Source organism: Polaromonas sp. YR568, from assembly GCF_900116715.1.
Taxonomy (GTDB): domain Bacteria; phylum Pseudomonadota; class Gammaproteobacteria; order Burkholderiales; family Burkholderiaceae_C; genus Polaromonas.
In genome coordinates this window covers 457275-513846 of sequence record NZ_FPBM01000002.1, presented here as the reverse complement: position 1 = coordinate 513846, position 56572 = coordinate 457275, and the positions used below count along the sequence as shown (strand labels likewise).

Genomic DNA, 56572 nt, shown 5'->3' with positions numbered 1-56572 from the left:
ACATCATCGTGTCGGTGGACGAGCCGATCGATGCCACCCAGTGCGGCGGCAAAGAAAACTGCCTGGGCGAGGGCGGCCGCTGTATGACGCACGAGCTGTGGGCTTCGCTTAACAGCCGCATGGTGGAGTTCCTGGATTCCGTGACCCTGCAAAAACTGGTAGAAGACCAGTTGGCCAAGGGCGTGGTGATCGAGAACACCCCGCAAGTGAAAAAAGCCATCTTCACAGCACCGGCGGTCAAACCGATTCGCGTGAACGCGCCGAACTCGGTCTTCGCACTGGGCAATGCATTTTCCAAATCCTGATGGAGCGATGCCGGGCATCTGCCCGGCACCATCCTTTTGTGACCCGACTGCATTGACTTCATTGATCGCGCTGCCAGCCAGCCTGTGAATTTAAAGAGCTAGCCACATGGACACCCCACATTTCCCCATCTACATGGACTACAGCGCCACGAATCCCTGCGACCCGCGGGTGGTGGACGCCATGATTCCCTGGTTGCGCGAGCACTTCGGCAACCCCGCTTCGCGCAGCCACGCCTGGGGCTGGGAAGCCGAAGCCGCCGTCGAGAAGGCGCGCGAGCAGATCGCCGACCTCATCGGCGCCGACCCGCGCGAGATCGTCTGGACCAGCGGCGCGACCGAGTCCAACAACCTGGCTCTGAAGGGCGCGGCTCACTTCTACAAGACCAAGGGCAAGCACATCATCACGGTCAAGACCGAGCACAAGGCTGTGCTCGATACCTGCCGCGAACTGGAGCGCCAGGGTTTTGAAGTGACCTACATGGACGTGCAAGCCGACGGCTTGCTGGACCTGGAAGCCCTGAAGGCCGCCATCCGCCCCGACACCATTTTGGTCAGCGTCATGTTCGTGAACAACGAAATCGGCGTGATCCAGGACATCCCGGCTATTGGTGCGCTGTGCCGTGAAAAAGGCATCATCTTCCATGTGGATGCCGCACAGGCCACGGGCCGTGTCGACATCGACCTGGCGACCTTGCCGGTCGACCTGATGAGCTTGACCTCGCACAAGACCTACGGCCCCAAAGGTATCGGCGCGCTGTACGTTCGCCGCAAGCCGCGCGTGCGCCTGGAAGCACAGATGCACGGTGGTGGCCATGAGCGCGGCATGCGCTCGGGCACGCTGCCCACGCACCAATGCGTAGGGATGGGCGAGGCCTACCGCATCGCCAAGGCCGAGATGCATGAAGAGAACAAGCGCATTCGCGCCCTGCATGAGCGCATGCTCAATGGGCTCAAGGACGTGGAAGAGGTGTTCCTCAATGGCCACGCCGACAAGCGTGTTCCGCACAACCTGAACATGAGCTTCAACTTCGTCGAAGGTGAGTCGCTGATCATGGGCATCAAGGGTCTGGCCGTGTCCAGCGGTTCGGCTTGCACTTCTGCCAGCCTGGAGCCCAGCTATGTGTTACGCGCCTTGGGCCGCAGCGACGAGCTGGCGCACAGCAGCCTTCGCATGACGATTGGCCGCTGGAGCACCGAGGAAGAAATTGACTACGCGGTCGCCACCATCAAGGAAAACGTGGCCAAGCTGCGCGAGCTCTCCCCCTTGTGGGAAATGTTCAAGGATGGCGTGGACCTGTCCACCATCCAGTGGGCTGCTCACTGAGCAGCGTCAAACAGCTTAAAGAGGTAAACAAAATGGCATACAGCGAAAAAGTGGTGGACCACTACGAAAACCCCCGCAACGTCGGCTCCTTCGAAAAGGGCGACGAAACGGTAGGCACCGGCATGGTCGGTGCGCCGGCTTGCGGCGACGTGATGAAGCTGCAGATCAAGGTCAACCCGGTCACCGGCGTGATCGAAGATGCACGTTTCAAGACCTACGGTTGCGGCTCCGCGATTGCTTCCAGCTCACTCGTGACCGAATGGGTCAAGGGCAAGACGCTCGACGAAGCGGCGAGCATCAAGAACAGCGCGATCGCTGAAGAGCTGGCCCTGCCGCCCGTCAAGATTCACTGCTCCATCCTGGCGGAAGACGCCATCAAGGCCGCCGTGAACGACTACAAGCAAAAGCACACGCACTGATCAACGCCTAAGCGCATTGCCCGTCACCTGCCTTTCTTTCGAGTGATTTAAATGTCCGTTACCCTCACCGACGCCGCTGCCCGACACGTGACCCGCTACATGACCAAGCGCGGCAAAGGTGTGGGCGTTCGCCTTGGCGTGAAGACCACCGGCTGCTCCGGCCTGGCTTACAAGCTGGAATACGCCGACGAGATCGCACCGGAAGATGTCGTGTTTGAAGACAACGGCGTCAAGGTGCTGGTCGACCCGAAAAGCATGGCTTACATCGATGGCACCAAGCTGGATTTTGTGCGTGAAGGCCTGAACGAAGGCTTCAAGTTCATCAATCCCAACGAGCGTGATCGTTGCGGCTGCGGCGAAAGTTTCCGGGTTTGACGACGGGCGAGCGGCCCATTCTGTGCTGCGCCCTTACCCAAGCCGCCTCCACTGATTGTGCTGGCGGCTTTTTCTCGGCATGAATCTTCAATCCAACGACTTCGAACTGTTCGGCGTACCCCAGCGTTTCGCGCAAGACCGCGCTGCGCTTGACGCGCGCTGGAAGGATTTGCAGCGCGAGGCACACCCCGACAAATTCGCAGCCCAGGGCGCAGCCGCCCAGCGCGTGGCCATGCAGTGGTCGGTGCGCATCAATGAAGCCTACCAGCGGCTGAAAGATCCGCTCAAGCGGGCGAGCTATCTGTGTGAGCTCAACGGCGCGCCCATCAATGCCGAGAACAACACGGCCATGCCGCACGATTTCCTGGTGCAGCAGATGCAGTGGCGTGAAGCGCTCGATGAGGCTGAAACGGCCGAAGATCTTGAAGAAATAGCCTCCCAGGCCACGACTGACGGGCGCAAGCAGCTATCAAAAATAGAGCAACTGCTGGATGTGGATAAAGACTTTGCGGCTGCCGCCCGGCAAGTCAGAAGCCTTATGTTTATTGAGCGCTTTGCCAGTGAAGTTGATGCCCGCATCGACCAACTGGGACAATAGGAACAGATCCCAAAGCATTACAGAAAAAGTACGACACCCGCGCATGGCACTCCTGCAAATTTCCGAACCCGGCCAGACGCCCGACCCGCACCAGCGACGTGTCGCGGTGGGCATTGACCTGGGCACCACGCATTCACTGGTTGCGAGCGTGCGCAACGGCATCTCGGAATGCCTGCCTGATGAGCAAGGGCGCGTGCTGTTGCCGAGTGTGGTGCGCTACCTTGAAGACGACAAGCGCCAGATCGGCTACGAGGCCCTGGCCGCGCAGGTGGAAGACCCGCGCAACACCATTTCCTCCGTCAAGCGCCTGATGGGCCGCGGCATTAACGACATCGGCAGCCGCGCTCAGTTGCCTTACGAACTGAACGACAAACCGGGCATGGTCACGCTGCAGACGGTTGCCGGCGAGAAGAGTCCGGTCGAAATCAGCGCCGAGATCCTGGCCACGCTGCGCTACCGTGCTGAAGACACTTTCAACGACGATATTTATGGCGCCGTGATCACGGTGCCGGCTTATTTTGATGACGCCCAGCGCCAAGCTACCAAGGACGCTGCGCAACTGGCCGGGCTCAATGTGCTGCGCCTGCTCAACGAGCCCACAGCCGCCGCCATTGCCTACGGGCTGGACAACGCCAGCGAGGGTGTTTACGCGGTCTACGACCTGGGCGGCGGCACTTTTGACATTTCTATCCTGCGCCTCACGCAAGGCGTCTTCGAAGTGGTTGCCACCGGCGGTGATTCCGCATTGGGCGGTGACGACTACGACCGCGCGCTGGTCGACTGGGTGCTGGCCAAGGCCGGGCTGGCAGCCGACACGCTCACACCGTCCGACAAAGCGGCCCTGCAGCGCACAGCCCGCAACTGCAAGGAGGCTTTGTCATCGTCCGACCCCGTGCCTTTTTCGGTGCAATTGGCCAAGGCGCTCGTTAACTTTGAGTTGAAGGCGGAGGATTTTGAAACCGCCACCGCCCATTTGACGCAGCGCACGCTCGCAGCCGTCCGCAAGGCGCTGCGAGACGCCAAACTGACGAAAGACGATGTGCAGGGCGCTGTGCTGGTCGGGGGCTCTACTCGCATGCCGCAAGTGCGCAAGGCGGTCGCCAGCTTTTTTGGGCGCGAGCCGCTGGTCAACCTCAACCCCGATGAAGTGGTGGCCTTGGGCGCCGCCATTTCCGCCAACCAGCTGGCCGGCAACAACACGGGCGCAGACCTGCTCTTGCTCGACGTGATCCCGCTGTCGCTGGGCATTGAAACCATGGGCGGATTGGTCGAACGCATTGTGCCGCGCAACCAGACCATCCCTACAGCCATGGCGCAGGACTTCACCACCTATCAGGACGGTCAAACCGCCCTGGCCCTGCATGTGGTGCAGGGCGAACGCGATCTGGTGGCCGACTGCCGCAGCCTTGCGCGCTTTGAGTTGCGCGGCATTCCGCCCATGGTGGCGGGCGCCGCGCGCATCCGCGTGACCTTTACCGTGGATGCCGACGGTTTGCTCAGCGTGAACGCGAAAGAGCAGGTCAGCGGCGTTGAAGCGCGCATCGACGTGAAACCTTCTTACGGCCTGTCGGACGACGATATTGCACGCATGCTGCAAGACAGCTTCTCAACCGCCCAGCAAGACATGCAGGCCCGCGCCCTGGCGGAGGCACAGGTCGATGCAGATCGCATGATCCTGGCTACGCAAAGCGCCCTGGCGGCGGATGCCGATCTGCTGAGCCCGAATGAGCGCGCGCAGATCGACAGCCTGATCGTGGGCCTTGCGGACACGCGGATACATGGCGACGCGGCCGCGATCGAAGCGGCCACCCAGGCGTTGGCCAAAGGCACGGAAGCCTTTGCCGCCCAGCGCATGAACCGGGGCATCAAGCAGGCCCTGGCCGGTAAAAACATCGAGGCGGTCTGAACCGTACTGACAACATGCCTATCATCAAAATACTGCCTCATCCCGAATACTGCCCGCAAGGCGCGCAAATCAGCGCGCCGGCCGGCACCTCGATCTGCGAAGCCCTGCTCGACAACAAAATCAACATCGAGCACGCCTGCGACATGAGCTGCGCCTGCACGACCTGCCATGTCATCGTGCGCGAAGGTTTCAACTCGCTCAATGAACTCGACGAGAGCGAAGAAGATTTGCTGGACCGCGCCTGGGGCCTGGAGCCCAATTCGCGCCTGAGCTGCCAGGCGTTTCTGGCTCAGTCCGATGTGACGGTGGAGATCCCCAAATACTCCATCAATCACGCCAAGGAAAACCACTGAGTTTTCGGGGAAAACCGGGCCGGATCTGCCCGGCGTGGAGGCGATAATCCAGCCATGCGCCAAATTGTTCTGGACACTGAAACCACCGGTCTTTCCGCTGAAAACGGCGACCGTATTATCGAAATCGGCTGCGTTGAGCTGGTGGCCCGCAAGCTCACCGGCAACAATCGCCACTTCTACCTGAACCCCGAGCGCGACAGCCATGAGGACGCGCTCAAGGTTCACGGCATCAGCAATGAATTCCTGAAGGACAAACCCAAGTTTGTGGCTGTGGCCGACGAACTGCTGGAGTACCTGCAGGACGCCGAAATCATCATCCACAACGCGCCTTTCGACGTGAGCTTCCTTAACAAGGAGCTGGAACTCATCGGCAAGCCGCCCATCAAGCATTGCGTGGCCAAGGTCACCGACAGCCTGATGATGGCCAAGGAGATGTTTCCGGGCAAGCGCAATTCGCTCGACGCGCTGTGTGACCGCCTGGAAGTCGACAACTCAGGCCGCACGCTGCACGGCGCCTTGCTTGACGCCGAATTGCTGGCCGACGTTTACATCAACCTGACCCGGGGCCAGAACTCCCTGGTGATGGAGGTGAGCGGCAACGCCCAGGAAGGGGACAACACGCCGCAGGTTGATCTGAGCACCTTTGAACTGCCTTTGCTGGCCGCCAACGACCAGGAAATTGCCGAACACGAGAAATTACTCGGTGATATCGACAAGGCCAGCAAGGGAAAAACGGTCTGGCGAGCATTGGCTGCCTGACGTACACGTCCGCGAGCAGGGATTCGAAAAGCGATTCCGCAATTCCGCAGCGTTTGCCCAAAAATCAGCCCAAAACACCATATAATCGTAGGCTGACCGATAGGGCGGTTAGCTCAGGGGTAGAGCACTGCATTCACACTGCAGGGGTCGCAAGTTCGAAACTTGCACCGCCCACCAGAATTTGAAGAACAAAAAAGGCCAAGTCTTGCGACTTGGCCTTTTTTCATTTCGGCGCCTTTCAGCGCCTTTTTCCAGTTTTAGAGCACTTCGCTCGCAAAATCAGCCAGGCGCGAGCGTTCACCGCGCGCCAGCGTGATGTGACCGCCGTGCGGCCAGCCCTTGAAGCGGTCCACCGCGAAGGTCATGCCTGAAGAACCTTCAGTCAGGTAGGGCGTGTCGATCTGCGCCAGGTTGCCCATGCAGATGATCTTGGTGCCGGGGCCGGCCCGGGTGATCAGCGTCTTCATCTGTTTGGGCGTCAGGTTTTGCGCCTCATCGATGATGACGTACTTGTTCAGGAAGGTACGGCCACGCATGAAGTTCATGCTTTTCACCTTGATGCGCGAGCGGATCAGTTCGTTGGTGGCGGCACGGCCCCATTCGCCCGAACCGCTGTCTGTCTTGCCCAGCACTTCCAGGTTGTCGTCCAGTGCGCCCATCCAGGGGCCCATTTTTTCTTCTTCAGTGCCCGGCAGGAAGCCGATGTCCTCGCCCACGCTCACCGTGGCGCGCGTCATGATGATTTCGGTGTAGCGGCGGTCGTCCAGCACCTGCGTGAGGCCGCTGGCCAGCGCCATCAGCGTCTTGCCTGTGCCGGCCGTGCCGGCCAGCGTGACGAAGTCCACCTCCGGGTCCATCAGCAGGTTCATCGCAAAATTCTGTTCGCGGTTGCGTGTGGTGACGCCCCAGACGGCATTTTTGAGGTGGTTGTAGTCCTTCAGGGTCTTCAAAACGGCGGTTTTGGCCCGGATTTCGGTGACGCGGGCATACAGCGGCGGCTCGCCGGGGGCTTCAAAGAAGACAAACTGGTTGATCAGCAGGCTGCCTACGATGGGGCCGGTGATCCGGTAGAAGGTGTGGCTGCCTTGTTGCCAGCTTTCGATGGTTTTGCTCTGGCGTGTCCAGAAGTCCGCCGGCAGGGCCAGCGAGCCCGAATACAGCAGGTCGCCGTCTTCCAGTGTTTTGTCGTTCTGGTAGTCGTCAGTGGCCAGGCCCAGGGCGCGTGCCTTGACGCGCATATTGATGTCCTTGGACACCAAAACCACCTCGCGGGGCGCGTATTCCTTGCGCAGGGCCTCGACCACGCCCAGGATCTGGTTGTCGGCCTTGCCTTGCGGCAGGCTCATGGGCAGCGTGTAGTCCAGCGGTTTGGTCTGGAAGAACAGGCAGCCGCCGGCTTCCGGGTGGCCGGTGGTGTCCAGCTTCAGGCCTTTGCCGATATCGGCGCCTTGGGCGCCTGCCAGCGCGTCCAGCGTGCGGCTGGTCTGGCGGGCGTTGCGCGCTACTTCGGTCATGCCCTTTTTGTGGCCGTCGAGCTCTTCGAGCACGATCATGGGCAGAAAGATGTCGTGTTCCTCAAAGCGGAACAGGCACATCGGGTCGTGCATCAGCACGTTGGTGTCGAGCACGAACAGCTTGGCAGGCCCGGTGCGCTTGGCTTTTTTGGGCTTTGCTGCGGGCTGGGGCAGGGCGATGCTCTCTTTTTTATAGCTGCTTGTGCTCGTCCTGGATGGGCCGGAGGGCTCTTTTCCCTTGAACGCAGTGGGGTGGGCGCCGTCACCTGCCGCGCGGCTGTCAAACAGGTCCATCACCGGGGGCTTCTGGGCGGATTCAGCGCTTTCCGTTTTTCGTGCAACTTTCGAGGGCGAGCGGGCGGGCGCGTCAAGCGCGTCGGGGGAGAGCAGGGCGGCACGTTTGGTCGGGGCGGGGGGCAGGGGCATAGTGCTTAAAACTCTCTAAAAAAGAAGGGTTCCAGAAGCGAAAAAGCCGCCTTGAAACCAGGGCGGCTTGTTCTTTTGACGCAGTTGCGAAGGTCAACAGCATGAGTTCATTATGCACAACTCAAGTGACAGGGCAATCCCTCGCAATTCTTTTAAATCCTTTGTTGCTAACTGGCCTCAAGAAGGCCTCAAGCGGCCTTTTTGAGCGCCTTGACGGCTTTGAGCACGTCGTCCACATGGCCGGGGACCTTCAGGCCGCGCCATTCTTCTTTCAACTGGCCGTCGGCGCCCACCAGGAAGGTGCTGCGCTCAATGCCTTTGACCTTTTTGCCGTACATGATCTTGTTTTTGACCACGCCGAACATGTGGCACATTTTTTCTTCGGTGTCCGCGATCAGCTCAAACGGAAGTTCCAGCTTGGACTTGAACTCGTCGTGGGATTTCATGTTGTCGCGGGAGACGCCGAAGACGGTGGCGCCGGCCTTGACGAAATCCTTGTAGCGGTCACGGAACTGCATGGCTTCCGTGGTGCAGCCTGGGGTGTTGTCCTTGGGGTAGAAGTACAACACCACGACTTTGCCGAGGTGCGATGTGTTGGAAACCTTGATGCCGCCGGTGGCGATCGCTTCAAATTCGGGGAGTGGTTTATTGACGACGACTGCCATACTGAGTAGACCCTGACGAAAGTAGTTGTAATTAGCCGCGCCTTTTGGCGACCGGCCCGGGATGTCATCCTGGGTGTGACGCCTAGTGCAACCCTAGATTTTACCCTGAAAGAGGGTCTGTTTCAGTCTCCTGTTCCTTCTGTTTCAATCAGCAGGGCCGCAATGACCTGCCGGCCTTCCCCGGCGAGGATGTTGTAGGTGCGGCATGCGGCCAGCGTGTCCATGGTTTCAATGCCTATGCGCCGCTCCATCAGGATGCGCAAAAAGGCCGGTGGCGGAAAGCGCAGGCGCGAACCGCTGCCGAAGATGACGAGTTCAGGCTGGGTTTCGGCCAGCAGGGCGAAATGCTCCGCCGTGAGCTGCTCAAAACGCGCGCAATTCCAGTCGAATTTTTCGCCCCGCGAACCGATCACGATGCTGTGCTCGATCTTTTCCGCCACGCCGTTGCTTCCCAGGCCGACCCATCCGGGGCCGTAGCCAAGGATGGACTGGACATCAAGACGGTCTGGCTGCAGTTTCATGCGGGTTGGGTCCGGGCGTTGTGAAGGCGTGGAAGGCGCCGGTGGCAAGGGCGGTTTACCGCGGTTTTCCGGGCGAAAACCCTTGTTTATGTGGTCAAATTATAGATTCCGCCCGAATTTCCCGCCGTAGTGCAGGTGCATATCCGTTGTATGCCCTCGTGTGCCACCGTTTCACAGGTACTGCCGGCGATGGGGTCTTTGTCCAGATATCCATAGAAGTTGCATGAAACCGATCACCAAATCCGCCAAGCTTGCCAATGTGCTTTACGACATCCGTGGCCCGATCATGGACGCCGCCAAGCAGATGGAAGAAGAGGGCCAAAAGCTCATCAAGCTCAATATCGGCAACCTGGCGGTGTTCGGTTTCGATGCGCCCGAAGAAGTGCAGCAGGACATGATCCGCAACCTGCCCGCCTCGGCCGGCTATTCGGACAGCAAGGGCATTTTTGCGGCGCGCAAGGCCGTGATGCACGAGACCCAGAAGCAGGGCATCAAAGGCGTCACGCTGGACGACATCTACCTGGGCAATGGCGCGAGCGAGTTGATCTCGATGGCCACCAATGCGCTGCTGGACGACGGCGACGAGCTGCTGCTGCCCGCACCCGACTATCCGCTGTGGACAGCCTCCACCAGCCTTTCCGGCGGCACGCCTGTGCATTACCTGTGTGATGAAAGCAATGGCTGGATGCCCAGCCTGGACGACATCCGCGCGAAGATCACGCCCAAGACCAAGGCCATCGCGGTCATCAATCCCAATAACCCGACCGGCGCGCTGTATTCCGACGAGCTGCTCAAGGGCATCATCGCCATCGCGCGCGAGCATAACCTCGTCATCCTCGCCGACGAGGTCTATGACAAGGTGCTGTACGACGACGTCAAGCACACGGCCATCGCCAGCCTGTCGACCGACGTGCTCACGCTTACCTTCAATTCGCTCTCCAAGAGCTACCGCTCCTGCGGCTACCGTGCCGGCTGGCTGGTGGTGTCCGGCCCCAAGAAGCAGGCCAGGGACTACATCGAAGGCCTGAACATGCTGGCCAACATGAAGCTGTGCTCCAACGTGCCCGGCCAGTGGGCCATCCAGACGGCCCTGGGTGGCTACCAGAGCATCAACGACCTGACCTGCGAAGGCGGGCGCCTGCGCCGCCAGCGTGACATGGCCTACGAACTGATCACCGCCATCCCCGGCGTCACCTGTGTCAAACCCAGCGCCGCGCTCTACATGTTCCCGCGGCTTGATCCCAAGGTCTACCCGATCAAGGACGATCGCCAGTTTTTCCTGGAGCTCCTCAAAGAGACCAAGGTCATGCTGGTGCAGGGCACGGGCTTTAACTGGCCCGAACCGGACCACTTCCGCATCGTTTTCCTGCCGCATGAGGAAGACCTGCGTGAAGCCGTCGGCCGCATTGCGAAATTCCTCGAGAACTACCGCAACAACCGAATTTGATCCTGTATTCGGCCTTTCTCCTTTTCGCGCTCCTCTTTTTGAGCGCGGGCATCCAAGATCAACGTAAAGCAAGACCTCAGCGACTATGAAACCGACGAATTTGAGCCCGATCCGGGTAGGCCTTCTGGGCATTGGCACCGTGGGCAGCGGTACCTACAACGTACTGCAGCGCAACCAGGAAGAAATCCGCCGCCGCGCCGGCCGCGGCATTGAGATCACCATGGTGGCCGACCTCGACGTGGCGCGCGCCAAGGCCGCCGTGGGTGCGGGCGTGCAGGTGGTCGACGACGCCCGCAAGGTCGTCACCAGCCCCGACGTCGACATCGTGATCGAACTCATTGGCGGCTATGGCATCGCCAAACAGCTGGTGCTCGAGGCCATCGAAGCCGGCAAGCATGTGGTCACCGCCAACAAGGCGCTGCTGGCCGTGCACGGAACCGAAATTTTTGCCGCAGCCCACCGCAAGGGCGTGATGGTCGCATTTGAGGCGGCAGTTGCCGGCGGCATTCCCATCATCAAGGCCCTGCGTGAAGGCCTGACCGCCAACAGCATCCAGTGGATCGCCGGCATCATCAACGGCACCACCAACTTCATCCTGTCCGAGATGCGCGACAAGGGCCTGGACTTCGACGTGGTGCTGAAAGAAGCGCAACGCCTGGGCTATGCCGAAGCCGACCCGACCTTCGACATCGAAGGTGTGGACGCCGGCCACAAGGTCACGCTGATGTCGGCCATCGCCTTCGGCATCCCTGTGCAGTTCGACAAGGCTTATGTCGAAGGCATCACCGGCCTGGCCGCGCAAGACATCCGTTACGCCGAGCAGCTCGGCTACCGCATCAAACTGCTGGGCATCACCAAGCGCGCCGCCAATGGCATCGAACTGCGTGTGCACCCCAGCCTGGTGCCGGCCAAGCGCCTGATTGCCAACGTCGAAGGTGCGATGAACGCCGTGGTGGTGCAGGGCGACGCCGTCGGCACCACGCTGTATTACGGCAAGGGTGCAGGCAGTGAGCCCACCGCCAGCGCCGTGATCGCCGACCTCGTCGACATCGCCCGCCTGCACACCGCCGACCCCGAGCACCGCGTGCCGCACCTGGCCTTCCAGCCCGATGCGATGAGCGACCTGCCCGTCGTGCCGATGTCCGAGGTGGTCACCAGCTACTACCTGCGCCTCAAAGTCGCCGACGAAGCCGGCGTGCTGGCGAAAGTCACCGGCATCCTGGCGAGCGCGGGCATCAGCATCGACGCCGTGCTGCAGCGCGAAGCCGATGAAGTGGGCGGCGAAGGCTCGACCCACACCGACCTCATCATCCTGACGCACGAGTGCCAGGAAGCGAAGATGACCGGCGCGCTGGCGCAGATGCAGGCCTTGCCCACGGTGCTGGCGCCGATCACGCGCATCCGCAAGGAGGAGCTGGCCTGATGCATTACGTGTCAACACGCGGCCACGCCGACCGCAAGCGTTTTTGTGAAATCCTGCTGGAAGGCCTGGCGCCCGATGGCGGCCTGTACCTGCCCGAGCAATATCCGCAGGTCGATGCCGCCACGCTGCAGAAGTGGCGCGGCCTGTCTTATGCCGAACTGGCCTTCGAGGTGCTCTCGCTCTACGTCGACGACATTCCAGCTGCCGACCTCAAAGCCATCTGCAACAAAACCTACACCGAAGAAGTGTTCGGGACCCAGGCCATCGTTCCGCTGAAAAAGCTCGAAGACGGCCTCTACCTCGAAGCCCTGTCCAACGGCCCTACGCTGGCCTTCAAGGATATGGCCATGCAGCTGCTTGGCAACCTGTTCGAATATGAACTGGCGCGCCGCGGCGAAGAGCTCAACATCCTGGGCGCGACCAGCGGCGACACCGGCAGCGCGGCCGAATACGCCATGCGCGGCAAAAAGGGCGTGCGCGTCTTCATGACTTCGCCCAACGGCCGTATGAGCCCCTTCCAGCAGGCGCAGATGTTCAGCCTGCAGGACGAGAACATCCACAACATCGCCGTCGAAGGCGTGTTCGACGATTGCCAGGACATCGTCAAGGCGGTGTCAAACGACCTGGCCTTCAAGCGCCAGTACAAGATCGGCACGGTCAACTCCATCAACTGGGCGCGTTTGATGGCGCAGGTGGTGTATTACTTCGCGGGCTATTTCCAGGCCACGAGCAATAACACCGACAAGGTCAACTTCACCGTTCCCTCCGGCAACTTCGGCAACGTCTGCGCCGGCCACGTCGCCCGCATGATGGGCCTGCCGATCGGCAAACTGGTGGTTGCCACGAACGAGAACGACGTGCTCGACGAATTTTTCCGCACCGGCGTGTACCGCGTGCGCAGCAGCGCCGACACGCACGAAACCTCCAGCCCGTCCATGGATATTTCCAAAGCCTCGAACTTCGAGCGCTTTGTGTTTGACCTGCTGGGCCGCGACGGCGGCAAGACCAAGGCCTTGTTCCACGATCAACTCGGCAGCCAGGGTTTCTTTGATTTGAGCGCCGAGGCCGCCTTCAAGTCGGCCGGGCAGCGTTACGGCTTTGTGAGCGGCAAGAGCACCCATGCCGACCGCCTGGCCACCATTCGCGATACCTACAAGCGCTTTGGCACCATGATCGACACCCACACCGCCGACGGCGTGAAGGTGGCGCGCGAGCAGCTCCAGCCCGGCGTGCCCATGATCGTGCTTGAGACCGCCTTGCCCATCAAATTTGCGGCCACCATTGAAGAAGCCCTGGGCCAGTTGCCCACGCGGCCCGCGAAGTTTGAAGGCATTGAGGCCTTGCCCAAACGTGTCAAGGTGCTGCCGGCCGATGCGGCCGTGATCAAGCGCTACATTGCCGACAATGTGCATTAAATCGGGCTGCAGCCTAATCAGGATAGGCGTAATCCGCTTCTTTTTTGATAGCGACGTGTCAAACCCGTCACCGGAAAGTAACGCATGAATGTGGTCGGATTTTCCGGGTATTCCGGTTCGGGCAAGACAACGCTGGTCGAGCAGCTGATCCCCGCGCTGAAGGCTAGAGGCCTACGCGTGTCGGTGGTCAAGCATGCCCACCACAAGTTCGACATCGATCATCCGGGCAAGGACACCTTCCGCCACCGCCAGGCTGGGGCTTTTGAAGTGGTCGTGGCCTCACCCAACCGGCTGGCGTTGATGCGCGAATTTGAAAAGCCGGCCGAGCTCACCGTCCACCAGCTGATCGCCGAGCTGTACGGCGGCGTCGACTGGGTGCTGGTAGAGGGTTTTAAAAGCAGCGACCTGCTCAAGATCGAAGTCTGGCGCGCGCCGACGGCCGACTACGCCGGCAAACCCGCCCGCTACATGGACGACGACTTCATCGTCGCCATCGCCACCGACGCGCCCGACCAGTTGCCCGAAGCAACCTTGCGCCCGGTGCTGGATTTGAACGATCCCAAGGCCGTGGCCGACTACCTGGTCAACAATCAGGAACGGTTTGCGTATTCGTTTGAAGACCGCTTTCACGACTAGTTTTGTATTGGGTAATGATCCCGCAGGCCTGACCTTTTACGACGGAAATCACCGGACACCCGACCATGAGTTCTGCCCCCGCACCTTCCGTAGCGCCCGCAGCCCCAGCCCGCGCACCCCTGAAGCCACTGGACACGGCGCTCGCCGAACTGCTGGCCCGCGCAGCGCCTTTGCCCGGCATCGAATCGGTCTCCACCTTTGACGCCGACGGCCGCGTGCTGGCCCAGGACCTGGCCTCCAGCCTCGACGTGCCTGCGCACGACAACAGCTCCATGGATGGTTACGCGCTGCGCGTCGCCGATTGGGCCGAGGGGGCAGTGCTGCAAGTCAACCAGCGCATTCCGGCCGGCAGCAGCGGCCACGCGCTGGCCGCGAATTCCGCGGCGCGCATTTTTACCGGCGCGCCCATTCCGCCCGGTACTGACGCTGTGGTCATGCAGGAAGACTGCGACGCCGTAGACACGGGCGTGCGCATCAAGGTCCAACCCCAGCCTGGCCAATGGATTCGCCGGCGCGGCGAAGACGTGTCCTCCGGCGCCGTCGTGTTGCACCGCGGTGAGCGCCTGACGCCCGCCTCGCTGGGCCTGGCCGCGAGCATCGGCTTTGACAAGCTGCAAGTTGCCCCGCGTGTGCGTGTGGCGCTGTTCTCGACCGGCGACGAGCTGGTCATGCCCGGCGAGGTCGCGCCCGCCGACATGAAGCCCGGCGCCATCTACAACTCCAACCGTTTCTTTTTGCGGGCGCTGTTGCTTCGCCTGGGTTGCACCGTGACCGACCTGGGCATCGTGCCCGATCGCCTGGACGCCACCATCGCGGCGCTCAAGGGCGCCAGCGAACGGCACGACCTGATCCTCACCAGCGGCGGCGTGTCGGTGGGCGAAGAAGACCACATCAAACCCGCAGTGCAGGCGCTGGGCGAGCTCACGCTCTGGCAGATCGCCATGAAGCCGGGCAAGCCCTTCGCTTACGGCAAGATCGCGGGCTCTCATTTCATCGGCCTGCCGGGCAACCCCGTGTCCAGCTTTGTGACCTTCCTCGTGCTGGTGCGGCCCTTCCTGCTCAAGCTGCAAGGCGCTGCCGAAACCGCCATTCGCCCTACAGCGGCTGTGGCGCATTTCGACTGGCCCAAAGCCGACAAGCGCCGTGAGTTCCTGCGCGTCAAGCGCAACGCCGCTGGCGGGCTGGATCTCTTCAACAACCAGAGCTCAGGCGTGCTGACCTCGGCGGTTTGGGGCGACGGCGTGATCGACAACCCGGCCGGCCAGACGATTGCGCACGGTGATGTGGTGCAGTTTTTCCCGTTCCCGGCATTGATGTCGTGAAGGCGCTTTGGCAAAACCTCTCATGAAGATCACCGTCAAATACTTTGCCTCCATCCGCGAAGCCATAGGGCAGGGCAGCGAACTGCGCGACACCTCCGCCGGCACGCTGGCCGCGCTGCGCGATGAGCTGCTGGCGGCCACGCCCGCACATGCTGCGGCGCTCGCGCGCGGCAGGTCTGTGCGCATGGCGCTCAATCAGGTCATGAGCGACGAGTCCGCCGCGCTCAGCGAGGGCTGTGAAGTCGCTTTCTTTCCGCCCGTCACCGGCGGCTGATCCGGCCCGCTTCACGGCTCAAACTACCTGCGCATCCAGCTGCGCAAGCCGCTCCACCAGCGCCGCAGACGCCCGCGTCATGGGGCTGCGCAATTCATCACGCAGCAAACCCTGCCGCGCCAGCAAGGCCTTGAGCGGGCCCGGGTTGGGCTCCGCAAACAGGGCCTCTATCAGCGGCGGCAGCGGCGCCCACAAGGCCTGGGCGCCGGCCATGTCGCCCGCCTGAATGCGCCGCATCACGTCTACAAAACGCCGCGTATGCAAATGCGCCGCCGCCGCGATGGCTCCCCGGCCGCCCGCAGCCACGGTGCTGAAGATGTTCGCATCCTCGCCCGCCAGCACCTGAAGTTGCCCGTCGGCAATCAGCGTTCGCGTTTTGGCCGGGTCACCGCCGCAGTCCTTGAGCGCCTGGATGCGCGGGTGCGCGGCCAGTGCCCGGATGGTTTCCAGCGCCATCTGGCTGCCTGTGCGGTAAGGAATGTCGTAAAGCACCACCGGCGCCGCGCTGGCATCCGCCAGGGTGGTAAACCATTCGATCAGGCCCGCCTGCGAGGGCCGGATATAGCTGGGCGCCGGCAGCAGGATGCCGGTGATGTTCAGTTGGCTCAAGGCCCCGACGCGCGCCGCCGTTTTACCCAGGTGGTAGCCCGACACGCCCATGATCACCGGCAGGCCGGGAGCTTCGGCCATCACGGCTTGCAGCACCTCAAGTTGCTCTTCATCGCTTAGCGCGGCCGCTTCGCCGGTGGAGCCGCAGACCACCAGCCCGGCGATGCCGCTGGCCCGGTAGTGCGCCACCAGCCGCTTCAAGGCGGGGTAGTCGACCTTGCCTTGGTCAAACGGGGTGACGAGCGGGATCCAGAGTCCCGAGAAATCGGTGTTGGCCTGATTGGCTTGATTCGCCTGAGTGGCGTTGAGCGCTGTTTGCATGAATACACATCCCAAATAACTGACCGGCTAAAAAGGCCGTCATCAGAACAAGAGAAGGTTTCCGCAAAAGGAGGGTGGGAGTAACCGGCGGTTCCATCGCTCATTCGACGACGGAACCGAAGCCCCGGTCAAATGAGCAACGGTTTTTTCGATTTGCTGGCGCACGCCGCAAAGCCACAGGCGCTGTCGGGCGTCCGGTGGGCAAGGAGGTGAATGTGGCCAGTCATGAGCTCGATATTACTGTATGCGGCAGGTTCAGGCACCGCCTGGCGTGGCCCGGTGGCAAAATTGCCACTATGGCCCAGTCTCCCTTTCCCCGCGTCCTGATCACCACCGGCGACTTCAACCTCGCCGATGAAGTCGCCGCGCTACGCGCCAACGACAAGCGGGTTGGCGCCGTCTGCACCTTCACCGGCACCGTTCGCGACCGCAATGACGGCCTGAGCGTCAGCAGCATGGAGCTGGAGCACTACCCCGGCATGACCGAAAAGGCCATCGACGCCATGATCGACGAAGCCCTGTCGCGCTTTGATATTTTTGGCGCCCGCGTGATTCACCGCGTCGGCCTGCTGCAGCCGCTGGACCAGGTGGTGATGGTGGCGGTGGTGTCGGCCCATCGCGGCGAGAGCTTCAAGGCCTGCGAATTCCTGATGGACTACCTGAAAACCCAGGCGCCTTTCTGGAAAAAGGAAGTCACGCCCGAGGGCGCACGCTGGGTGGACGCGCGCGTCACCGACGACGCGGCTTTGGCCAAATGGGGCATCAGCGTTTCCAACGCCTGAGGCCTGCCGCGGGTTTGACGCGGGGCAGGTTGACTGCATTCTGGTGACTTGAAAAGGGGGGCAAAAGCCCCAAACTCGACAACAACCGCTCCTTAGTGAGCCCCCGAGCCCTTTGCGGAGTCAAATTTAATGCGACAAGAAAAATTCACCACCAAGTTCCAGGAAGCCCTGAGCGACGCGCAGTCGCTCGCGCTGGGCAACGACAACGGTTATATCGAGCCGGTCCATTTGCTGGCCGCCATGCTGCGCCAGGAAGACGGCCCGCGCGCGCTGCTTGAGCGCGCCGGTGTCAATGTCAACAGCCTTTCCCAGGCGGCCGAAGCCGCCGTCAAGAAGCTACCGCAGGTCGAAGGCCAGGACCAGGTTCAGGTCGGCCCGGAGCTGGTCAAGCTTTTGCAGGCCACTGAAAAAGAATCCATCAAACGCAACGACCAGTTCATCGCCGGCGAGCTCTTCCTGCTGGCCGTGGCCGACAGCAAGGCCGATGTGGGCCGTTTGGCCCGCGAAAACGGCTTGACCCGCAAGGCGCTTGAAGCTGCAATTGACGCGGTGCGTGGCGGCCAAGGCGTGAACAGCGCCGACGCTGAAGGCCAGCGCGAAGCCCTCAAGAAATACTGCATGGACCTGACCGAGCGCGCCCGGCTGGGCAAGCTTGACCCGGTCATCGGCCGCGACGATGAAATCCGCCGCGCCATCCAGGTGCTGCAGCGCCGCACCAAAAACAACCCCGTGCTGATCGGCGAGCCCGGCGTCGGCAAGACCGCCATCGTCGAAGGCCTGGCCCAGCGCATCGTGGCCGGCGAGGTGCCCGAATCGCTCAAAGGCAAACGTGTGCTCTCGCTCGACATGGCCGCGCTGCTGGCTGGCGCCAAGTTTCGCGGCGAGTTTGAAGAGCGCCTGAAAACCGTGCTCAACGAGCTGGCCAAGGACGAAGGCCAGACCATTGTCTTTATCGACGAGCTGCACACCATGGTGGGCGCCGGCAAGGCCGAAGGCGCGATGGATGCCGGCAACATGCTCAAGCCCGCGCTGGCTCGCGGCGAACTGCATTGCGTGGGCGCCACCACGCTGGACGAATACCGCAAGTACATCGAAAAAGACGCCGCGCTGGAGCGCCGCTTCCAGAAGATCCTGGTGGGCGAGCCGACCGTGGAGGCAACCATCGCCATCCTGCGCGGCCTGCAAGAGAAATACGAAGTGCACCACGGCGTGCAGATCACCGACCCGGCCATCGTGGCCGCGGCCGAGCTGAGCCATCGCTACATCACCGACCGCTTCCTGCCCGACAAGGCCATTGACCTGATCGACGAGGCCGCAGCCAAGATCAAGATCGAGATGGACTCCAAGCCCGAGGTGATGGACAAACTCGACCGCCGGCTCATCCAGCTGCAGATCGAGCGCGAAGCCGTGCGCCGCGAAAAAGACGAAGCCTCACAAAAACGCTTTGGCCTGATTGAAGAAGAAATCACCAAGCTGCAAAAAGAGATTTCTGACCTTGACGAAATCTGGCAAGCCGAAAAGGCCCAGGCGCTGGGCTCCAAAGACGTGATGGAGGAGGTCGACCGCATCCGCTTCCAGATCGAGGAGTTCACCCGCAAGGGCGACTTCAACAAGGTGGCCGAGCTGCAATACGGCAAGCTGCCTGAGCTGGAAAAGCGCCTGAAAGAAGCGCAAGCCAGCGAAGCCAACAAAGGCAAGTCCAACGCGCCCACGCTGCTGCGCACCCAGGTCGGCGCTGAAGAGATCGCCGAGGTTGTGGCGCGCTCCACCGGTATCCCCGTCAGCAAGCTGATGCAGGGCGAGCGCGACAAGCTGCTGCAGATGGAAGGCAAGCTGCACGAGCGTGTGGTCGGCCAGGACGAAGCCATTGGTGCGGTGGCCAATGCCATCCGCCGCTCGCGCTCAGGCCTGTCTGACCCGAACCGGCCCACCGGCTCCTTCCTCTTCCTGGGCCCCACCGGCGTGGGCAAGACCGAGCTGTGCAAGGCGCTGGCCGGCTTTCTTTTTGACAGCGAAGACCACCTGATCCGCATCGACATGAGCGAGTTCATGGAAAAGCATTCCGTGGCCCGCCTGATCGGCGCGCCTCCGGGGTATGTCGGCTACGAAGAAGGCGGCTACCTGACCGAAGCCGTGCGCCGCAAGCCCTACAGCGTGCTGTTGCTCGACGAGGTCGAAAAAGCCCACCCTGACGTCTTTAATGTGCTGCTGCAGGTGCTGGACGACGGCCGCCTGACCGACGGCCAGGGCCGCACCGTGGACTTCAAGAACACGGTGATCGTGATGACCAGCAACATCGGCTCGCCCATCATCCAGTCCATGGTCGGCAAGCCGACGGACGAGATCAAGGACGCGGTGACCGACGAGCTCAAGAACTACTTCCGCCCCGAGTTCCTGAACCGGATCGATGAGGTGGTGGTGTTCCATGCGCTGGACGCGAAGAACATCGAGTCCATCGCGCGCATCCAGCTCAAGGTGTTGCTGGCCCGCCTGCAGAAGATGGATTTGACGCTGGATGTGTCGGAAGCGGCGATTGCCGAGCTGGCCAAGGTCGGCTTCGACCCGGTGTTCGGTGCCCGGCCGCTCAAGCGCGCCATCCAGCAGCGCATTGAGAACCCGCTGAGCAAGCTGCTGCTGGAAGGGCGCTTCCCGCCCAAGAGCACCATCCCGGTGGACGTGGACCCGATCCGCGACCCCGGCGTGTTCCGGTTTGAAAAGACCCTGCACTGAGGGGCGGGCCGCTTCAAAACGCAAAAAAGGCCTGTTTTGCAAAAAACAGGCCTTTTTCAGGCATCAAATCGGGCTTCAACCCAATAAGCAGTAGCGTAAGCAGCTACTAAATTGATAGCGGCTACCGGACGCCGCTTGAGTGGCGAATCGCCCCGGGTCAGCCCGCCAGGCCCGCAAACACGTTCTGCACGTCGTCGTTTCCGTCGATGGCGGCCAGAAAGGCTTCCACTTCCTCCAGCTCGGCAGCGCTGAGCGAAGCGGGGGCGATCGGGTTCTTGGCCCGGTAGCCGAGCTTGGCCGACAGCACGGTAAAGCCCTGAGCCGGCAGCGCGCGGCTGACCAGATCCAGGTCGACCGCATCGGTGATGAACAGCGTCGTGCCTTCTTCCTCGCCCGCCTCAAAATCCTGCGCGCCGGCCTCAATGGCGGCCAGTTCCGGGTCTGCGCCCGCAGCGGCCGGCTCGGCTTCGATCATGCCGATATGGTCGAAATCCCAGCTGACGGAGCCGGAGGTGCCCAGGTGGCCTTTGCGGAACAGCACCCGCACCTCAGACGCCGTGCGGTTGAGGTTGTCGGTCAGGCACTCGACCATCACCGGCACGCGGTGCGGCGCAAAGCCTTCGTAAATTACGTGCTCAAAGTGCACCGATTCACCCGTGAGCCCGGCGCCTTTCTTGATGGCGCGCTCCAGCGTGTCTTTGGGCATGGAGACCTTGCGGGCCTGCTCCACCACCAGCCGCAGGCGCGCGTTGGAGGCTGGGTCGGCCCCATTGCGCGCCGCGACCATGATTTCCTTGGCGAGCTTTCCAAAGAGACGGCCCCTGGCGTTGGCTGCCAGTTCTTTGCCTTTTGCTTTCCATTGCGCGCCCATGTCTGATGTTCCTTGGTGTTGCGGCGCCTTCGGGCGCCTGGCTTTGTTGTATGAAGTGGCCGGCCGTGCAGAGGGTAGCGGGCTACGCCGCAGGACCGGGGCTCCGGTTATACACCCATCAAGGAGGGGCGCCCCAAACCCGCCCCAAACCCGCCTCAAATGCGCCTCAGACCACCAGTCCGGCCGTCTGCAAAAAGGTCTGCAAAACCGCAAAGTCCAGCGGTTTGGTCAGGTGCTCGTCAAAGCCCGCCTCCAGGGCCCGCTGCTTGTCTTCGTCGGTGCCGAAGCCTGTCAGGGCCGCCACGGTCACCCGTTCGCCGCCATGCAGGGCGCGCAAGGCGCTCAGCACCTCGTAGCCATTCATGCCCGGCATGCCCAGGTCCAGCAAGATGGCCTGCGACGGCTGCTTGCGAAAGAGTTCAAGGGCGGCGGGGCCGTCATAGGCCACCTTTACCTGGCAGTCCATCAGCCGCAGCACTTCGGCCAGGCTGTTGGCGGCGTCCTTGTTGTCGTCCACCACCATGATGGTCGCGCCGGCCTCCTTGCCGGGCTGGTCGTTGGCGCTGCCAGCGGCCAGCTGCGCATTCGGCAGGAAAAACGAGAACCGGCTGCCGCGGCCCGGGCCTTCGCTTTCGGCGCTCAAGGTGCCGCCGTGCATTTCGACCAGCGAGCGCGCCAGCGTCAGGCCTATGCCCAGCCCGCTTTCCCGCGCGGCCGTCTGCGCATCGCCCTGGGCGAACAGCTCGAAGATATGGGACAGCGCTTCGGGCGACAGCCCCGCGCCGTTGTCGCTCACCGTGGTGTAGAGCTGCGTGCCGTCCTGCCAGACTTTCAGCTCGATCTGGCCCGCCTCGGGCGTGAACTTGGCCGCGTTGATCAGCAGGTTCTGCAACACCTGCGCCAGGCGCGTGGCGTCGCCCTGAACCAGCATGGGCGCCGTGGGGACATCCACAGTCAGGCGGTGCCTGCGCGCATCCATCAGGGGCCGCACAGCTTCAATGGAGCGGGCCACCACCTGGTTGTAAGACACCTGTTCCGTCTTGAAGCGGATCTTGCCGGTGGTCAGGCGCCCGACGTCCAGCAGGTCGTCGACCAGGCGCGTCATGTGCGAGAGCTGCCGGTCAATCATGTCGCGGCTGCTGCGCACCAGCGGGCTGGGCGAGGGCTCCAGCTGCAGGATGGTGACGGCATTGCGGATGGGCGCCAGCGGGTTGCGCAGCTCGTGCGCCAGCATGGCCAGAAATTCGCTCATGCGCTTGCTGGACTTTTCCAGCTCGTAGAGGCGCCGCCTTTCGGTCATGTCGCGCGTCACTTTCACAAAGCCGCGCAATACCCGGCCCGCGTCGTAAACAGGTGCTATCGCCACATTGGCCCAGAACACCGAGCCGTCGCGGCGCACGCGCCAGCCTTCTTCTTCGGCCCGGCCCTGGGCCAAAGCCAGCTTGAGTTCGGCCTGGGGCTTGCCGGCCGCCAGGTCTTCCGGGAGGTAAAACAGGCTGAAATGCTTGCCGATGACTTCGGCGGGGCTGTAGCCCTTGATGCGCTGCGCGCCGCTGTTCCAGCTCTCGATCACGCCGTCGGGGCTGAGCATGAAGATGGCGTAGTCCTGTACGCCTTCAATCATGAGCCTGAAGCGCTGCTCGCTCTCGCGCAGCGCTTCTTCATGGGCCCGGCGTTCGGTCAGGTCGCGCGTGACCTTGCCGAAGCCTTCGAGCTTGCCGTCCGGGCCCCTGAGCGCGGTAATCACTACATTGGCCCAGAAGCGGCTGCCGTCCTTGCGGATGCGCCAGCCTTCTTCCTCAAAGCGCCCGTCTTTCTCGGCGCGCCGCAATTCCTCGGCGGGCCACCCGGCGGCGACGGCTTCGGGCGGGTAGAAGGTGGAGAAATTCCGGCCGATGATTTCCTCGGGCCGGTACTGCTTCAGGCGCTGGGCGCCGGTGTTCCACGAGACCACGTTTCCCACCGTGTCGAGCATAAAAATGCCGTAATCCTGAACCGCATCCACCAGCAGGCGAAAGCGGTCGGTGACGGGTTGTTCCGCGGGGGGATTCGGGGTGAGGGGCATCAAAACATAATAACCAGCATGCCCTGCCGGGGCCATAGGCGGATAGCCTGACCGGATGTGGTCTTGCCCATACTGACCGTCGGGCGCGCCGCCAAAGCGGCAGGACGCGGTTATTTCACCGGGATCACCGTGCCCGCAGGCACCGGCACGGCTGTCACGCTGTTTTGCGGCGAGCCTTCGATCACGCGGTCCGAGTACGTCAGGTAGACCAGGGTATTGCGCTTGGTGTCCACCATGCGCACCACGCGCAGCTTTTTGAAGACCAGCGAGATGCGTTCGCTGAACATCTCTTCCTGCTTTTCCAGCGGCTTGGCGCCAAAGATGATGATGCCGGTCTGCCGGCAGGCGATCGACGCCTCGGCCTTGTCTTCGGCCACGCCGAACGCGCCTTTGAGCCCGCCTGTCTTGGCGCGCGAGACATAGCAGGTGATGCCGCTGACCTTGGGGTCGTCGTAGGCTTCCACCACGATCTTGTGGTCGGGGCCGATGAATTTGAACACCGTGTCGACCGCGCCGACTTCTTCGCCGACGGCGCCACCGCAGGCAGACAGGAACCCGGTCAGGCAAAGCGCGCTGAACGCGGGGCGCAGGCGGCGCATGGATGTGGCTCCGAAACTGGATTGGGTGGTCATGGCGTATCCCTCCTGGTGTGTATGACTGGCGTGGGCTTCGTGCGGCCCGGGCTTCTAATGTACAAAAGCCGCGGGTGGGGTGCGCCGCCAGTTTGTGTTTATCTGTGTATCTGTCACCGCCTTGAGCGCCGCGAGAGCTGGGCTCAGGGCTTCAAAAGCTCAAAGAACCCGCTCGCCAGGCGCTCACCGTTGACCATGATGTCCACCTCGTGCCGGCCCGCGTGGTGCACGCGTGTCGTGAAGTCCCGCACCACCTGGCTGCGCGACAGCTGCACGCTCTCGCCGGCGGCCAGCGTCAGCTCCTTGAGCTTGAAGACCTTGGCCGAGCTGCTGCCGGCCTTTTTGACGTAATGGATGGCGTAGTCCACCACCAGGCGCTGGCTTTGGCGTGAGTTTGATTGCAGCGTGAACGACAGCTCCAGCCGCTCGCCCAGGGTGAGCTTTTTCGGGCTGACGCTAAAACCGCTGATGCTGACGTCCGCCTTTTTGCCGGCGCCGATAACGCCCAGCGCCTGTTTGTCGCCCTGCTTGATCAGGGTGCGCAGGGCGTGCCGGGCGATCCAGGCGGTGTGCGGGTTATCCAGCGGCCAGCTTTTCAGGCGTTTAAGCACCCACTCGGGGTGCAGCTTGGTGATGTCGTTGAGGTGGTTGGCCACCGACTTGCGAACGTAAAGGCTGTTGTCGGCTTTGAGCGTTTCCAGGATGGGTGCGGCCAGCTCCGGGTCAGCCATCAGCGCATCCAGCCTGAAAGACCAGGGCAGGCGAGGGCGGCTGCCTTCGCTGGCCAGGCGGCGCACATGGTCGCTCTCGTCTTTGGCCCATGTTTTCATCACGGCCAGCGTGCGCGCCGGGTCCTGGCGGATGAACTCGCGTATCGCAAATTCCGAGCTGCCAAAGGCGGTGAAAAACTTCAGCGCGTCCATCGATGTCTCAAAGTCATCGCGCCCATACAAACCCACGTAATCGGGCAGCACCAGGGTGACAAAACCGCTGTTGATGCGCGGCGCCAGCTTGCGCAGGATGGCGATGGCCTTGGGGTAGTCGGCCGGCAGCGTGGCGTGCAGGCATTCACTGGTGCGGCGCAGGCGCTGCATCAGCGAGAGATCGTCCAAGTCTTTTAGCGCAAGCTTGAGGAATTCCTTGCTGTCAAAACGCGGGTAGACAGCTGCGGTTTCCGCCGCGATATGGCGCAAGCGGGCGGGATCGAAGATGTTTTTGAGGGCGGGGGCGGCGGTGTCGGACATGGCGACTGATTCTGCCAGCCCGCCCCCCGGTGCAGCCACCAGAAAAGCCAATAACTGCCCTGTTTCAGGGTCAACCCGCAGCTCCGCTGGAGTCCTGCCTCTACCGGGGCGCCAGGGCCTTCCCTATCATCGGACGATGACTTTCAGCCCATCCCCTGCCACTGACCCTGCCGGCCTCAAGGCCCTGTTTGACGCCCAGCACCGCGCCAGCCGCGCTCAGATCGAGGTGCCGCTGGCCTTGCGCCGTGATCGCCTGCTGCGCATTCGCGCCTTGCTGGATGAACACGGCAACGCATTGGCCCAGGCCGTCAATGCCGACTTCGGCGTGCGCTCGCCGCAGCTCACCGAAATCGCCGACATCTTTGTGCTTCGCTCGCTGCTGTCAAACACGCTGAAGAACCTGGCGAAGTGGATGAAGCCTGTGAAGGTTGGCACGCCGCTGTACCTGCAACCGTCACGCGCTTACCTGCAGCGCCAGCCGCTGGGTGTGGTGGGCGTGGTGTCGCCCTGGAACTACCCGGTGCAGCTCTCGCTCGGGCCGGTCATTACGGCGCTGGCCGCGGGCAACCGCGTGATGCTCAAGCCCAGCGAGCTCACGCCGCAGACCTCGGCCCTGCTGGCCAAATTAATCGCGCAATCCTTTGCGCCAGATGAGCTGTGTGTGGTGCAGGGTGACGGCGCGCTTGCCGCCGAATTTGCCGGCCTGCCGTTTGATCACCTGTTTTTCACCGGTTCCACCGCCGTGGGCCGCAAGGTGGCAGAAGCCGCCGCTGCCAACCTCACGCCGACCACGCTGGAGCTGGGCGGCAAGTCGCCCTGCATCATCGACGCGTCCTGCGACATCGACAAGGCCGCCATCAAGATCGCGCATGGCAAGCTGCTCAACGCCGGCCAGACCTGCATCGCGCCCGACTACGTGCTGCTGCCCAAGGGCAGCGAGACGGCGTTTGGTGAAGCCTTTGCCCGCGCGGTGGCCACGCTGTTTCCCAGCATCGCAGGCAACCCCGACTACGCCGCCATCATCAGCCCGCGTCACCTGGAGCGCCTGCAGGCCCTGCTGGCGCAGGCCGAAGGCGAGGGCGCGCGTTTGCAAACCGTGAACCCGGGCGCGGCCAACGTCAGCGCTGTGTCGCGCCAGATGGCGCCGGTGCTGGTGTTCGACACGCCTGCACATTCAAAGCTGCTGAGCGAAGAAATCTTCGGCCCCATCCTGCCAGTGCTGACCTACGACTCGCTGGACGCTGCCATCGGCTACATCAACGGCCGGCCGCGCCCTCTGGCGCTGTATTGGTTCGGCACCGACACCGGCTCACGCGACCATGTGCTGGCCAACACGGTCAGCGGCGGCGTGACGGTGAACGACACGTTGATGCACATCGCCCACGAGAACCTGCCCTTTGGTGGTGTGGGTGAAAGCGGTTGGGGCTCGTACCACGGCGAGGCGGGCTTCCTGCGCCTGTCGCAGCAAAAGCCGGTGATGGTGCAGTCGAAGTGGGCGCGCGGTGATCTGTTTTACCCACCGTATGGCAAGCGGTTTGAGCAGGTAATGGGTTTGCTCAAGCGCTTGATTTAGGCTTTGGCGCGGTAGCTTGAACGGCGTCTTTGAAGCGTCGTGCGGCCAAGCCTGTAAGCTCGCGCGCATGCAATCGATATGCCCTTCATGGAAAGTCCGGCTTCTGACCCTGCCGATCATCATTGCGGTGGCCGCGTGGTTTTTCGTCAAGCCAGTGCGCGTCATCCTTCCTGAAGCCGCCGGTGTTTCGTGCCTGAGTGCTTCCGTGTGTGTGGACGACGCGGCGCGCTTTCGGGAGGCGAACGAGCTATACGCAGAAGGGCTGGCTTTTGTGACGCCGCTGCTGGAGTCGATCCATGGCCGGCCACGGGTCATCTTTTGCGCCTCCCGGGCTTGCGCGGATTCCTTTGGCCTGGGCGCACGCTCGGCGGTCACTCTGGCAACTTTCGGTACGGTGATAGGCCCGGGCGCGTGGAAGCCCTACTACGTACGCCACGAACTGATTCACTATCTGCAAGCTGAACGGCTTGGTACTCTGGGACTGCTGTTCAAGCCCGAGTGGTTTGTAGAAGGCATGGCCTATGGCTTGAGCCAGGATCCGCGGGCCCCGCTGGCCGAACCTTTTGAAAGCCACCGCAGGAGGTTTCTTGCGTGGCATGCGGCGCTGGTGAAGCAGACTGTGTGGCAGGCCGCAGAAGGCCTATGAGCCGCGAGTCGCGCTAGCGCGCCGACCCAAACACCTGTGCCCAGTAAATCCCCATGCTGCTTTGCGGGTTCGCTACAAAAGCCGCGCCCATCTCACTGTAGGCCGGCGACATGATGTTGGCGCAGTGGCCGGGGCTGTTGATCCAGCCGCGCACGACGGTGTCTGCCGTCATCTGCCCGGCGGCGATGTTCTCGCCGATCTGGCGCCAGGGGTAACCGGCGAGGGTGGCGCGGCCGTCTACCGTGTTGCCGTCGCGGCCGGTGTGGCTGAAGTAGCTGTAACGCGCCATCTCGGCGGCGTGGCCGCTGGCCACGTTTTGCAGTACAGGGTTGAGCCGCAGTGGCGGCGCCGCCGCAAAAGACTGGCTGCCGCAGCGCTGTGGCCGTGCACGCGCCGCATTGACGAGCGTCAGCACCCGCGCTTCGACATCATCGGCCAGTGCCGCATCGGGCGGCGAGAAGGGCACTGCCATCACCACCCAGGTCTGGCTGCCGCTTTGGTGAAAGCCGGCGTCCTGCAGCTCGTCAGTCGTGGCTGAGCGGCATGTCTTGCCCAGCGATTTGGGGCTAAGGGCCGCGGCGCCGGCAGGGCCCCGCACCGTGATCTCGGTGGCGCGTATCGCGCGGTAGCCAGCAGCCTTCAGCGCGGCATCAAGCTTGCTGCCGCGTGCGATCAGCGCTGCGGCGCGCGACAGTGCGGCGTTTTCACGCAGCGGGCCGACAGGCGGCGTGCTTTTGTCGCAACCTTGCTGGCGTAAGGTGTTCAATGCGCGCAGCAGTGTGGAGTGGCTTGTTGTTGACGACTGTGCATGCACCGGGCTGGCTGCGGTGAGCCACGTGGCAAATACGATGCAGCCGGCGGCGCACCCCCGCAGGCCTTGTTGTGTGATTTCTGTGCCGAGGATGTGCATCGACCCATGATAGCCAGAGGAGGTATCTCGCCAGTGGGGGCCGAGGGTCCGGCTTCGCCGGCCCCAGGCGCCGCCCCCTTGAGGGGGGAACAAGCTACACGAAGTGAGCTTGGACGGGGGTGCTAATTTCTCCCCTGAAAGTGGCTGGGCGACTGCCCCATGGCGGCTTTGAACATTGCGGAGAACGCGCTGTCGCTGGCATAGCCGCTGGCTGCCGCGACGGCGCTGACTGGCTGGCCGCGTGTGAGCAGGGGCAGGGCATGCGCCAGGATGGCTTGCTGGCGCCATTGCTGGTAGCTCAGGCCCAGCTCGTCGCGAAAAAGCCTGGCCACTGTGCGCTCGCTGGCGCCGGTTGCCGCGGCCCATTCGGCCAGCGTGGCGCGCTCGGCTGGGGAGCGCAGCACGGCCTCGCACAGGGCGCGCAGCCGCTTGTCGCCGTTTTGCGGGTGCGGCATGGGCACGCCCAGCGCCTGGGTGTCGGCATGTGCGAGCTCGTCCAGCACCAGGCCGCTGAGCAGCAGCTCGCGCGACTCGGTGAGGGGCCGCTCTATCGCGGAGGTGTCCAGCGCGTGAATCGATTCGCGTAGCAGCGGCGACACCACCAGCACACGGCAGCCGCTCCAGCCGGGCGGCGTGGCGCTGGCGTCGATGTAGAGCGTGCGGAATTCTGCGGCCTCCAGCACGGTGACGTGATGGCGGGCGCCTGGGGCGATCCACACGGCGCGCGAGGGCGGCACGATGTAGCTGATTTCGCTGCCGGCTTCCTTGCCGTCCATGCCGCTTTCGGCGGTGACCTGCAGCACCCCGGTGGCGCAATAGGCCAGCTGTGCCCAGGCATGCGAATGCGGCTCGAAGTGCGTATCGGCCAGCAGGGAGCGGGACCGCACGCACACCGGCCGCGCCGGGCTGGGCGTGAAGTTGCCGGTGTCGCCCAGCGGCACCAGCAGACTGGCGCTGACATTGCGGAGCATGGGCCGGTGCGCCGGCCGCAAGGCCTGGCGGGGCGGTTTGAGTGTTTTGTCTGAAATTCGATGAATCATGGCTTTTTGTCGCATTTCGGCAGACAAGGCCAATACTACGATAGCGGCATGAATACTTCAAGCACCCTGAATTCACCCGCTGCGGCAGTCTCTTTCAAGCAGGACGCGAGCGTGATCGGCCTGGTCGGCACGGCGCACATGATCAGCCACTTCAGTCAGTTGCTGCTGGCGCCGCTGTTTCCCTGGCTCAAGGAGGCATTCAGCGTGAGCTACGCCGAGCTGGGCTTTCTGATGACGATTTTCTTTGTCGTTTCCTGCGCGGTGCAGGCGCTCTCGGGCTTTGTGGTCGACCGCTTCGGCCCGCGCCCCATCCTGTTTGGCGGGCTCAGCCTGCTGGGCGTGGCGGCCTTTGGTTATTCCGTCAGCACCAGCTACTGGATGCTGGCCTTTTTTGCGGTGATTGCCGGCATCGGCAACGGCGTTTTCCACCCTGTTGATTACACGCTGATCAACCGCAAAGTCAGCCCGCCCCGCCTGGGCCATGCCTACAGCGTGCACGGCATCACCGGCAGCCTGGGTTGGGCGCTGGCCCCGGCCATGCTGGTGCCGATCACCTTTGCGTTTTCGTGGCGTGTGGCGCTGGCCTGCGCGGGTGTGCTGGCTTTTGCGGTGCTGGCGGTGCTGGTGTTTAACCGCGACAAGCTCACGCTGACCGTGGCGGCGCCTGTGAAGGGCGCACCGGCGGCAGACAGCTCTCTGGGCTTTTTGAAAATCCCGGCCGTCTGGATGTGTTTTACCTTCTTTTTCCTCTACGCCATCGTGCTCAGCGTGGTTCAGGCCTTTGCGCCTGAAGCCGCGCGCCATCTGCATGAAGTGCCTCTGTCGCTGGTGGCCACATGCCTCACGATCTATATGGTGTGTGCGGCCGGCGGCATGGTGATGGGCGGCTTCCTGGCCTCGGACCCAACGCGCTGCGAGCGCATTGTGGGCATTGGTTTTGGCGTGGCGGCCATCGCCGCCATATTGCTGGCGGTGGGCAACTTTGCAGCCTGGCTGGTGCCGGTGTTGTTTGGCGTAATGGGCTTCGCGTCCGGTATCGCAGGGCCGTCGCGCGATTTGCTGGTCAAGCGCTCGACGCCCGAAAACGCTTCGGGCCGTGTCTATGGCGTGGTGTATGCGGGGCTGGACATCGGCCAGGCCGTGTCGCCGCTGATCTTTGGCGCCATGATGGACCATGGCCAGTACCGCGGGGTGCTGCTGGGGCTGGCGTTTATGCAGTGCGTGCTGATTGCCAGCGCCTTCAATGTGCGCAAGGTGCGCCGCACGGCGCTGCCCGTGGCGGGGCAGATGCCGACGGCCGTCTGACCGTTACCTGGCTGAGGAGCCTGCACCTTTGTGCGCGGCAGCAACGGTTTTGGGGTCAACGCGTCGCAAAAGTGCATTTTTAGGGGCAGAGTCATATACTGATTTGCATGACTCTCGTCCGTGATGCGATGAACCCTTCTAGCCGCCAAACTTCTGCTGTTTCCGCCCTGCATGCCGCCGGCCTGCTGGGCGTGGTCTTGTCCGCAGGGCTGGCATCGGGAGGGGCGAACGCGCAGATCGCCCCCATCACCTACCAGCTGACGGGCGATGTGGGCGGCGCCGTCTACGGCACACAAAGCGTGATCCGCAGCAAAGGCAGCGAGACGCGCCTTTTACCTTATGGTTTCTTCGACTACGGCCGTTTTGCCGCGCGGGTAGACACCCTGAGCCTGAAGACGGTGAAATTCGGCTACGGCTACCTGGAGGTTGCCGGCCGCATCAGCCAGGACGGCTGGCGCGCCGACACGGCGGCGCTGTCGGGCCTCAAAGACCGCAAGACGCCGATTCCGCTGGGCATAGGCACCTTCCAGGAAACGCCTTACGGCGGCCTCTTTCTGAACGCCTTTGTAGACGCCAACAAATCGCACGGCGCCTTGCTCGAAGCCACCTACGCAGCTGAGTTCAAGGTGGGTGACTGGTCTTTCTTTCCGCAGGTCGGGCTGGAATACAGCAACGCCAAATACAACAACTACCTCTACGGCGTCACGCCGGCAGAGTCGGCGGCCAGTGGCTTTGGCGCCTATAACGCCGGCGCCTCAACCTCGCCGGTGCTCGGCCTGGGTGTGGATGTGAAGCTGGGCGACCCCTGGGTGCTGACCATGCAGGTGCGCCGCAAGTGGCTGGACTCTTCGGTGCACAACAGCCCGCTGGTGAGCCGGCGCACGCAGGACTTCGGGTATATCGCGGTGTCTTACCGCTTCCGCTAGAAAGCAGCGGCGCTAGATCTAGACCGCTGTTTTGTGCCGCGCGATGCAGGTGTCCAGCACCTCGCCGCCATCGCGCTGCCACCAGTTGGCTGACGAAAAAATCTCCACCTCGCTGTAACCCGCAAAGCCCTGCGCCTCCATCCAGCCGCGGATTTTCGGGATGTCGATCACGCCGTCGCCCATCATGCCGCGGTCGTTCAGCAAGTCAGCTGTCGGCGTGAGCCAGTCGCACACGTGAAAAGCCAGCAGCCTGTTTTTTCCGGCGCGTTCAATCTGCGCCTGAAGCTTCGGGTCCCACCAGACGTGGTACACATCCACCGCCACGCCCAGCGCGCCTGTGCGCGCGGGGTCAAGCGCATCGCACACGTCAAGCGCATGCTCCATGGTGTTGATGCAGGCGCGATCTGCCGCATACATGGGGTGCAAAGGTTCAATCGCCAGCGGCATGCCTGCGGCGCGGCTGTATTCGAGCAAGGTGGCGATACCGTCATGCACCTGGCTGCGCGACAGCGCGATGTCTTTGTGCGCGGCCTTGCCCGCCAAGGCGCCGGGCAGGCCGCCCACCACCAGCACCAGGCAGGCGGCGTTCAGCTCGCAGGCTTCATCGACGGCGCGGCGATTGTCGTCGTGGGCGGCGTTCAGGCCGGCTGCATCAGTTGCGGGAAACATGCCGCCGCGGCAGTAGCCGGACAACTTCAGGCCGTGGTTTTTGACCAGTTTTGAAATAGCAGGCAGGCCGGCGGCCGCGACCTGGTCGCGCCACGGCGAGATGGCCGTGATGCCGCGCTGCACGCAGGCTTCGATGATGGCGGGCAGCGGTTGCTCTATGCCGCGCTGCTTGCGCACCGTGGCGGTGTTGATGGACAGCCAACGGTGGTCCTGGGAAAAATCTCTCATTGGATGGGCGCCATCATTCAACGCCGTGCAGGGCGAGCAGGGTTTTCATGCGCCGTACGGCGAGCTCCGGCTGCTCCAGCAGGTTGGCCGCATCGGCCAGGCGAAACAGCTCGGCCAGGTGCACCAGCGAGCGCGTGCTTTGCTGCCCGCCCACCATGGTGAAGTGGCTCTGGTGGCCGTTCAGCCAGGCCATAAAGACCACGCCGGTTTTGTAAAAACGAGTGGGTGCGGCAAAGATATGGCGCGACAGTGGCACCGTGGGGCCAAGAATGGCGTGGAACTTCTCGGTGTTACCGGCCGCCAGCTCGCCCAGCGCCGCGCTGGCGGCGGGCGCGATGGCGTCGAAGATGCCCAGTAGCGCGTCGCTTTGCTGCTGGTTGGCCGCACTGCCCACGCCGTCGCCGGCAATCAGCTCGGCGTAGTTGAAGTCGTCGCCTGTGTACATGCGTACGCCTTTACCGTCACTGTCGCCTGCTGCTGGCAACCTGCGGCGCATGGCGATCTCCTTGTCTTTGTCGAGCAGCGAGATCTTGATGCCGTCGACCTTGCCCGCATGCGCCTGGATGATGCCCAGCGCCGTGTCCATGGCGCGGTCGGTATCGGGGCTGCCCCAGTAGCCGGCGAGCGCCGGGTCAAACATGTCGCCCAGCCAGTGCAGCACCACCGGCTGGCGGGCCTGACTGAGGATGCGGTCGTACACATGTTCATAGTCGGCCGGGCTTTTGGCCACACGGGCCAGCGCGCGAGAGGCCATCACGATGAGTTTGCCGCCCAGTTTTTCGATGGCTTCCATCTGCGCTTCGTAGCCGCGTATCACGTCGTCGACGGTCTTGACGTCGTCAAGCACCAGGTGATCGGTGCCGCAGCCGGAGGCGACGAGCGCGCCCGGCATGTCTTTGGCGGCGTCCAGCGAGCGGCGGATCAGCTCCAGCGAGGTCGGCCAGTCCAGGCCCATGCCGCGCTGGGCCGTGTCCATGGCTTCGGCCACGCCCAGGCCCAGCGACCACAGGTGGCGCCGGTAGCCAATGGTGGCGTCCCAGTCGACCGCGCAGGCCAGCCATGGGTCGACGGCGGCCAGCGGGTCGGCCACCACGTGCGCGGCGGAGTAGGCGATGCGGTTAAAGCGTGTGCCCGGCGCGGGCTTGACGGGCGCACTGCCGCGCAGCGTGTAGGGCTTGAGGCCGCCGCTACCGCCGGTGCCTGCGGTGCCGGGCAAGGTGAGTGTGAGTGCCATGGCGAATCCCTCAGACCTTGAGCGGCGGCACGTCAACCCAGCGCCGCTCTTTCCAGCTTTGCAGGGCCGCCTCGACCAGTTGCACGCCCTTTGCGCCTTCGGGCAGCGTCCAGCGGTAGGGCTCGTTTTCGACCACGTGGCGGATGAAGTGCTCCCACTGGATCTTGAAGCCGTTGTCGTAGACCTGCGAGTCCGGCACCTCTTGCCACTGGTCGAAGAAATTCATCATCTGCTTCTCGTCCGGGTTCCACACGGGGCGCGGCGTGGTCACGCGCGACTGGGCGCGGCAGCTCGACAGGCCTGCCACGGCCGAGCCGTGCGTGCCGTCCACGTGAAAGGTCACCAGGTCGTCGCGGCGCACGCGTGTGGCCCAGGACATGTTCATCTGGGCGATGACAGGCTCACCGTTGTGGCCTGTAAGTTGCGCCGTGGCATAGGCCGCGTCGTCGGCGGTGGCCTTGTAGGGTTTGCCGGCTTCGTCCCAGCGCTCGGGAATGTGGGTGGCGCCTATGCACGAGACCGATTTGACCTCGCCGAACAGGTTGTCCAGCACATAGCGCCAGTGGCACATCATGTCCAGAATCATGCCGCCGCCGTCTTCGCTGCGGTAGTTCCAGCTCGGACGCTGGATGGGCTGCAGGTCGCCTTCGAACACCCAGTAACCGAACTCCAGCCGAACCGACAGCATGCGGCCGAAGAAGCCGGCGCGGCGCAGCATGTCGAGCTTGCGCAGGCCGGGCAAAAAGAGCTTGTCTTGCACGGCGCCGTGTTTCAGGCCGGACTTTTCCGCCAGCCGGGCAATCTCAACAGCCTCGTTGAGGTTGGTGGCGATCGGTTTTTCGCAGTACACATGCTTGCCGGCGCGTATCGCCTTGGCCAGCAGGGTGGGGCGCATCTGCGTGGTGCCGGCGTCAAAGAACACCGTGTCGCCCGGGTTGGCCAGCGCTTTGTCGAGGTCGGTGCCCCAGCGGGCTACGCCATGGGCCTTGGCCAGTGCCTCCATCTTCTCGGCATTGCGGCCGATCAGGATGGGGTCGGGCATGACGCGGTTGCCGTTGGACAGCAGCACGCCGCCCTGCGCGCGTATCGCCAGGATGGAGCGGATCAGGTGCTGGTTCATGCCCATGCGGCCGGTGACGCCGTGCATGATGATGCCCAGGGTTTGTGTGCTCATGGTGTGTTCCTTTTGCCTTATAGGGTGGTGGTGTTTTTGGCTTCAGTAGACGGAACGCATGGCGTCCCACGAAATATTTCCGCCGGCCTGGCCGGTGGCAAAGCCCGGGCAGTCGAGCGAGCCCAGCGCGATCTGCCCGCCCTTGATGCGCAGCCGCACGGCGTCGGCGCTGTATTCGTAGAGCGAGTCGTGCGCCAGCAGCAGGTTTTGCTGCTCGGTCTTGGGCGCTGCCATCAGGCCGTTGACGTAGTGATGGCCGTTGCGCTCCACATGCGACAGGCCCAGCCAGCTCACCAGCGCCAGGTCTTGCTGCACGCCCAGGCCGGCCTGCATGGTGAGGTCTTCGCCCGAGAGAAAGTAGGGTGCGCCGGGCGCCTTGGTATTCCACTCGGCGCAACGTGCGGCGTTGATGATGGATTTGTAAAAGCCTTTGCAGCTTTTGCTCGACACGCCGGTGTAGCCCAGCGGCCTGGCTTTGACGAAGGCGTCCAGCGTGGCGTCTGACTCGTCGACCAGCAGCGGGATGTGTTTTGCGATCGCCGAGACGTTGTGCGCCAGCGCCTGGTCGCGGTGCAGGGGCTGCTCCACAAAAGCAATTTTTTCCACCAGCGGGGCCAACTGCGGGTCGGACGTGAGCTGGGTGAAGAAGTCCGCAAACGCGTCGGCGCTGGCGTATTGCTCGTTGCCGTCCAGCGTGATCAGGCGCGCCAGGCCTTCTGTGACCTGGCTGATGGCCGTCAGGCGCGCTATGTCGGCTTCGGTGTCGCCGCTCAGCTTGATCTTGAAGTCGCGGTGTCCGTAACGGGCAATCACGGTTGCCAGCGAAGTGGGCAGGCCGTCGGTGAGGTCGGTTGCGGGGCGGTCCGCGGAGTAGATGGCATCGGCCAGGCCCACGGTATGCCTGGCCGCGATTTGCTTGCGCGGCATTTGCAGCGACAAAAAGCGCGCCATGTCGAAACCCTTGAGGTCGTCCGCCAGGCCGCTGCCGCGCACGTCCAGCCCAGCCACATTGGCGCTCATGCCGCCGGCAAAGCTGCAGCCCAGCTTGAGCAGCAGAGCGTCGAGGATGGCGCGGTCCAGCAGGGCGGGGCCATAGCTGGCCGCCAGCGGGTTGAGCCCGGCCTGCTCCGCGCTTTTGAGCAGCGGCTTGTAGCGCTGCGCGAAATGCTGCCAGGCGGTGCGGTTGGTGGCGTCGGCGCAGTAGGCGGCGCGTGCTGCCTTCAGCGCGTCACGCAGCTGCTTGAAATTGTCTTCATTCGACAAAGCGGGGTTTTTGTCGAACCACTTGGGAATCATCATCTCCGCGGCCACGCCTTGCGAGGTGGAGCCGTCGGCAAAGCGGATGCGCGCCTGCACATACACCTGCGGGCACGAGGTGACGGTGGCCGCGCCGAAGCGAAATGGCAGGCGCAGCACCACATCACGCTCGGAAAAGCGGATCTCGTCAATCCGGAAGCGGAGGGGTTCGTCCATGGTGCGAGCCCGTTAGTGGTCCAGCGTGCCTTGCGAGTAAAAATGCGCGCGCACTTTTTTGGCGTACACCGCGAATTCGGGCGAGCCCATCATGTCCAGCGTGCGCGGGCGCGGCAGGTCAATGTCATAGATGGCGGCAATAGCACCCGGCCGTTCGCTCATCACGATCACGCGGTCTGACAGGAACACCGCCTCGGGAATGCTGTGGGTGATCAGCAGCACGGTTTTTTGCGATGCCGACCAGATGCGCTGCAGCTCCAGGTTCATCTTCTCGCGCGTCATCGCGTCCAGTGCGCCAAAGGGCTCGTCCATCAGCAGCACCGACGGGTCGTGCAGCAGGGCTCGGCAGATGGAGGCGCGCTGCTGCATGCCGCCCGAGAGCTGCCAGGGGTATTTGTTTTCAAAGCCCTTGAGGCCCGCCATCTCGATCAGCTGCATCGCCTTGGCCAGTGACTGCTCTTTGGGCATGTGGCGCATCTCGGCCTGCAGCAGGATGTTTTTCAGCACCGTGCGCCAGGCCAGCAGCACCGCGCTCTGGAAGACGATGCCCACGTCTTTTTGCGGCCCGTTGATGGGTTTGCCCGCCAGGGTGAGCGTGCCGCCCGAGATGGGCAGCAGCCCGGCCACCATTTTCAGCAGCGTGCTTTTGCCGCAGCCCGAGGGCCCGACCACCGAGATGAATTCACCCTCGCGGATGGAGAAGTCGAGCGGCTTGAGCGACTCGACGGGGCCGTCCTTGGTCTGGTAGGTCTTGGAGACACCGCGGGCTTCAATCAGGTGGTCGTTGGGCATGGATGCGGCAGGCCTTCTTCAGTTCGCGGGGAGGAAGTCGAGGCTGACGTAGTCTTCTGGCTTGCCGCGTGTGGAGGCGTCCATGCCGCCGTACTGCACCAGCAGGTCCAGCGAGTCGCTGACGTTTTTCATGGTGACGCGGAAAGGGCGCTGGTTGGCGGTTTCCTTGGTGTGGTACAGCGCCACGCTTTGTTTCATGCCGACGATCAGGGTGTCGCGCACGCCGGCTTTGGGGTTGGCTTTCAGCATCGCATCGACGGCGGCTTCAGGGCTTTTCTCTGCGGCTTCGGCGGCGCGGGTGGAGGCACGCATAAAGCGTTTGACCAGGTCGGGGTTCTCGGTCAGCAGGTTTTTGTTGGCGATGATGCCGGAGCTGATCTGGTTGATGCCCGAGTCGGCAAAGCGGATGGGGTAGACCTGCTTGCCGGTGGCGTCCTGCAGTTTGATGGCCTGGTCCATCACGTAGCCGAGCAACAGGTCGGCCTGGCCGTTCATCACGGCATTGAGCTTGGTCTGGCCGTCGCCCGAGACGATCTTGACCTGGTCGGCCTGGATGTTGTTGACCTTGAGGAACAGCGGCCACATCTGCGACATGGAGTCGCCCGGTGTGGTGGCGACTGTCTTGCCGATGATGTCTTTGGGCGTTTTGATGTTTTTATCGGCAAAGCCCATGACCGACATGGGGCTCACCTGGAACAGCACACCAGTCGATTTGAGCGGCGCGCCCTTGGCGGCGGCCTTGATCATGGTGGTGACGTCGATGTAGCCGAAGGTGGCCGACTTGGCCGCGACGGCCTGGGCGGTGACGGCCGAGCCACGGCCTTCCTGGATGTCCAGGTCTATGCCTTCTTCGGCGTAGAAGCCGCGTTCTTTGCCAAGGAAGAAGGGTGCGTGCTCGCTGTAGAGGTACCAGTTGAGCATCAGCGTGACTTTTTCGGGCGCCTTGGTCTGCGCCTGCGCGGGCGCCATGGCCAGCATCAAGGCGCCGGCGACGGCGGTGAGCAGAGGGGAAATGCGGATCTTCATGATGTGTCTCCTGGGGTTGCCGGTGATGGAACGTGACGAGGGGAACTGAAATGAAAACGTGAACTGAAACGAGGTAGAGCAGGCTCAGAACACCTGGCGCTGCGAGGCATGCCAGGGAATCGCCAGCCGTTCGGCCAGGTCGATGGCCGCAAACAGCAGCACGCCGATGGAAGAGAGCACGACCAGCGCGGCGAACATCAGCGGCAAATCGAAGTTGCCGTTGGCCACCTGCAGCACATAACCGATGCCCGAGTTGGAGCCGACGAACTCACCGACCACAGCGCCCACAACAGCCAGCGTGATGGACACCTTCAGGCCGCTGAAGATGGCGGGCAGGGCCTGCGGCAGGCTGATCTTGAAGAAGGTCTGCAGGCGGCTGGCGCCCATGGAGCGCGCCAGGTCCAGCATGTCGGGCTCAACCGACTTGAAACCCATGACGGTAGACACCACGACCGGGAAAAAGCCCAGCAGGAAGGCCGAGATGATTTTGGGAAAGATGCCAAAGCCGAACCACACGACAAAAAGCGGCGCGATCGCGACCTTGGGAATGCTTTGCGAAAACACCAGCAGCGGGTAGACATACGACTCGACCAGGCGCGAGTAGGCGATCACCATGGCCAGCGGGATGCCGATAACGATGGTGAGCGCGAAGCCGCCCAAGGTGGCCTGGGTGGTCTTCCAGCTTTGCTTGAGCAGGTTGTTCCATTCGGAGAACAACTGCCGCACGACTTCCTCGGGGCGGGGAATCAGGTAGGCCGGGATTTTGAAGATGCGGATGGCGACGTCCCACAGCACCAGCAGCAGGATGATCAGCAGGAAAGGCCTGAGCGCCGGTAACAGCAGCAGCTTGCGCAGCATCGGGAAGTCTCCTTGTCGCCCATGCGGCGCCGCGCCGAGGACCGGCACGTCCGTATGTAACTATATGGTGAATTGTTGAGGCTGTGGCAGGGTCTGTCAACGGCCCCTAGGGAAATCCCGGGGCTGCGCCGCCGGTGCTTGCCGTGCTCAGCGCATGACGTAGCCGAGCACCATGTCCGTCATGTGCGACAGGCGCTGCGCCATGGCTTTGGGTGCGCGCAGGTCGCGCCCGAAGATGGTGGAAAGCGTCTGGTTGTTGGAGAGATAAAAGTAGCAGATGGACGCAATCGAGATGTAGAGCTGGATCGGGTCTATGCCGGCCCTGAAGAGGTCTTTGCGGCGCCCGCGCTCGAGCACGGTGTCCAGCATCTGCACCAGCGGGGAGTTCATTTCCTGGATGCGGGCGGACTTCTTCAGGTGCGCCGCATTGTGCTGGTTTTCACTGTTGAGCAGCGAGATGAACTCGGGGTGTTCCAGGTAGTAATGCCAGGTGAAGGAGACCAGCTCACGGATGGCCTCGACCGGGTCCATTTCATCGAGGTGCAGCTTTTGCTCGGCAGCGCGGATGTCGGCGTAGGTGTTCTCCAGCACCGCGAGGAAGAGGTCGTCCTTGCTCTTGAAGTAATAGTAGATCAGGCGCTTGTTGATGTCGGCCCGCTCGGCGATGCGGTCCACCCGCGCGCCCGCCAGGCCGTAGCGCGCAAACTCGTCGCGCGCGGCCAGCAGTATGGTTTGCTGTGAGCGGTCGGCGTCGCGGGAGCGGGGTTCTGGCGCTGATGCAGGGGCGGCTGACATGATTGCAAATTTAACTGTTTGGTGAATTAAAGCAAGTCCCTCGTTGCCACAGTCCACACTTTCGTTCTGCACGCTACCGCTTCATAATGAATCAGGCCTTGGCCATTCGCGCCAAAGCCGCCCAAGCCAAGGAGGCCTGCCATGAGCAATTCGAACACCCCCAAAGACGGCGATTTTGCGCACTGGGTTGAAGAGAAGTCCGAAGCGCTGAAGTTTGAGCTTGGCGAAAAATTCCCCGTGCCGCCCACCGTCCTGGTTTCGCCCTCGGTCCACGCCGAAACCGGCCGGCAAAAGCTGGAGGAAGTGCTGCTCGAGCATGAAGAGCCTACTCAGGAGTTTCTCGACGAACTGGCCGCGCTGGAAGCCGCCCCTCCGCTGACCGACGAGGAACTTGCCCGCCAGGCCCTGGAGGCAGGTGGCGGTGATGGCGACGCGGCTACGCCTGAATAGCCCCCACGGTCGCTCACTTCGTGTAGCTCCCTGCCCCCCGAGGGGCCGCCCGCCCTGCGGCCCGGCAAAGCCGGCTCCGCGGCTCATGTTGGTATGGGAAGAGCACTCAACATTCAGGCGCTGTGGCCGTGCCCATTCCAGCGGCACAATAAGCAGATGACATCTCAACTCGCCGGCCACCTTCTCGTCGATTGCCTTCTGGCCCAGGGCGTTACCCATGCGTTTGGTGTTCCCGGTGAAAGCTACCTCGCGGTGCTCGACGGCCTGCATGCGCGCCAGGACAAGATCCAGTTTGTCACCTGCCGGCAGGAGGGCGGTGCGGCCTTTATGGCCGAGGCGCACGGCAAGCTGACGGGCCGGCCGGGCGTGTGCATGGTCACGCGCGGGCCGGGCGCCACCAATGCGTCTATCGGCGTGCACACTGCCTTCCAGGATTCAACCCCCATGGTGCTGCTGGTAGGTGACGTGGCCAGCGACTGCCGCGACCGCGAAGCCTTCCAGGAGGTGGACTACGCCAACTTCTTCGGCCCCAGCACCAAGGGCTTTGCCAAGCGCGTGGAGCGCATCGACGAGGCCGACCGCATTCCCGAATACGTGGCGCGCGCCTTTGCTACCGCCATGAATGGCCGCCCGGGCCCGGTGGTGCTGGTGCTGCCCGAAGACATGCTGACCCGCATGACAGCCGCGCAGCCGCTGCCGCGTGTGGAGGCCGTGCAGGCCTGGAGCGACCCCGGCTCGCTGCGCACGCTGCGCGAGATGCTGCTGAAGTCCGAACGCCCGCTGGTGATTGCGGGCGGTGGCGGCTGGACACCGCAGTCGGCGCAGGCGCTGCAGCGCTTTGCCGAAAACTGGAAGCTGCCGGTGGGCAATGCCTTCCGCTTCCAGGACACCTTTGACAACCACCACCCGCTCTATGCCGGCGATGTGGGCATTGGCCTGAACCCCAAGCTGGCCGCGCGCGTGAAGGCCAGCGACCTGATCATTGCCATCGGCCCGCGCCTGGGCGAGATGACGACCGGCAACTACACGCTGCTCGAAGCACCCCGGCCCAAGCAGAAGCTGGTACACATTCATGCCAGTGCCGAAGAGCTCAATCGCGTCTACCAGGCCGACCTGGCCATCAACGCCACCATGAATGCGGCCGCGCGCTCGCTGGAAGTGCTGACGGCGCCGGTGACCGTGGCCTGGGAGGCCTGGACGGCCTCCGCGAACGAGGACTACCTGGAAAACCTCAAGCCCACGGCAACGGCCAACCTGCCGGGCGATATCGACATGCCGGCCATCGTCGGCCTCTTGAAAAAGCATTTGCCCGCCGATGCGGTGCTGACCAACGGCGCGGGCAACTTTGCCAGCTGGGTGCACCGCTTCTTCCAGCACCACGGCCTGGTCAAGGGCCACAAGACGCAGCTGGCGCCGACTGTGGGCGCGATGGGCTACGGCGTGCCGGCAGGCATCGCGGCGGCCATCACGACCGGCCGGACGGCCTTCACCATCGCGGGTGACGGCGACTTTTTGATGAACGGCCAGGAGCTGGCGACGGCCGTGCAGCACGGCGCGAAAAGCATCATCGTGCTGCTGAACAACGGCATGTACGGCACCATACGCATGCACCAGGAAAGGGAGTACCCCAGGCACGAGAGTGGGTCACGCCTGAACAACCCGGACTTCGCCGCGCTGGCGCGGGCCTACGGCTACGCCGGTGTGCGCATCACGCGCACGGCAGAGTTTGAAGCGGAGCTGCTGGCGGCGTTGGCACGCAAGGAGGGCACGGTGATTGAGGTGACGCTGGATCCGGAAGTCATCACGACGCGCGGCACCCTGTCAGCGATCACGGAAAACGCCCTGAAGCGTTGAAAAACAAAACCGGGCAAGAAAAAAGGCCGGGTCACCCCGGCCTTTTTCATGGCGGCAGCTTCATGAAGAAGCCGCCTGAGCCCTGAAAGGATTACTCCTTGATGTCCACAGCGTAGAAGTTGTGGCGGCCGAACGGGCTGTTCTTGTAGCCGATCACGCTCTTGCGAACGGGCTTGAGCTGCACCGCGTGGGCGATGGTGAACCAGGGAGCCTGTTCCTTGAAGATGACCTGTGCCTGCTGGTAGAGCTTGATGCGCTCTGCAGGGTTGGTCACGGTCTTGGCTTTCAGGACCAGGTCTTCATAAGGCTGGTAGCAGAACTTGGCGATGTTGGAACCGCTGGCGGATTGGGCCGAAGCGCAGCCGAGCAGGGTGTACATGAAGTTGTCAGGATCGCCGTTGTCGCCGGTCCAGCCCAGCATACCCATCTGGTGTTCGCCGGCCTGCAGGCGCTTGCGGTACTCACCCCATTCGAAGCTCTTGATCTCGGCGGTCACGCCGACCTTGACCAGGTCAGCCTGCATCAACTCGGCAATGCGCTTGGCATTCGGGTTGTATGGGCGCTGCACGGGCATGGCCCACAGGTCGGTGGTGAAGCCGTTGGGGAAACCGGCCTGGGCCAGCAATTTCTTGGCGGCTTCGGGGTTGTACTCGTCGTCCTTGATGGCGTTGTTGTACGCGGCCATGGTCGGCGGGATCGGGTTCTTGGCGGCAACACCGGTGCTCAGGTACACGCCGTCAACAATGGCTTTCTTGTTGATGGCCATGTTGATGGCCTTGCGCACACGCACGTCGTCAAACGGCTTCTTGGTGGTGTTGTAGGCCAGGTAGCCCACGTTCAGGCCGGCCTGCTCGACGATGGTGACGTTCGGGTCCTTGCGGATCGCGTCCAGATCGGCGGGGTTGGGGTAGGGCATGACATGGCATTCACCCTTTTGCAGCTTGGCCCAGCGCACCGATGCGTCAGGCGTGATCGAGTACACGAGGTCGTCGATCTTGGCCTTGCCGCCCCAGTATTGTGGGAAAGCCTTGTAGCGGATGATCGCGTCTTTCTGGTACTGCACCAGGTAGAAGGGGCCGGTGCCGACCGGGTCCTGGTCGATTTTCTCGGGCGTGCCGGCCTTGAGCATGGCGTCGGCGTATTCCTTGGACTGAACCGCTGCGTAAGGCATGGCCAGGTTGGCCAGGAACGGCGCTTCAGGCTTGTCCAGCGTGATCTTGACGGTGAGGTCGTTGACCTTTTCCACCGATTTCAGCAGCTTGGGCATGCCCATGTCGCTGAAGTAGGAGTGGTTGGGGCTGGTGACCTTGAAGAAGGCGTTGTCTTCTTTCCACTGGCGTTCGAACATGAACAGCACGTCGTCGGCGTTGAAGTCGCGCGTCGGCTTGAAGGCCTTGTTGCTGGCGTGCCATTTCACACCCTTGCGCAGGTGGAAGGTGTAGGTCAGGCCGTCGGCGGAAATGTCCCATTTTTCGGCCAGGCCGGGGACGACCTTGGTGCCGCCGTATTCGAATTCGACGAGGCGGTTGTAAACGGGTTCGTTGGCATCAAACGACGTACCCGTGGTGTTGACGCCAGGGTAGAAGTTTTCCGGGCTGCCTTCAGAGCAGAACACCAGCGTCTTTGCGGAGACGGGTGAAAGTGCCAGCAGCGCTGGCAGGGCGACGGCGCACAGCAATGCGCGCTTGACCGGGCGTAGCCGGCTTGCACTTGGTTTGGTCTGAATCATTTGACGATCCCTTTGGAGGTTAATGCTGCGATGCAGCGGGGCTTGCGGCCAGATTGCACAACATTTGTGACGTTGTGCGCCCTGGTCATTAAAAAACGTGGCCTGAAACCGGTGCGGAAATGCATGGTTTCAGGTCACGCAGTGAGAAAGTTTTCAGCATAGTGGCACGCAACCTGCCGGTCTGCAACTTCCCGCAGCTGCGGCCTTTCGGCGCGGCAGCGGTCGGTGACATGCGGGCAGCGGGTGGAAAACACGCAGCCGGTGGGCGGGTTGAGCGGCGAGGGCAGTTCGCCCTTGAGCACGATGCGCTGTTTGACGCCGGTGCCGGCGAGACCCGGCGTGGACCCCAGCAAGGCCTGCGTGTAGGGGTGCAGGGGGCGGTTAAACAAGGCGTTCTTTTCGCCCTGCTCGACGGCATGGCCCAGGTACATCACCAGCACGTCGTGGGCGATGTGGCGCACCACACCCAGATCGTGCGAGATGAACAGGTAGGCCAGGCCCATGGACTGCTGCAGGTCGGCCAGCAGGTTGAGCACCTGGGCCTGGATGGAGACGTCCAGCGCCGATACCGGCTCGTCGGCCACCACGACCGTGGGGTTGAGCATCAGGGCGCGTGCAATGGCGATGCGCTGGCGTTGGCCGCCCGAGAACATGTGGGGGTAGCGGTCGTAATGCTCTGGGCGCAGGCCCACCATGGCCAGCATGGCGCGTGCCTTGGCGGCGCGCTCCTCTGCATTGAGGGTGGTATTGATCTCCAGCGGGGCTTCCAGGATGGCGCCGATCTTCTTGCGCGGGTTGAGCGAGCCGTAGGGGTTCTGGAACACCAGCTGAACGGCCTTGCGCAGGCCCTTGCGTTCTTCCTGGCCGCCGTTCACGGCATCGATGCCGGTGATGGTCAATTCGCCACCGGTCGGGGTTTCGATCAGCGACACCATGCGGGCCAGGGTCGATTTGCCGCAGCCTGATTCGCCGACAACGGCCAGCGTCTTGCCTGCATGAACCGAAAAGGACACGCCTCCGACGGCTTGCAGGTGGTCGGACTTGCGCATGAAGCCGCGGCGGATCTCATAGACCTGCTTGAGGTTTTTGGCCTCGACGACAGGGCCTGTGGGCAAGGTGCGCGGGGTGGTGATGGCGGCGGTACTCATTGCGCGGCCTCCACCAGGGGGGTGTCACGCTCGATGTTGCCCTCGCGGCTGGGGTCTCCCAGCGGGTAGTGGCAACGCACCATGCCGTCCTTCCAGGCGCGCAGCAAGGGGCGCTCGTTGCGGGAGTGCTCGGTGGCGTAGGAGCAGCGCGGGGCGAACAGGCAGCCGGTGGGGCGGTCGTAGAGGCCGGGCACCATGCCGGGGATGGTCGCCAGGCGCGAGCTGCCGTCGCTGCGCTCGGGCAGGGCCGACAGCAGGGCTTCGGTATAGGGGTGCTGGGGCGTGTTGAAGAGGGCGCTCGCGCTTTGCTCTTCCATGATCTGGCCGGCATACATCACCGCGATGCGCTGCGCCATTTCAGACACCACGCCCATGTTGTGCGTGATCAGCACCAGGGCCATGCCGCGTTCCTTTTGCAGGCTGCGCAGCAGGTCCAGGATTTGCGCCTGGATGGTCACGTCAAGCGCTGTCGTGGGCTCGTCCGCAATCAGCAGGCGCGGGTTACAGGCGATCGCCATGGCAATCATCACGCGCTGGTTCATGCCGCCGGAGAGCTGGTGTGGATAGGCCTTCAGGCGGCTTTCAGGCGAGTTGATGCCGACCTGCTCAAGCAGCTCGATGGCCTTGCGCGTGGCGGCCTTTTTGTCCATGCCCAGGTGCAGGCGCAGGGTTTCGGTGATCTGGAAGCCGACGGTGAAGCAGGGGTTCAGGCTGGTCGTGGGTTCCTGGAAGATCATCGCCACGTCTTTGCCGGTGAGCTTGCTGCGCTCGCCGGGCGACAGGGCCAGCAGGTCGTGGCCGGCAAACCGCAGTTTGTCGGCTTTGACGCGGCCGGGGTAGGCCACCAGGCCCATCAGGGCCATCATGGTGACACTTTTGCCGGAGCCGGACTCGCCGACGATGCCAAGGACTTCGCCTTCTTCAAGCGACAGGCTGATACCGTCAACGGCATGCATGACGCCGTTTTGCGAGGGGAACTCGACGGAGAGGTTTTCTATTTCTAACAAAGCCATACGAAATCTTTCAGCGCTTCAGCTTGGGGTCGAACGCGTCACGCAGTCCGTCACCCAGCAAATTGAAGGCCAGCACAGTGATCAAAATTGCGAGGCCGGGAAAGGTCACAACCCACCAGGCGCGCAAGACAAATTCGCGGGCATCGGCCAGCATGGTGCCCCATTCGGGTGAGGGCGGCTGGGCGCCCAGACCCAGGAAGCCCAGGGCGGCAGCGTCCAGGATGGCGGTAGACACACCCAGTGAGGCCTGGACGATCAGCGGTGCCGTGCAGTTGGGCAGGATTTCGCTGAACATCAGGCGGATGCGGCTGGCGCCGCTCATGCGGGCGGCGGTCACGTAGTCGCGCGAGGTCTCGGCGATCACGGCGGCGCGCGTGATGCGCACGTAATGCGGCAGCACGACGATGGCGACGGCCAGCATGGCATTCATCAGCCCGGGGCCAAGGATGGCGACGATGACGATGGCCAGCAGCAGGCTGGGCAGGGTCAGGATGATGTCCATCAGGCGCATCACGGCGATCTCGAAGATGCCCCGGAAAAAGCCCGCCAGCAGGCCCAGCACCGTGCCGACGATGACCGACAGCGCCACCACGGCCAGGCCGATGACCAGCGACAGGCGGGCGCCGTACATCAGGCGCGAGAGGATGTCGCGGCCTATGGCGTCGGTGCCCAGCGGGTAAGTCCAGGAGCCGCCCGCCTGCCAGGCCGGCGGCTTGAGGAACACCGCGTTGTTGGTGATGTTGGGCGCATGCGGCGCCAGCAGGGGCGCAAAGAGCGCCAGCAGCAGCACACCGATCACGATGACAAGGCCGATCACGGCGCCGTTGTTGGCGCTGAAGTAGTTCCAGAACTCGCGCAGCGGGTGCGGCGGCGCCGGAGGCGTGCCCGGTTTCTGGGGGGCGGTTTTTAAGGTAGCCGTGCTCATCGCTGGTGCCTGATGCGTGGGTTAATGATGCCGTAGGTGATGTCCACCAGCAGGTTGACGGCCATGACAATGGCGCCCAGCAGCAGGATGCCGCCTTGCAGAACCGGGTAGTCGCGGCGGCTGATGGCTTCGATCAGCCACTTGCCGACGCCCGGCCAGGAAAAGATGGTTTCGGTCAGGATGGCGCCTGTGAACAGCACGCCGACCTGCAGGCCGATCACGGTGATGACCGGGATCAGCGCATTGCGCAGTGCATGCAGGGCCACCACGCGCAGGTTGGAAAGCCCCTTGGCGCGGGCGGTGCGGATGTAGTCTTCGCCCAGCACTTCCAGCATGGCCGAGCGCGTCATGCGCGCGATCACCGCCAGCGGGTTGGTGCCCAGCACGATCATGGGCAATATCAGGTGCGAGGCGGCCGACCAGAACGCGCCCTTGTCGTCCGACAGCAGGGAGTCGATCAGCAAAAAGCCTGTGGTGGGCTCGATGAAGTACTGCACCGACATCCGGCCGGAAACCGGCGTCCAGCCGAGTTCGACCGAGAACAGCAGGATCAGCAGCAGGCCCCACCAGAAAATCGGCATGGAGTACCCGGTGAGGGACACCCCCATGACGCCGTGGTCGAGTATGGAGTTTCGTTTGACCGCCGCCAGGATGCCCGCCGGTATGCCGATCAGCAACGCGAACAAAATGGCGCAAACGGCCAGCTCGATGGTGGCGGGGAACAGCGTGAGGAACTCGCGCAGCACGGGCTCTTGTGTGATCAGAGACTTGCCCAGATCGCCCTTGAGCACGCGGACGATGTAGATGCCGTACTGCACCATAACGGGTTGGTCCAGGCCGTACTCCTTGAGCAGTTGGGCGTGGCGCACCGGATCGATGCCGCGTTCGCCGGCCATGGTTTCAATGGGGTCGCCCGGCACCATCCGGATCAGGAAGAAAGCCAGCAGTGTCATTCCCAGAAAGGTGGGAATGATCAGGCTCAGTCGGGTAAAAATAAAGCGCAGCATTATCGCGGGGTACTAAAACGCGGGATGCTAAAGCAGGGCTTAGCGCTGGCTAGGGAATTTCCGTCGCGAAAGCGACACGCAGGGCGCGCGGAAATTTCCGCCGCCCCGGTCTTCAAATACAGTGGCATCAACATGGGATCTTGTTCTGGTCAGTCTGGCCCGGGCAGTGCCGCGGGGAATTTTTTATCTTAGCAACATTACCGTCATTTTTCGGCGCTGCCGCCATGGGCGGGCTACCGAGTAACCCTATGGCATCAGGATGCCTTTAGTAACGCTTGCGGAGCTAATGAAAGGTGGAATGAAGACCGGCGGAGCAACGCAGGAAGCGTGCCAGAGGGTGGTCTGTGCAATGCGGCGGCGCCGCATGCGGGCATAAAAAAAGGCCGGTGGAACCGGCCTTTTTGAAATCGGCAAAAGCCGATTACTTGACGTGCTTGCCGATCAGGCCAGCCATCTCGAACATCGACACTTGCGCCTTGCCGAAAACGGCACGCAGTTTTTCGTCGGCGTTGATCATGCGCTTGTTGATCTTGTCTTGCAGGCCCTTGGCTTTGATGTAAACCCACAGCTTGCTGACAATCTCGGTACGTGGCAGAGGCTTGTCGCCCACCACGGCTGCCAGTGCGGGGCTCAAGGTCAGTGCCTTCATGAACGCTGCATTGGGAGTGCGCTTTTTGGCAGGCGCTTTTTTCGCTGCTGGCTTTTTGGCCGCAACTTTCTTGGCGGGAGCTGCCTTCTTCGCGGCTACCTTCTTTGCAGGAGCTGCCTTCTTGGCAGGAGCCTTCTTTGCAGGAGCTGCTTTCTTCGCAGCTACTTTCTTTGCCGGAGCAGCCTTTTTTGCAGGCGCTTTTTTAGCCGGTGCTTTTTTTGCAGTTGCCATGATTGATTTTCCTTCTAGAAGTTGATAAATCACCACATGGATAACTACTCTTCCTTGTGGCAATGCGGATGCTACTGGAGAAAAACGCAGTTTCCTAGTGAAAACGCACTTTATTTGCGCCTGGATGTTGCAGATTTACCTCTGAAAATCAGGAAAACGCCCATGAGAATCACGCCGCAGGCGGCCCATTCGCCCCCGGTGACGTGCTCTCCGGCGAAAAAAGCGCCCAGGAAAATCGCGATCAAGGGGTTCACGAAGGCGTAGCTGGTGGCGACTGCGGGCGATGCATTGGCCAGCAAATACAGGTAGGCGCTGAAGGCAATCAGCGAGCCGAACACTACGAGATAGAGCCAGGCGAGCACTGCTTCGGGCTGTGCGGGCCAGTTCGCGGCGGCCTGATGGTGCTCACCCAATGCGAGAGAAATCACCATCAACACCGCGCCACCACACAACATTTCGCTGGCAAAACCCGCGGGGCCATTGGCCAGCGGCAGCCGGGTGGTGGACAGCACCGAGCCCAGCGACCACAGCAGGGTCGCCCCTGCGATGCACGCCATGCCGATGGGGGCGGCGCTAAAGCTGGCGCCTTGCACCAGCATCAGCACGCCTGCCAGCCCCACTGCCATGCCCAGGAATTCCAGCCTGCTGGGCCGCTGGCCCAGCAGCAGGCCCCAGGCCGACACCATCATCGGCACGACCGCGATGAAGGTGGCGATCAGGCCGGAGCCGATGTGGACTTCGGCCGAAGCCGTCAGCCCCATGCCGCCGCCCAGCATCAGGGTGCCGATGATGGCGGCATTGGCCCATTCGCGCCGGCTGGGCAACTTGTGCCCGCGCGCCAGCACCCAGGCCATGAGCAGGATGCCCGCCGCCAGAAAGCGCGTGCCCATCTGGAAGAAGGGCGGAAAGCTGATCAGGGCAAAGCGGATCGCCAGGTAAGTGGAGCCCCACACCAGGTAGCAGGCGAGCAGGGCGGGGATCAAAAGCGCAGGCGCTTTGCCGGTGGAAGAAGGGGAAAGGAGTGCGGAAGTCATCCCTGCATGGTAGGTTGCCAAAGGCCTTGCGACTATGCAAAACTAACGGCAAAACAGCAGCCGGCCTTTAAATTTAAAGCTTGAAAGGCGATATGACCGAAACCACCGAATGGGACCATTACGACAGCCGCATCCTCGGCGAGCTGCAGCGCGATGCGCGCATCACCATGGCCGAGCTGGGCCGCCGCGTTCACTTGAGCCAGCCTGCGGTGACGGAGCGTGTGCGCAAGCTTGAACTGGGCGGCGTGATCAAGGGCTACCGGGCCGAGGTCGACCTGGGCCGCCTGGGCTACGGCATACGCGCCATCGCCCGGGTAGGGCGGGTTGAGTACGCCAGGGTGGTCAAGCTGATCGAGCAGACGCCCGAGGTGATCAATGCCTACAACGTGACCGGCGAAGACAGCTGGGTGCTGGAAATCGCGGTGATCGACGTGGCGCATCTGGATGCGGTGGTGACCAAATTCTGTATCCTCACCGAGACCTCGACGTCCATCGTGCTCAACGCTCCTCGCGAAAATGCGGTCGTCCTGCCGGCCCGGCGCGAAGACATCAAACCCGTCATCAAGAAAGTCACCGGAAAATGAGCCCAGCCACGCCTTCCACCTCAGCCTTCTTCCCCACCTGCGACCTTTGCGACATTTATAAGGGCGATACCTCGGGCAATTTCAGGGTGCTGCCGCCCGTGTTCAGGAGTTATGGCGGCATCCAGAAATTCAGCGGTCCCATCGTGACGGTCAAATGCTTTGAAGACAACTCGCTGGTCAAGGCCGCGGTGGAGTCACCGGGTGAAGCACGCGTGCTGGTGGTGGATGGTGGAGCGTCGCTGCGCCGGGCCCTGCTGGGCGGCAACCTGGGGCTGGCTGCCGCCAAAAACGGCTGGGCAGGCGTGGTCATCGACGGCTGCGTGCGTGATGTGGCCGAGCTGGCGCTATGCCAGACCGGCATCCGTGCCCTGGCGACCATGCCGCTGCCCACGGAAAGGCGTCAGGAGGGCCAGCGTGACCTTAATGTGCAGATTCAGGGCGTCTGGGTGCGGCCGGGCGAATGGCTGTACGCGGACGAAGACGGCATCGTGGTGATGCCGGCGCCGCACCAGGGCTAGCCGGGCCGCCCGGCGAATCCTGGCGGCTGATCAGAACCCCGCGAGGGCGATGGAGTTCTTCAGCGCCTGTCCGCCGCCGTAGCTGTCTTGCACCGGCGGCACGCCGCCCAGCGACACCCGGATGGCGCAGTACTTGAACTCCGGAATCTTCGCGAAGGGGTCCAGCGCCGCGTTGGTCAGCTTGTTGATGGCGGCCTCGTAGTAACAGAAAGGCACAAAAACCGCGCCCCGTGGCGAGCTTTCGTCGGCGCGTGCATACAGCTCCACCTTGCCGCGGCGTGACTCGATGGTCACCACATCGCCCGGTTTGCCACCCATGGCGGCAAGATCCAGCGGATGCACCAGGGCGACCGGATCGGGCTCGATCGCGTCCAGCACGGTTGCGCGCCGCGTCATGCTGCCGGTGTGCCAGTGCTCCAGCTGCCGGCCGGTGATCAGCACCATGGGGTATTCCGTGTCCGGCCGCTCGTTGGCCGGGATGATGTCGGCCGGCACGAACTTCGCGCGGCCGCCTTCACGGGGGAAGTCTTCCACGAACACCACCGACTGGCCGGGATCGCCTTCCTTCATGCAGGGATAGGTGACTGAATGCTCGCGGTCAAGCCGCTCCCAGGTGATGCCGCCAATGCTGGGCATGGTGTGGCGCATCTCGTCGAAGACTTCGCTGACATGGTTGTAATGCCAGCCGCAACCCATGCGGTTGGCGATCTGCGTAATGATCCAGAGGTCCTGGCGCGCATCGCCGGGCGGGTTGATGGCCTTGCGGCCCATCTGCACCAGGCGGTCGGTGTTGGTAAAGCTGCCGTCTTTTTCAGGGAAGGCGCTGGCCGGCAAAATCACGTCGGCCAGGTAGGCGGTTTCGGTCAGGAAGATGTCCTGCACCACCAGGTGTTCCAGCGCCGCCAGGGCTTCACGCGCATGGTTGGCATCGGGGTCGGACATGGCCGGATTCTCGCCCTGCACGTACATCCCCTTGATGCCGCCCTTCTTGATGGCGTGCATCACTTCGACCACCGTCAGGCCGACCTGGTCGTCCAGGGAGCCGGGCGCTACCTTCCAGGCCTTCTCGAAGCTGGCGCGGACCTCGGGTTTGGAGACGTGTTGGTAGTCCGGCAGCATCATGGGGATCAGGCCCGCGTCGGACGCGCCCTGCACGTTGTTCTGGCCGCGCAGAGGGTGCAGGCCGGTGCCGGGACGGCCAATCTGGCCGGTCATCAGCGAAAGGGCGATCAGGCAGCGCGCGTTGTCGGTGCCGTGCACGTGCTGCGAAACGCCCATGCCCCACAGAATCATCGAGCCCTTGGAGGTGGCGAACAGGCGGGCCACGTAGCGCAGCGTGTCGGCGTCGATACCGCAGATGGGCGCCATCAACTCGGGCGTGTAGCCTTCAACGTTCTTGCGCAGCTCTTCGTAACCGATGGTCCGGCTGTCGATGAAGGCCTGGTCCACCAGCCCTTCGTTCACGATGACATTCATCATCGCGTTGAGCATGGGCACGTCGGTGTCGGGCTTGAACTGCAGGTGGCGGTGCGCCACGCGGGTGAGGTCGGAGCGGCGCGGATCCATCACGATCAGCTTGGTGCCGTTTTTCACGGCGTTCTTGATCCAGGTGGCGGCCACGGGGTGGTTCACCGTCGGGTTGGCGCCGATGATGACCACCACATCAGCCTTGGTCACGTCCATCACCGGGTTGGACACCGCGCCGGAGCCGATGCCCTCAAGCAGGGCGACGACGGAGGACGCGTGGCACAGGCGTGTGCAGTGGTCGACGTTGTTGCTGCCAAAACCGGTGCGCACCAGCTTCTGGAACAGGTAGGCTTCTTCGTTGCTGCCCTTGGCAGAGCCGAAACCGGCCAGGGATTTTTTGCCGTGTTTGTCCCGGATCTCGGCGAGTTTGCCGCCGGCGAATTCCAGCGCTTCTTCCCAGCTGGCTTCGCGGAAGACTTCCATCACGCGGTCCGGGTCCATGCTGAAGTCGCCCGTCTTGGGCATGCCTTCACGGCGGATCAGTGGCTTGGTCAGGCGCTGCGGGTGGTGAGCGTAGTCAAAGCCGTAGCGGCCCTTGACGCACAGGCGCTCGTGGTTGGCTGGGCCGTCGCGGCCCTCCACAAAAAGAATCTTGTCGTCCTTGACGTTGTAGGTCAGCTGGCAACCGACGCCGCAATACGGGCAGACCGACTCGACCTGCTTGTCCGGCACGGTGAGTGCGGCCTCGCGGGCCGGCATCAGCGCGCCGGTGGGGCAGGCCTGGACGCATTCGCCGCAGGCCACGCAGGTGGACACGCCCATGGGGTCGTCCATGTCGAAAACAATCTTGGCCTGGTCGCCGCGGAAAGCCAGGCCGATCACGTCGTTGACCTGTTCGTCGCGGCAGGCGCGCAGGCAGCGTGTGCACTGGATGCAGGCGTCCAGGTTCACCGCAATGGCGGGGTGCGACACATCCTGGCGCACTTGCTGGCGTGCTTCAAAGCGGGGCTTGCCGACGCCGATCTTGGCGGCCCACTGGTCCACCTCGTTGTTGCGGGTGTATTCCTTTTCGGGCATGTCCGACAGCAGCAGCTCAAGCACCATTTTTTGCGAGGCCACGGCGCGCTCGCTGTCGGTGACGACTTTCATGCCGGCGGCAGGCGCCCTGCAGCAGGAGGGGGCGAGCACGCGCTCACCGTTGATCTCGACCATGCAGGAGCGGCAGTTGCCGACGGCTTCCATGCCTTCCTTGAAGCACAGGTGTGGAATCTCCACGCCCTCGCGCTTGGCCACTTGCAACAGGGATTCAGTGGCGCGGCCCTGGACTTCACGGCCGTTGAGGCTGAAGCTCACGAGCGGTGCGTCGAGTTCGGCGAGTTCCTGGCGGGTAATTGCATTCATCGTGGTGCCTCTTGTCTTGTTGCCGCGGTGCTCAAGCCAGCTCGTGGGGGAAATACTTCACTACGCAGTCCATGGGGTTGGGCGCTGCCTGGCCCAGGCCACAGATCGATGCATCTCGCATCACCAGCGACAGGTCTGCCAGCAGGGCGAGATCCCACTTGGGCTGCTCCATCAGATGCGCGGCCTTGGCCGTGCCGACACGGCAGGGCGTGCACTGGCCGCAGGACTCATGGTGAAAGAAACTCATCATGTTGCGTGCCGCGTCGGTCGCTGTGTCCTTGTCGGAAAGGATGATGACGGCGGCCGAACCGATAAAACAACCATAGGGCTGCAGCGTGTCGAAATCCAGCGGAATGGTGTTCATCGTGGCCGGCAGAATGCCCCCTGACGCGCCACCGGGCAGGTAGGCGTAAAACTTCTGGCCTTCCAGCATGCCGCCGCAGTACTCGTCGATCAGCTCCTGGATGGTGATGCCGGCCGGCGCCAGCTTGACGCCGGGCTCCTTGACCCTCCCTGAGACCGAGAAGGAGCGCAGGCCTTTGCGGCCATTGCGGCCGTGCGAGGCGAACCACTCACCGCCTTTTTCCAGGATTTCCCGGATCCAGTACAGCGTCTCGAAGTTGTGCTCCAGCGTCGGCCGGCCAAACAGGCCGACCTGCGCCACATAGGGCGGGCGCAGGCGGGGCATGCCGCGTTTGCCTTCGATGGATTCGATCATGGCGGATTCTTCGCCGCAGATATAGGCGCCTGCGCCGCGGCGCAGCTCGATTTCGGGCATGCCGGCCATCAGCGGGTCCAGCCGCAACCTGGCCAGCTCGGCTTCCAGCATGTTGCGGCAGCCGTGGTATTCGTCCCGCAGGTAAACGTAGATCTTCTCGATGCCGACGGCCCAGGCGGCAATCAGCATGCCTTCAAGGAAGCGGTGCGGGTCGCGCTCCAGGTAGACGCGGTCCTTGAAGGTGCCGGGTTCGCCCTCGTCAATGTTCACGGCCATCAAGCGCGGGCCTTTTTCGGCACGCACGATGCGCCACTTGCGGCCGGAGGGAAAGCCCGCTCCGCCCAGACCGCGCAGGCCGGAGTCTTCCATGGTCTTGAGGACAGCCTCGACATCGCGTTCGCCCGAGACGCACTGCTTGAGCAAGGCATAGCCGCCGGCGGCCTGGTAGGTGGGCAGGTCGATAAAGCCGTCAGGCTCGTGTTGTCTGGCGTCCGCCGCGACGGTCTGGGAGATGCTTTCGCAGCTTGCGTTGGGTACCGGGTTTTGTCCCACGACGGCGACCGGCGCCTGTTCGCAGCGGCCTACGCAAGGTGCGGCAATAACGCGGACTTCGCGGCCGAGCAGAGCGGGGAGTTTGGCCAGCAGGTCTTTGGCGCCTGCCATCTCGCAGGAAAGACCGTCGCAAACCCGCACGGTGAGTGCCGGCGGAGCTGTTTCGCCTTCCTTGACCACGTCGAAATGGTGATAGAAGGTCGCCACCTCATACACCTCGGTCTGGGCCATCCGCATTTCCTGGGCCAGCGCCGCAAGGTGAGCTGCGGACAGATGGCCGAACTGGTCCTGGATTTTGTGCAGGTGCTCAATCAGCAGGTCCGGCCGGCGCGACTCGGAGCCCAGCAGACGCTGCACCTCGGCGAGCGCCTGCGGGTCAACGCGGCGGCCCTTTGGAGCCTGGCGTTTTCGCTGCTTGGAGGCGTCGATGACGGCGATAGGAATGATGGGATGGTTCATGAAGCTTGTTGGCTCGCTGTGTGGCTGGCGTTGGTGGCGTGGGGCTGCCCGGCCTAGATGACGCGCTCGGCGCGTAATTCGGCGATGTAATCGGCGCCGTAGCCCAATTGCGTCAACACTTCGTCGGTGTGCTCGCCCAGCAAGGGGGAGCGCGTGACTTCGGTGGCGCTGTCGGACATCTTGATCGGATTGCCCACGGTCAGGTATTTGCCGCGGGTGGGGTGGTCGACTTCAACAATGGTGCCCGTCTCGCGGAGTGCGGGCTCTTCCGCAATCTCTTTCATCGACAGGATGGGGCCGCAGGGAATGTCGTACTTGTTCAGGATTTCCATGGCCTCGAACTTGGTCTTGGTCATGGTCCATTTCTCGATGCGCGCGAAGATCGGCTTCAAGTGCAGCAGGCGGGCGGCCGGCGTGGCAAAGGCTTCGTCGTCAATCCAGCCTTCTTCGCCGATCACCTTGCACACGGCCGGCCATACGGCGCCCTGGGTGATGAAGTAGATGTAGGCGTTGGGGTCGGTCTCCCAGCCCTTGCATTTCAGGATGGAGCCGGGCTGGCCGCCGCCGGATGCGTTGCCGGCGCGCGGTACGGCTTCGCCGAACTTGCCGTCGGGGTACTGCGGGTATTCGTGCATGGTGCCGGTGCGCTCCAGGCGCTGCTGGTCGCGCAGCTTGACGCGGCACAGGTTCAGCACGGCATCCTGCATGGGCGCCAGCACCTTCTGGCCGCGCCCCGTGGTGTTGCGCTGGTAGAGGGCCGCGACGATGCCCAGGGCAAGGTGCAGGCCGGTTCCGCTGTCGCCGATCTGCGCGCCGGTGACCATGGGAGGGCCGTCGTCAAAGCCGGAGGTGGAGGCCGAGCCGCCGGCGCACTGGGCCACGTTCTCGTAAACCTTGCAATCCTCGTAAGGGCCGGGGCCAAAGCCCTTGACCGAGGCGACGATCATCCGGGGATTGAGCTTCTGGATGTGGTCCCAGGTGATGCCCATGCGGTCCAGCGCGCCGGGGGCAAAATTTTCGACCAGCACATCGCATTCCTTGATCAGCGTGTCCAGGACTTCCTTGCCCTTTTGCTTCTTGGTGTCCAGCGTGATCGAGCGCTTGTTGTGGTTGAGCATGGTGAAGTACAGGCTGTCCACGCCGGGAATGTCGCGCAGCTGCCCGCGCGTCGCGTCGCCTTCGCCTGCGCGCTCGACCTTGATGACGTCGGCGCCGAACCAGGCCAGCAGCTGGGTGCACGTCGGCCCC

52 protein-coding genes and 1 tRNA gene (2 of these 53 only partly in view) are annotated in these 56572 nt (G+C 63.1%); 25 read left to right on the top strand and 28 right to left on the bottom strand.

The window, feature by feature from the left end:
- The 9 genes from iscR to BM408_RS06695 form a co-directional block, all read left to right on the top strand.
- Positions 1–305 carry the 3' portion of a Fe-S cluster assembly transcriptional regulator IscR gene (iscR, locus tag BM408_RS06735; protein ID WP_092128187.1) on the top strand. Its footprint begins 232 nt before the window's first position, so only the last 305 of its 537 coding nucleotides appear in the window; its start codon lies beyond the left edge, outside the window; its stop codon occupies positions 303–305.
- Positions 306–411: 106 nt separating this feature from the next.
- Positions 412–1629 (top strand): IscS subfamily cysteine desulfurase, encoded by a 1218-nt coding sequence (locus BM408_RS06730; protein ID WP_092128185.1) that lies wholly within the window; start codon positions 412–414, stop codon positions 1627–1629.
- Positions 1630–1661: 32 nt separating this feature from the next.
- On the top strand, positions 1662–2048 hold the full coding sequence (gene iscU, locus BM408_RS06725; RefSeq protein WP_092128183.1) for a Fe-S cluster assembly scaffold IscU: 387 nt from the start codon (positions 1662–1664) through the stop codon (positions 2046–2048).
- Positions 2049–2099: 51 nt separating this feature from the next.
- Complete coding sequence (iscA, locus tag BM408_RS06720; RefSeq protein ID WP_074575253.1) at positions 2100–2423, top strand: iron-sulfur cluster assembly protein IscA; 324 nt, start codon at positions 2100–2102, stop codon at positions 2421–2423.
- A gap of 79 nt (positions 2424–2502) precedes the next feature.
- A complete protein-coding gene (gene hscB / locus BM408_RS06715; RefSeq protein ID WP_092128181.1) occupies positions 2503–3021 on the top strand; it encodes a Fe-S protein assembly co-chaperone HscB in 519 nt (172 codons plus the stop codon).
- A 43-nt stretch (positions 3022–3064) separates the two neighbouring features.
- Positions 3065–4927, top strand: coding sequence for a Fe-S protein assembly chaperone HscA (gene hscA / locus BM408_RS06710; protein WP_092128179.1), 1863 nt, complete (start codon positions 3065–3067; stop codon positions 4925–4927).
- 14 nt (positions 4928–4941) lie between these two features.
- Positions 4942–5280 carry an ISC system 2Fe-2S type ferredoxin gene (gene fdx / locus BM408_RS06705; RefSeq protein WP_092128177.1) on the top strand — a complete coding sequence of 113 codons (339 nt, stop codon included), beginning with the start codon at positions 4942–4944 and terminating at the stop codon, positions 5278–5280.
- A gap of 54 nt (positions 5281–5334) precedes the next feature.
- Positions 5335–6039, top strand: coding sequence for a DNA polymerase III subunit epsilon (gene dnaQ, locus BM408_RS06700; protein WP_092128175.1), 705 nt, complete (start codon positions 5335–5337; stop codon positions 6037–6039).
- 102 nt (positions 6040–6141) lie between these two features.
- Positions 6142–6216, top strand: a tRNA-Val gene (locus BM408_RS06695).
- An 80-nt stretch (positions 6217–6296) separates the two neighbouring features.
- On the opposite strand, the gene BM408_RS06690 is transcribed toward BM408_RS06695, so the two are convergent.
- From BM408_RS06690 to BM408_RS06680, 3 genes are all read right to left on the bottom strand, one after another.
- A complete protein-coding gene (locus BM408_RS06690; protein ID WP_092128173.1) occupies positions 6297–7979 on the bottom strand; it encodes a PhoH family protein in 1683 nt (560 codons plus the stop codon).
- Between the two features lie 188 nt (positions 7980–8167).
- Positions 8168–8644, bottom strand: a complete 477-nt coding sequence (locus BM408_RS06685) for a peroxiredoxin (protein ID WP_092128171.1) — start codon at positions 8642–8644, stop codon at positions 8168–8170.
- Positions 8645–8766: 122 nt separating this feature from the next.
- Complete coding sequence (locus tag BM408_RS06680; RefSeq protein ID WP_092128169.1) at positions 8767–9165, bottom strand: Mth938-like domain-containing protein; 399 nt, start codon at positions 9163–9165, stop codon at positions 8767–8769.
- A gap of 223 nt (positions 9166–9388) precedes the next feature.
- Here BM408_RS06680 and BM408_RS06675 point away from each other — a divergent pair, with 223 nt between their 5' ends.
- From BM408_RS06675 to BM408_RS06650, 6 genes are all read left to right on the top strand, one after another.
- Positions 9389–10612, top strand: a complete 1224-nt coding sequence (locus BM408_RS06675; RefSeq protein WP_092128167.1) for a pyridoxal phosphate-dependent aminotransferase — start codon at positions 9389–9391, stop codon at positions 10610–10612.
- A 100-nt stretch (positions 10613–10712) separates the two neighbouring features.
- Positions 10713–12035 (top strand): homoserine dehydrogenase, encoded by a 1323-nt coding sequence (locus BM408_RS06670; protein WP_092128547.1) that lies wholly within the window; start codon positions 10713–10715, stop codon positions 12033–12035.
- The gene (thrC, locus tag BM408_RS06665) at positions 12035–13450 is read left to right on the top strand and encodes a threonine synthase (RefSeq protein ID WP_092128165.1); all 1416 of its coding nucleotides are present in this window, start codon (positions 12035–12037) and stop codon (positions 13448–13450) included. Before BM408_RS06670 ends, thrC begins: the two co-directional genes overlap by 1 nt.
- 84 nt (positions 13451–13534) lie before the next feature.
- The gene (gene mobB, locus BM408_RS06660; RefSeq protein WP_092128163.1) at positions 13535–14086 is read left to right on the top strand and encodes a molybdopterin-guanine dinucleotide biosynthesis protein B; all 552 of its coding nucleotides are present in this window, start codon (positions 13535–13537) and stop codon (positions 14084–14086) included.
- A gap of 65 nt (positions 14087–14151) precedes the next feature.
- A complete protein-coding gene (gene glp, locus BM408_RS06655) occupies positions 14152–15408 on the top strand; it encodes a molybdopterin molybdotransferase MoeA (protein WP_092128161.1) in 1257 nt (418 codons plus the stop codon).
- Positions 15409–15430: 22 nt separating this feature from the next.
- Positions 15431–15682, top strand: coding sequence for a MoaD/ThiS family protein (locus BM408_RS06650; RefSeq protein ID WP_092128159.1), 252 nt, complete (start codon positions 15431–15433; stop codon positions 15680–15682).
- 18 nt (positions 15683–15700) lie between these two features.
- Here BM408_RS06650 and dapA read toward each other — a convergent pair whose 3' ends face one another.
- Positions 15701–16612: a 4-hydroxy-tetrahydrodipicolinate synthase gene (gene dapA, locus BM408_RS06645; RefSeq protein WP_092128157.1), complete on the bottom strand. Its 912-nt coding sequence runs from the start codon at positions 16610–16612 to the stop codon at positions 15701–15703.
- 296 nt (positions 16613–16908) lie between these two features.
- Here dapA and BM408_RS06640 point away from each other — a divergent pair, with 296 nt between their 5' ends.
- Entirely contained in the window at positions 16909–17394 is a 486-nt protein-coding gene (locus BM408_RS06640; protein WP_092128155.1) for a molybdenum cofactor biosynthesis protein MoaE, read from the top strand.
- 129 nt (positions 17395–17523) lie between these two features.
- Entirely contained in the window at positions 17524–20124 is a 2601-nt protein-coding gene (gene clpB / locus BM408_RS06635) for an ATP-dependent chaperone ClpB (protein ID WP_092128152.1), read from the top strand.
- Between the two features lie 157 nt (positions 20125–20281).
- On the opposite strand, the gene BM408_RS06630 is transcribed toward clpB, so the two are convergent.
- The 4 genes from BM408_RS06630 to BM408_RS06615 form a co-directional block, all read right to left on the bottom strand.
- Positions 20282–20995 (bottom strand): YebC/PmpR family DNA-binding transcriptional regulator, encoded by a 714-nt coding sequence (locus BM408_RS06630; RefSeq protein ID WP_092128150.1) that lies wholly within the window; start codon positions 20993–20995, stop codon positions 20282–20284.
- A 166-nt stretch (positions 20996–21161) separates the two neighbouring features.
- Positions 21162–23060 carry a PAS domain-containing hybrid sensor histidine kinase/response regulator gene (locus tag BM408_RS06625; protein ID WP_092128545.1) on the bottom strand — a complete coding sequence of 633 codons (1899 nt, stop codon included), beginning with the start codon at positions 23058–23060 and terminating at the stop codon, positions 21162–21164.
- Between the two features lie 110 nt (positions 23061–23170).
- The gene (locus BM408_RS06620) at positions 23171–23659 is read right to left on the bottom strand and encodes a CreA family protein (protein ID WP_092128543.1); all 489 of its coding nucleotides are present in this window, start codon (positions 23657–23659) and stop codon (positions 23171–23173) included.
- Positions 23660–23835: 176 nt separating this feature from the next.
- Positions 23836–24936: a DNA alkylation repair protein gene (locus tag BM408_RS06615; RefSeq protein WP_092128541.1), complete on the bottom strand. Its 1101-nt coding sequence runs from the start codon at positions 24934–24936 to the stop codon at positions 23836–23838.
- A gap of 136 nt (positions 24937–25072) precedes the next feature.
- Between BM408_RS06615 and BM408_RS06610 the strand changes: the two genes are divergently transcribed.
- Together BM408_RS06610 and BM408_RS06605 are read left to right on the top strand one after the other, a co-directional pair.
- The gene (locus BM408_RS06610) at positions 25073–26509 is read left to right on the top strand and encodes a coniferyl aldehyde dehydrogenase (protein WP_092128148.1); all 1437 of its coding nucleotides are present in this window, start codon (positions 25073–25075) and stop codon (positions 26507–26509) included.
- Between the two features lie 16 nt (positions 26510–26525).
- Complete coding sequence (locus BM408_RS06605) at positions 26526–27155, top strand: hypothetical protein (protein WP_371326993.1); 630 nt, start codon at positions 26526–26528, stop codon at positions 27153–27155.
- 13 nt (positions 27156–27168) lie between these two features.
- On the opposite strand, the gene BM408_RS06600 is transcribed toward BM408_RS06605, so the two are convergent.
- Together BM408_RS06600 and BM408_RS06595 are read right to left on the bottom strand one after the other, a co-directional pair.
- Positions 27169–27921, bottom strand: coding sequence for a CAP domain-containing protein (locus BM408_RS06600; RefSeq protein WP_175541710.1), 753 nt, complete (start codon positions 27919–27921; stop codon positions 27169–27171).
- A 266-nt stretch (positions 27922–28187) separates the two neighbouring features.
- Complete coding sequence (locus tag BM408_RS06595; RefSeq protein WP_254774726.1) at positions 28188–29036, bottom strand: AraC family transcriptional regulator; 849 nt, start codon at positions 29034–29036, stop codon at positions 28188–28190.
- A 117-nt stretch (positions 29037–29153) separates the two neighbouring features.
- Here BM408_RS06595 and BM408_RS06590 point away from each other — a divergent pair, with 117 nt between their 5' ends.
- Together BM408_RS06590 and BM408_RS06585 are read left to right on the top strand one after the other, a co-directional pair.
- On the top strand, positions 29154–30410 hold the full coding sequence (locus BM408_RS06590; RefSeq protein WP_092128143.1) for an MFS transporter: 1257 nt from the start codon (positions 29154–29156) through the stop codon (positions 30408–30410).
- A 107-nt stretch (positions 30411–30517) separates the two neighbouring features.
- Positions 30518–31336: a MipA/OmpV family protein gene (locus tag BM408_RS06585; RefSeq protein ID WP_254774725.1), complete on the top strand. Its 819-nt coding sequence runs from the start codon at positions 30518–30520 to the stop codon at positions 31334–31336.
- An 18-nt stretch (positions 31337–31354) separates the two neighbouring features.
- Here BM408_RS06585 and BM408_RS06580 read toward each other — a convergent pair whose 3' ends face one another.
- From BM408_RS06580 to BM408_RS06545, 8 genes are all read right to left on the bottom strand, one after another.
- Complete coding sequence (locus BM408_RS06580; protein ID WP_092128138.1) at positions 31355–32233, bottom strand: sugar phosphate isomerase/epimerase family protein; 879 nt, start codon at positions 32231–32233, stop codon at positions 31355–31357.
- 13 nt (positions 32234–32246) lie between these two features.
- Complete coding sequence (locus BM408_RS06575; RefSeq protein WP_092128136.1) at positions 32247–33467, bottom strand: dihydrodipicolinate synthase family protein; 1221 nt, start codon at positions 33465–33467, stop codon at positions 32247–32249.
- 10 nt (positions 33468–33477) lie between these two features.
- On the bottom strand, positions 33478–34641 hold the full coding sequence (locus tag BM408_RS06570; protein ID WP_092128134.1) for a Gfo/Idh/MocA family protein: 1164 nt from the start codon (positions 34639–34641) through the stop codon (positions 33478–33480).
- Positions 34642–34683: 42 nt separating this feature from the next.
- A complete protein-coding gene (locus tag BM408_RS06565; RefSeq protein WP_092128132.1) occupies positions 34684–36114 on the bottom strand; it encodes an enolase C-terminal domain-like protein in 1431 nt (476 codons plus the stop codon).
- A 12-nt stretch (positions 36115–36126) separates the two neighbouring features.
- Positions 36127–36906 carry an ABC transporter ATP-binding protein gene (locus tag BM408_RS06560; RefSeq protein ID WP_092128130.1) on the bottom strand — a complete coding sequence of 260 codons (780 nt, stop codon included), beginning with the start codon at positions 36904–36906 and terminating at the stop codon, positions 36127–36129.
- 18 nt (positions 36907–36924) lie between these two features.
- Entirely contained in the window at positions 36925–37932 is a 1008-nt protein-coding gene (locus BM408_RS06555; RefSeq protein WP_092128128.1) for an ABC transporter substrate-binding protein, read from the bottom strand.
- An 84-nt stretch (positions 37933–38016) separates the two neighbouring features.
- Complete coding sequence (locus tag BM408_RS06550; protein ID WP_092128126.1) at positions 38017–38790, bottom strand: ABC transporter permease; 774 nt, start codon at positions 38788–38790, stop codon at positions 38017–38019.
- 147 nt (positions 38791–38937) lie between these two features.
- Positions 38938–39585, bottom strand: a complete 648-nt coding sequence (locus BM408_RS06545; RefSeq protein WP_092128124.1) for a TetR/AcrR family transcriptional regulator — start codon at positions 39583–39585, stop codon at positions 38938–38940.
- 141 nt (positions 39586–39726) lie between these two features.
- On the opposite strand from BM408_RS06545, the gene BM408_RS06540 reads away from it, so the two are divergent.
- Positions 39727–40035, top strand: a complete 309-nt coding sequence (locus tag BM408_RS06540; RefSeq protein ID WP_092128122.1) for a UBA domain-containing protein — start codon at positions 39727–39729, stop codon at positions 40033–40035.
- Positions 40036–40191: 156 nt separating this feature from the next.
- A complete protein-coding gene (locus BM408_RS06535; protein WP_092128120.1) occupies positions 40192–41889 on the top strand; it encodes a thiamine pyrophosphate-binding protein in 1698 nt (565 codons plus the stop codon).
- Positions 41890–41980: 91 nt separating this feature from the next.
- On the opposite strand, the gene BM408_RS06530 is transcribed toward BM408_RS06535, so the two are convergent.
- From BM408_RS06530 to yedA, 7 genes are all read right to left on the bottom strand, one after another.
- Entirely contained in the window at positions 41981–43618 is a 1638-nt protein-coding gene (locus BM408_RS06530) for an ABC transporter substrate-binding protein (protein ID WP_092128118.1), read from the bottom strand.
- A gap of 134 nt (positions 43619–43752) precedes the next feature.
- Positions 43753–44766 (bottom strand): peptide ABC transporter ATP-binding protein, encoded by a 1014-nt coding sequence (locus BM408_RS06525; RefSeq protein WP_092128116.1) that lies wholly within the window; start codon positions 44764–44766, stop codon positions 43753–43755.
- Positions 44763–45779, bottom strand: coding sequence for an ABC transporter ATP-binding protein (locus BM408_RS06520; RefSeq protein WP_092128114.1), 1017 nt, complete (start codon positions 45777–45779; stop codon positions 44763–44765). The genes BM408_RS06525 and BM408_RS06520 overlap by 4 nt, the downstream gene beginning before the upstream one ends.
- Positions 45780–45789: 10 nt before the next feature.
- Entirely contained in the window at positions 45790–46704 is a 915-nt protein-coding gene (locus tag BM408_RS06515) for an ABC transporter permease subunit (protein ID WP_092128112.1), read from the bottom strand.
- Positions 46701–47711, bottom strand: a complete 1011-nt coding sequence (locus tag BM408_RS06510) for an ABC transporter permease subunit (protein WP_092128110.1) — start codon at positions 47709–47711, stop codon at positions 46701–46703. The genes BM408_RS06515 and BM408_RS06510 overlap by 4 nt, the downstream gene beginning before the upstream one ends.
- Before the next feature lie 421 nt (positions 47712–48132).
- Positions 48133–48591 carry an SWIB/MDM2 domain-containing protein gene (locus tag BM408_RS06505; RefSeq protein ID WP_092128108.1) on the bottom strand — a complete coding sequence of 153 codons (459 nt, stop codon included), beginning with the start codon at positions 48589–48591 and terminating at the stop codon, positions 48133–48135.
- Positions 48592–48701: 110 nt separating this feature from the next.
- Positions 48702–49625, bottom strand: coding sequence for a drug/metabolite exporter YedA (yedA, locus tag BM408_RS06500; protein ID WP_092128106.1), 924 nt, complete (start codon positions 49623–49625; stop codon positions 48702–48704).
- Between the two features lie 92 nt (positions 49626–49717).
- On the opposite strand from yedA, the gene BM408_RS06495 reads away from it, so the two are divergent.
- Both BM408_RS06495 and rraA read left to right on the top strand, forming a co-directional pair.
- A complete protein-coding gene (locus BM408_RS06495) occupies positions 49718–50209 on the top strand; it encodes an Lrp/AsnC family transcriptional regulator (RefSeq protein WP_092128104.1) in 492 nt (163 codons plus the stop codon).
- Complete coding sequence (gene rraA, locus BM408_RS06490) at positions 50206–50727, top strand: ribonuclease E activity regulator RraA (RefSeq protein WP_092128102.1); 522 nt, start codon at positions 50206–50208, stop codon at positions 50725–50727. The genes BM408_RS06495 and rraA overlap by 4 nt, the downstream gene beginning before the upstream one ends.
- Positions 50728–50757: 30 nt before the next feature.
- On the opposite strand, the gene fdhF is transcribed toward rraA, so the two are convergent.
- The 3 genes in view from fdhF to frc are tightly spaced (at most 53 nt apart) and all read right to left on the bottom strand, a layout consistent with a single transcriptional unit that may run on beyond the window.
- Entirely contained in the window at positions 50758–53595 is a 2838-nt protein-coding gene (gene fdhF, locus BM408_RS06485; RefSeq protein ID WP_092128100.1) for a formate dehydrogenase subunit alpha, read from the bottom strand.
- Positions 53596–53626: 31 nt separating this feature from the next.
- Positions 53627–55324 carry an NAD(P)H-dependent oxidoreductase subunit E gene (locus BM408_RS06480; RefSeq protein WP_092128098.1) on the bottom strand — a complete coding sequence of 566 codons (1698 nt, stop codon included), beginning with the start codon at positions 55322–55324 and terminating at the stop codon, positions 53627–53629.
- A gap of 53 nt (positions 55325–55377) precedes the next feature.
- Positions 55378–56572: the 3' portion of a formyl-CoA transferase gene (gene frc / locus BM408_RS06475; RefSeq protein ID WP_092128096.1), read on the bottom strand. Its footprint extends 53 nt past the window's final position; 1195 of the gene's 1248 nt are visible here — the last part of the coding sequence; its start codon lies off the right edge, out of view — the gene reads right to left on this strand; its stop codon occupies positions 55378–55380.

Bases quoted from the DNA above. Each gene is read 5' to 3' on its own strand.
- BM408_RS06730 (WP_092128185.1), top strand. From the start codon at position 412: ATGGACACCCCACATTTCCCCATCTACATGGACTACAGCGCCACGAAT.
- iscU (WP_092128183.1), top strand. From the start codon at position 1,662: ATGGCATACAGCGAAAAAGTGGTGGACCACTACGAAAACCCCCGCAAC.
- iscA (WP_074575253.1), top strand. From the start codon at position 2,100: ATGTCCGTTACCCTCACCGACGCCGCTGCCCGACACGTGACCCGCTAC.
- hscB (WP_092128181.1), top strand. From the start codon at position 2,503: ATGAATCTTCAATCCAACGACTTCGAACTGTTCGGCGTACCCCAGCGT.
- hscA (WP_092128179.1), top strand. From the start codon at position 3,065: ATGGCACTCCTGCAAATTTCCGAACCCGGCCAGACGCCCGACCCGCAC.
- fdx (WP_092128177.1), top strand. From the start codon at position 4,942: ATGCCTATCATCAAAATACTGCCTCATCCCGAATACTGCCCGCAAGGC.
- dnaQ (WP_092128175.1), top strand. From the start codon at position 5,335: ATGCGCCAAATTGTTCTGGACACTGAAACCACCGGTCTTTCCGCTGAA.
- BM408_RS06690 (WP_092128173.1), bottom strand. From the start codon at position 7,979: ATGCCCCTGCCCCCCGCCCCGACCAAACGTGCCGCCCTGCTCTCCCCC.
- BM408_RS06685 (WP_092128171.1), bottom strand. From the start codon at position 8,644: ATGGCAGTCGTCGTCAATAAACCACTCCCCGAATTTGAAGCGATCGCC.
- BM408_RS06680 (WP_092128169.1), bottom strand. From the start codon at position 9,165: ATGAAACTGCAGCCAGACCGTCTTGATGTCCAGTCCATCCTTGGCTAC.
- BM408_RS06675 (WP_092128167.1), top strand. From the start codon at position 9,389: ATGAAACCGATCACCAAATCCGCCAAGCTTGCCAATGTGCTTTACGAC.
- thrC (WP_092128165.1), top strand. From the start codon at position 12,035: ATGCATTACGTGTCAACACGCGGCCACGCCGACCGCAAGCGTTTTTGT.
- mobB (WP_092128163.1), top strand. From the start codon at position 13,535: ATGAATGTGGTCGGATTTTCCGGGTATTCCGGTTCGGGCAAGACAACG.
- glp (WP_092128161.1), top strand. From the start codon at position 14,152: ATGAGTTCTGCCCCCGCACCTTCCGTAGCGCCCGCAGCCCCAGCCCGC.
- BM408_RS06650 (WP_092128159.1), top strand. From the start codon at position 15,431: ATGAAGATCACCGTCAAATACTTTGCCTCCATCCGCGAAGCCATAGGG.
- dapA (WP_092128157.1), bottom strand. From the start codon at position 16,612: ATGCAAACAGCGCTCAACGCCACTCAGGCGAATCAAGCCAATCAGGCC.
- BM408_RS06640 (WP_092128155.1), top strand. From the start codon at position 16,909: ATGGCCCAGTCTCCCTTTCCCCGCGTCCTGATCACCACCGGCGACTTC.
- clpB (WP_092128152.1), top strand. From the start codon at position 17,524: ATGCGACAAGAAAAATTCACCACCAAGTTCCAGGAAGCCCTGAGCGAC.
- BM408_RS06630 (WP_092128150.1), bottom strand. From the start codon at position 20,995: ATGGGCGCGCAATGGAAAGCAAAAGGCAAAGAACTGGCAGCCAACGCC.
- BM408_RS06625 (WP_092128545.1), bottom strand. From the start codon at position 23,060: ATGCCCCTCACCCCGAATCCCCCCGCGGAACAACCCGTCACCGACCGC.
- BM408_RS06620 (WP_092128543.1), bottom strand. From the start codon at position 23,659: ATGCGCCGCCTGCGCCCCGCGTTCAGCGCGCTTTGCCTGACCGGGTTC.
- BM408_RS06615 (WP_092128541.1), bottom strand. From the start codon at position 24,936: ATGTCCGACACCGCCGCCCCCGCCCTCAAAAACATCTTCGATCCCGCC.
- BM408_RS06610 (WP_092128148.1), top strand. From the start codon at position 25,073: ATGACTTTCAGCCCATCCCCTGCCACTGACCCTGCCGGCCTCAAGGCC.
- BM408_RS06595 (WP_254774726.1), bottom strand. From the start codon at position 29,036: ATGCTCCGCAATGTCAGCGCCAGTCTGCTGGTGCCGCTGGGCGACACC.
- BM408_RS06590 (WP_092128143.1), top strand. From the start codon at position 29,154: ATGAATACTTCAAGCACCCTGAATTCACCCGCTGCGGCAGTCTCTTTC.
- BM408_RS06585 (WP_254774725.1), top strand. From the start codon at position 30,518: ATGACTCTCGTCCGTGATGCGATGAACCCTTCTAGCCGCCAAACTTCT.
- BM408_RS06580 (WP_092128138.1), bottom strand. From the start codon at position 32,233: ATGAGAGATTTTTCCCAGGACCACCGTTGGCTGTCCATCAACACCGCC.
- BM408_RS06575 (WP_092128136.1), bottom strand. From the start codon at position 33,467: ATGGCACTCACACTCACCTTGCCCGGCACCGCAGGCACCGGCGGTAGC.
- BM408_RS06570 (WP_092128134.1), bottom strand. From the start codon at position 34,641: ATGAGCACACAAACCCTGGGCATCATCATGCACGGCGTCACCGGCCGC.
- BM408_RS06565 (WP_092128132.1), bottom strand. From the start codon at position 36,114: ATGGACGAACCCCTCCGCTTCCGGATTGACGAGATCCGCTTTTCCGAG.
- BM408_RS06560 (WP_092128130.1), bottom strand. From the start codon at position 36,906: ATGCCCAACGACCACCTGATTGAAGCCCGCGGTGTCTCCAAGACCTAC.
- BM408_RS06555 (WP_092128128.1), bottom strand. From the start codon at position 37,932: ATGAAGATCCGCATTTCCCCTCTGCTCACCGCCGTCGCCGGCGCCTTG.
- BM408_RS06550 (WP_092128126.1), bottom strand. From the start codon at position 38,790: ATGCTGCGCAAGCTGCTGCTGTTACCGGCGCTCAGGCCTTTCCTGCTG.
- BM408_RS06545 (WP_092128124.1), bottom strand. From the start codon at position 39,585: ATGTCAGCCGCCCCTGCATCAGCGCCAGAACCCCGCTCCCGCGACGCC.
- BM408_RS06540 (WP_092128122.1), top strand. From the start codon at position 39,727: ATGAGCAATTCGAACACCCCCAAAGACGGCGATTTTGCGCACTGGGTT.
- BM408_RS06535 (WP_092128120.1), top strand. From the start codon at position 40,192: ATGACATCTCAACTCGCCGGCCACCTTCTCGTCGATTGCCTTCTGGCC.
- BM408_RS06530 (WP_092128118.1), bottom strand. From the start codon at position 43,618: ATGATTCAGACCAAACCAAGTGCAAGCCGGCTACGCCCGGTCAAGCGC.
- BM408_RS06525 (WP_092128116.1), bottom strand. From the start codon at position 44,766: ATGAGTACCGCCGCCATCACCACCCCGCGCACCTTGCCCACAGGCCCT.
- BM408_RS06520 (WP_092128114.1), bottom strand. From the start codon at position 45,779: ATGGCTTTGTTAGAAATAGAAAACCTCTCCGTCGAGTTCCCCTCGCAA.
- BM408_RS06515 (WP_092128112.1), bottom strand. From the start codon at position 46,704: ATGAGCACGGCTACCTTAAAAACCGCCCCCCAGAAACCGGGCACGCCT.
- BM408_RS06510 (WP_092128110.1), bottom strand. From the start codon at position 47,711: ATGCTGCGCTTTATTTTTACCCGACTGAGCCTGATCATTCCCACCTTT.
- BM408_RS06505 (WP_092128108.1), bottom strand. From the start codon at position 48,591: ATGGCAACTGCAAAAAAAGCACCGGCTAAAAAAGCGCCTGCAAAAAAG.
- yedA (WP_092128106.1), bottom strand. From the start codon at position 49,625: ATGACTTCCGCACTCCTTTCCCCTTCTTCCACCGGCAAAGCGCCTGCG.
- BM408_RS06495 (WP_092128104.1), top strand. From the start codon at position 49,718: ATGACCGAAACCACCGAATGGGACCATTACGACAGCCGCATCCTCGGC.
- rraA (WP_092128102.1), top strand. From the start codon at position 50,206: ATGAGCCCAGCCACGCCTTCCACCTCAGCCTTCTTCCCCACCTGCGAC.
- fdhF (WP_092128100.1), bottom strand. From the start codon at position 53,595: ATGAATGCAATTACCCGCCAGGAACTCGCCGAACTCGACGCACCGCTC.
- BM408_RS06480 (WP_092128098.1), bottom strand. From the start codon at position 55,324: ATGAACCATCCCATCATTCCTATCGCCGTCATCGACGCCTCCAAGCAG.